The following is a 57,671-nucleotide window of genomic DNA, read 5'->3' on the forward strand; positions in this document are numbered from 1 at the left end:
TTCGATGCCTGATAGGCTTTCAACTCTGTTTTATTCAGCCTTTGAGACCAGTAAGGTGCTAACCCCGTGTGGATAGAGCCCGTTACCGGATCTTCATCTCCGCCATTCGCAGGCCAAAAATAACGGGATACAAAATCATATTTTTTGCCTGGTGCAGTCACAACCACATCAAACGGTGCCAATTGTTTAAGCTGTTCAGTACTTTGTTCTAGAATTCTAACTTCGTGCTCAGTGTTATAAACAGCAAAGTAGGCTTGCTGGTTTTTTAGTACCTGTTGAGGCTTTATCGATAAACCAGCAATGAGCGCTTCTGGTATATCTTGAATGGCTTCTGGTGTGAAACTCGGAAAATCCATTTCAATATAACCATTATCTAACTTGTTGATAAGCATAGACCCTACCGCTGGCGCGCTAAGTGTTACCTGCTGAAAAGTTGGATTCTGACTAAACAGCACAAACGCTGATGCTAAAGTTGCGTGACCACAAAATGCAATTTCGGTCAGTGGAGAAAACCAACGAATATCATAAACACCCGTTTCAACAGGCACTAGAAATGCAGTTTCAGATAAGTTATTTTCTGCAGCGATGGCCTCCATTAAGCTTTCGTTTAAACAAGTGTTTGTGATGATCACTGCCGCTGAATTGCCACCAAACTGAGTGGATGTAAAAGCATCCACAACGTCGATATTTAACTTCATAATTCCACTCACTTTATTTTTAATTACCTAGAAACTAGCTGAGATTGAAAGGCAAGTGAAGTGATTAAGTGTTATGCATACAGTTTTGATGGTTATGAGTAATTAAAAGAAAATAAGCGGGCAAAACTGCGAAGGGTGCAAGTAAAGGGGACTGCCCGCTTGAAGAGCGTTGTTAAATAACAACTATGGAACTAAGTACGTTAATGTTCATTTAGTTACTTAAGTTACAAGTAACTGACTTAATGAGCGGTAAATGACTCTGTAAAATCAAATTCAATATACTCACTTATTCCTGACTGCAAACTGAATTAGCTCTTAGCAATCAATTCATTAGTTACTTTATCTATACCCACTTCACTAATGCGAGACACAATTTCTTTCTGCTTTGCATTCAACAGTGAAATACTTTCCGCAACTAAGTCATAAACTTGCCATTCGCCTTTCTTGTTTTTTCTGAATTTAAATACAATGTCGATACTCGGAGCGCCTGGCTCAACAATCTCAGACTTAACTGAGGCAAACTTACTTTTGCTGTCTAAAACTGGTTCAATAAAGCGGACTTCTTGGCCTTTGTAACTCATTAACACATTGGCATACGTGCCCGTCAGATATTCTTCAACCGCATCTATAAAACTCACCGCTTGCTCACGTTTTACTTCTCTGACGTGTTTGCCAAGCAGCTTAAAAGAAACAAATTTAATGTCGATATGCGGCATCAGTTGTGCACCGACTAGCTTTTTAAGCTCAATACGTTTTGTGTCTTCGTCTAAATCTTTCAACTTACCAATATCAATAAACAGCTGATCACCAACTGATTTAATTAATGTGTATGGTGTCTCGGTATTTGCTTGTTTAGAGCCCGCGCCAGCACTGTACGCGCTGAATAGAATTAATACCGAAAAAAATAAATACTGTATTGCAGTTTTCATAATGTGTCCCCGTTTAGTTAGTGAGTGCATGATACGAGTTTGTTTAATGATTAAAAAGACACACTTTTGCACTCTTTTGTTGCCAAAAATGCACACAAATAAAAAGTCTATATATTTCAATTAGTTTTACTTTTGTTTCATTTTCAGCATCAATATCGTGCACATTTGTTTGCATATAAACACAAATAGCTTTGTGAAAATACGCTCATTGAAATGATGAGGTTCACATTAACTATGAATTTACTGCGTTTATTGGCGCTCGCCTTCTTCTTAACATTTACTTCAACAGCATTTGCAGATAACAAACACGGTTATGCTATTCACTATATTCATGGTGAAGGAGACGTAGATGGGATCAAGCTTGCTTATCAGTATCACCCAGAAAATTTGCTGCCTGAAGCTTGGAAAAACTTTGACTTACACTTTGAGACCAGCGTTAACTTATGGAACTATTCAGCTGATGGCAGAGGTTCAAAAAGCAAACACGATACTAACTTTGTTCTGGCTCTTACGCCTGTATTCAAATACCCGCTTACAATTTGGTATGAAAAACCCCTTTATTTAGAGCTAGGGATAGGATTAGCACTACTAGACGACACACATTTTGCTGGTAAAAACGTCAGCACACATTATCAATTTGAAGACAGACTCGGACTGGTTTATGACTTAGAAGATGCCAAAGTGGCCGTAAGATATATGCATTACTCAAATGCAGGGTTCAAAAGCCCAAATCCAGGACTCGATTTTATTTCACTCTCGTATTCCAGCTATTTTTGATTTTCCCCAAAAAGCTGTTGAAGGGTTGCGTGGCTTGACCGCTCAACCCTTTTTAATAATGACCTTAACTTATCTAATTTTGATAATCGGTCGCTTTGTACAAGTTTGAGTTAACAACATAGATAAGACGTCGCGCACTGCGGCTACCTCGAAATCAATAATATTTAGTTCAGGCGCCTGAATGCGTTTTTGTGCTACGTCTTGTAACAGCTGCTCACCCATAAAACGCAAATGCTGCTGCGCACATAAACTATTTGAAAGCCAAGCACCTGACACTGAAACCACCCCAATATTCGGCGCTTTCTCAAATAACAACTGCTCTGGAATAGTACTAAAGCCATTTAGACACGCAATACGACCACAAAAACGCAGATGCTGTAAATCTTCTAAGAAAGTTTCTCCGCCTTGGGTATTAATGATGCAGTCAAATCCCGCATTGCCAATTTCTCTTTTAATTTGCTCGCAAACACCTTCTTGCTCACAATCAAACGCTAAATCAGCCCCCAACTTTTCAAGACGCTTCTGATGAGGCTTTTGAGCAAATGCATACACTTGCGCGCCTTGCTGTTTGGCATATTGAATCGCGAAGTGGGCAACCGCGCCCTGAGCACTGTTGATCAGTAAGGATTCACCTGATTGCAACTGCAGTTTGTTCAAGGCAATAAGTGCCGCCATACCAGCATTGGGTAAAGATACAGCAACGTCACTAGGTACTGCATCAGGGATCACAGAAACACTGTGGCTAGGCACCACTGCATATTCTTTTAACATGCCATGTTGAGATAGACAGGCGTTAAATAACACGCGCGAACCTTTGTTCGGAAAAACGCCCTTTGGCGCGTCAACCACAGTACCCACGGCATCGAGTCCCAAGACATGCGGGTATTGCCATTGTGAAAAGCCTGTCTGTGCTAATCGCGCGTCAACATGATTCAAAGCAACATAATCGATGGCCACCAGCAATTCATTTGCACCCAACTGTGGTACTTGACGTTCAGCACATTGCAAGTCGAAAGCCTCTCCGGCCTGAACGAGTTCTATGACTTTCATTGAATTGTTAACTGCAGACATACATTTCCTGTCATTAAAAGAATCAGTTTGTGATATCAAAACACGCCAATTATTGCAAAATAATTGCTAATTTGTCGCTTTTTGTTATTAAAACACGTCAATTCAAGTTCAACAACCTCACCGCGACAATTGTCAACATAAGGTAATGAAACCATTAAATTTATAATTTATGCTTTATTTGTAGATTATTAATCTAGTTTTACGCTTTCATTGGTGCCAAACTATCATCAATATTGATTTTTAGGATCGCACCGTGGATACAACCAGTCGTTTGATCATGTTGCTTGAAGTTGTTGAGCAAGGTTCATTTTCAAAAGCTGCCGAGCTTAGAAACATTGATCGCTCTGTTATTTCAAAGCAAGTGAGTAAATTAGAAGAAGATTTAGGTGTTCGTTTATTAAACCGAACAACTCGTTCTTTTTCTTTGACTGCAGCCGGTGCTGAAATGGTAAAAAAAGCCGCAGAACTTAGATTGTTGCTTCAAGATACAGTGCAACTAGCTGAAAACTACCACCAAGAGCCTCGCGGTTTGCTACGAATTACGGCGTCGAGTTACATTGGTAAGTTTTATCTCATGCCTGTCATCAATGACTTTCAAAAGCGCTTTCCACAAGTCACCATAGATTTAAGACACGACGACAGAGTCGTAGACATGGTGTCTGAAGGCTTTGATTTAGCGTTTCGAATTGGTGAACCTCGCGACTCTTCGCTTATAGCACGTAAAATTGCTCGTAATCGTATGCTTATTCTAGCCACTAAACAGTTTTTAGAAATTTATGGTGAACCAAAAACCATGGCTGATTTAGAAGAACTACCTGCTGCAGCCTATTCGAGTTCACATATCCGCTTTGAATCTATCAGTTACATAGATGAAAAAGGTGAACCACAAGAGCAACCAATTAACCCTGTGTTCAAATCGAACGACGGTGAAGCATTAGTTGAAAAAGTGCTTTCACATAATGCCTTTATGACTGCCCCCGCTTTCTTTTTCGCAAAGCCCATGGAAGAAAGTAACTTAGTACCAATTTTGACCGACGTGAATTTGCCTGATTACAGTGCCATGTATGCCGTGTATCCCCATCGAGACTTACCTGTCAGGACGCGATTATTTTTAGACGCCGCAAGACATTACATTGGTGATAAAACACCTATTTGGGAAAGAAACATTCCAAATATAGAGCGCCTTTATCAACAGAAATAACCTCAAAGTTTGCTACTTGAGCGATAACTTTTGTTGATACATGGCTTTGTCTGCGTCGATTAAAACATGCTCTAACGTGTTGTCCTGATTTAGGTCTAGGGTAACTACCCCAGAAGAAAAACCGATAGTGTGCGCTGGGTAACCTTGATGAACAAATTCGTTGATCCTTGCTATTAACTGCTGCGAATTAACTTCTTTATCACTATTAAATAGAATAACGAACTCATCGCCGCCCCAGCGACAAACCAAATCTGTCGACCGCGTTACTTCTGTCAGGGCTAGTGCAAAAACTTGTAGTAACTTATCACCCATTTCATGACCTAAATTGTCATTCACTTTTTTAAAATCATCTAAATCGATAAAACACAGTTTTGCCTTGCGACCAAGGCGCTGAGATAATCTGCGATATTGTTCATAGGCTTCTTCAAACCCCCTTCGGTTCAGTATACCTGTCAGGGGATCGATCCTACTCTCTACTCGCAATTGGCTTTCTGTGTATAAATGTGCCAAGTCACTATTCAACACTTCACTCATAAGCTCCAATGTATTAACAAGTTGATCGGCATAATCACTTGTTTGTGTATCCATCACACATAAAGTGCCAAAAGGCGTGCCATCAGGCCAAAGGATGGGATAACCTAAATAAGAAACATAATTGTCTTCTGCATATTCAGGGTTTGAATGCCATTCAGGTTGTTGCTCGGCATTTTTTACATACAAGGGCAGATTGTTTTGCACCACATAATGACAATAAACATTTTCGTCCATACCCGCTGCGCCCCCAGGTGAATAGTGGGTTGTGGGCAGCTCAGATGCAACAAGCACTTCAATGCCTTTATTGCTTGCTTGTGTCACGAATGCCGCAGGCGCCGAGAATAAATCGGCAACGGTATTCACTAGCTTTTGCCAGCGCTGCCAATCTATTTCTTCTACTGATAATTCATGAAAAGATTTATAAGGATAACCGCTCATTTCGCTACTTAAAGACAGTAAACTTTTTATAAAGATAGTAGAAGAATGTGATTTAGACCTAGTCTGCCATTATGAAGGCCATGATCCAGCTTCATTATCAATTTTTTATTGAAAGTGTTTCATTTATATAAGCAATTATCATTTTTAAAGCTCAAGTTAAAATAATCGTCAATAACCTATTCAACAGAATTGGAGACACTATGTCACAGCAGATTATTGAAGATTTGAACCACCGTTATACCGTTAAGAAATACGATGCAACGAAGAAAGTCTCAAACGAAGACTTGAATATTATTCTTGAGGCACTTCGCTTGTCAGCATCATCTATAAACTCTCAGCCTTGGAAGTTTGTCGTCATTGAAAGCGAAGCAGCAAAGCAAAGGTTGCATGATAGCTTTGCCAACAAGCATCAGTTCAATCAACTTCATGCCAAAGAAGCTTCGCATACAATTCTATTGGCTTACGACCCTCAATTTACGAAAGAAAAGTTCAGTAAACGTGTCGATGCCGAAGTGAGTTCAGGTCATTTACCTGCACAAATGTATGACACTTTTATGGGCGCTTATGCTTTTGCAGAAATGAACACCGATGAGACAGGTTACAACGGCGCTTGGACAAAAGCGCAAGTGTATTTAGCTCTGGGTAATTTACTGCATGTACTTGCCAGAATGGGAATTGCCTCTACCCCGATGGAAGGCGTTGACTCAGAACTGTTGGGCGAATTATTTAAAGAAGAGCTAGACGGACATATCTGTGAAGTTGCCCTTGCTATTGGTTATCACAAAGACGGTGAAGACTGGAATCATGGCTTACCTAAAGCGCGCCTACCTCGTGAAGCAGTCATTAGCGTGATTTAAATTTTGTTTTGGTAGTCGCTGGAACAATTCGGCGACTACCGTTTTATCAGACTCAAGGTTCAATGCGCATAATATGTCATACAGGCAAGTGACCCACTTTGACTAAAATAACGGTTTCTTGCTCTACAAAGGGGTGATGTTCACTCATGTGAGGACTGCGTAACCATGTGCCTTTTGGGTACCTCCCTTGCTCATCAATAAACTCCCCACTTAACACTAAAATTTCTTCACCACCAAAATGTTTATGTGGCACAAACTGCTCGCCAGCAGGCCATTTCACTAATGCAGTGTGTTCATGCACATAACTATGCAATGGCATGACTTGCAAGTTCCCCTGCCCTTGTTGCCACTGGGTATCTGAGGTGTTCACTCTTACAGTTTCTTTATCTTGCTCGTCAAACTGATTGAGCTTTACGAAAATAACACAGCCCTCTTTACTAAATGGTGCATGAACGCTGTTTGGCGGATTTCGAATATAGGTCCCCGCAGGGTAATCGCCAAACTCGTCAGAAAACACGCCCTCTAGAACAAAGATTTCCTCACCCATAGGGTGAGGATGAGGCTTAAAAGCAGAGCCCGCGTTATATTTCACAATACTTGTAGTATGTCCTGATTCTTTGTCTTCGCGCTCTAAAGGTTTACGCCACACACCTTGAGCAGGGCTAGGCTGCCAAGGCATATCTGCAGTTTCTATCACTAAACGTTCTAGAAAATTCATATTCAACATATTTATCTCCCACAAAGCAAAAGATGCTCAGTGTATTAATTTCTTCCCGCCATCACACCGCCATCCACATCTAAAATGCTGCCTGTGATCCAACTTGCATCATCTGATAATAAAAAGACGATACTGTTAGCAATATCATTTGGCTCACCCACTCTCCCTATTGGGTGAAACTCATTAAAACTGTTTAGCGTAGTGTCTATGTCTTCAGGCGCAATAAAAGAGCCATAAATCGGCGTTTTAACCACAGCCGGAGACACAGCATTAACGCGAATTTTGTCATCAGCGAGTTCCATAGCCAAATGCTGAGTAAAAGCATGCAAGCCCGATTTTGCCATTGAATACGCCGACGAAGGCGTCGCTTTGATGGCTTGTTTTGCCCACATAGAACCAATATTCACTATGCTACCGCTACCCGCTTTTTGCATATTCTTGACAACCGCTTGGGTCAGTAAAAACGTCGCTTTATTTAAATCATGGTATTGATTGTAATCAGCTAAAGTGTGCTCAACAAAAGCCAGCGGTGAAAAGTAGCCAGCCGCATTCACTAAGTAACCATAGTGTGTAGACGATGATGTAATTTTGCTCGCAAGCGCCTGTACAGCATCAATGTCATATAAATTGATTTGTGTGCCAGTGACTTGACCTAAGCTGCTCAGCTCATTGATGGCTTTATCGAGTTTGTCGGCATTATTCGCTAATATTTCTACATTAAGCCCAAGCTCTAATAATGCCTTAGCCGTCGCGAAACCCATGCCACTAGAACCGCCAATAATCATCACTGTGCCTACATTCGAAAATTTCATAATCACATCTCTTGTTTGTAAAAGTCGTGATAATATTAATTTTACGAAAAGCCTCTGAATAGTAAGCACAATTTGGTTAGGTAGGTACTTTTTGGTACATCTTTATGACAGCAAACGAAAAAATATTTCCAAGAAAATTGGCGCCTCAATCTAGCGCCCGTATGGTCGAAACCATTTATGGCTGTAAATGGTCTTTAACTGTGTATCAATTATTAGATGAAGGGGTAAATCGCCCCGGTGAAATGGTGCGCCAAGTTGAGGGGCTAACTACTAAAGTGCTTAATCAATGTCTCAAACGTAATGTTGAGTTTGGCATTTTAGAAAAGCAAGTATTCAACGAGCTACCTCCTCGCGTTGAATATCAAGTCACCCCTTTTGGAGAAAAGTTTTTAGCCATTCTTGAGCAGTTAGAATACTTACAATCCGAGATAGATCGACTAAAAAACAAATAAAATCGAATTCTAAGGATTTGTATAAGCACTGAAATGACGGGGTGAACAAATCGCAACTAGAAATTGATACCATATAACATTACAATCAAGTTCACCGTCACTTAATTTGTAAATAAACATGGCTTACTCAAATACCGCCGAGCAGCTTGAAGTAGCATCAAGCGTCTCTGTGTCTGACGAGTTTCAAATTCTCACGGACATCTATAACGAACACGTCAATATTTCGATTTGGCAATACACTTTATCTTCCGACATTTTAAAAGAGTCGCAAAACATCATTGAAAACGCGCCAAACCTTCAAGAAGTGATTGCCGCTGAACCTGAAAATGCATTTGAAAAAATAAGCAGCAGCCATCGTGCATTGAAAGCAAGCCCGGCTTTATGTGATCACATCGCAGTATTAGTCGATATGTTTTGTACGTTATTCGAAGCCAAACGTGCTGGTGTGCGTTTGTCGGTTTTAGACAAGGCAATGTGCCCTAAATTTCATGTCGACAAAATCCCTTGTCGCTTAGTCACCACTTTTGAAGGCGTGGCCACAGAATGGCTCCTTAACGAGCATGTTGACCGTTTAAAGCTCGGTGCGGGCAGCCAAGGTCTTGATGATGAACAGTCAGGTATTATGACAGTACAAAACGCCATTCAAACACTTGAAGCCGGCGATGTTGCCTTGCTAAAAGGTGAAGGTTGGGCTGGCAATGAAGGTAAAGGCTTAGTTCACCGCTCGCCAAAATTGGCCGAAGGTAAAAAGCGCTTGTTACTCACACTTGACTTGATTGATTGAGCTTATTTTTTCGTTTTCTAAATACCCGTTTCATCAGCGCTTTGCAGCCATTCAAGTTACAAAACGCTGATTTTTACTCACCCCCTATTTCTAATAACACTTTAACTTAACGATATCTTTCAAGTATTTATTCGACATTATTATTTGCTGTCGTATAAATTGCGGGTATGCTTCGTTAAGTATTCGTAATCAATTTCGCGTTTTTAGGTGATGCTGTTGGTGTCACATTCACAAAGGTCTACAGCGTTATGAAAGTAAATGCCGATTTAATTATTGAACTAAGACAAAAACAGTGTTGGTCTCAAGATGAGCTAGCCATTGCAGCAGGGTTAAACTTACGAACAATTCAAAGAATTGAGAAAGAGTATACGGCCTCATTGCAATCTAAAAAGGCCATCGCATCGGCGTTAAACATTAACTTTGCAGATCTGGAATACGAGGAAACGCCAATGAAAAAACAATACGAATATAAAACACTCGAAATAGAAAATAACGAAGGCTTTTTAGCGGGCTTCAAAAAAGCAAAGCTACCTGACTTACAGTCAATTTTGAATCAAGAAGGACAAGATGGTTGGCTGCTCGTGCAAATACTCACGCCTGAACTGGCACAAAATGCATTAGTAGGAAAAACCGGAAACTTACTTGCTATCTTCCAGCGAGAAATCGCTCATTGATGAAATAACTGAGGCGCAAGAAAGCGCCTCATCAATTTGACTAACTCTCAGCTTGGTTAGAAATAATAACCCACGTTAATATTCAGCCTTCTTTCAAAATCATCACTGTTGCCAGCAAACGAGCCGCCGACAAAGGGTTGGTTTTTCGCATGCACCAAGTCAACATACGTAAATAACGCCCCTGCTGATATCGACATGCCTGTAATATTCATCCACGTATTGGCAGTATCATCTGATTTGTTGTAAACGGTGCCAAAATCGTTGTAGAAACTCAGTTGAGAAATAGGGCCGATGTCTACCGATAGATCATAAGACACAGCAAGGTTAGTGCTGCTTGCCTCACTGGCGATAGTGTCATACATAGAGTTTGCACCTACGACGATTTGTGTCACATTGTCTATGTGATATTGATACTGAGTATGTTGTAAATGCACGCGCCATTGGCCGATATGCGTCGAAGCATGAAGTGCCCAAGTTTCATGGTCGCCTACACGACTCACGCCGTCATGCAAACTGCCATCGAGCGCTGAAAAACCCACATGGGTTGTGCCAAACTGATGTTCAAGTTGATAAGTATAGCGACCCACTAGCGTGTTATATTCAGCTAAAGTCGTCGTTGGCGCATCATGGATGTTTTCACCGCTTAGTCTAATTCCTAATGCATCAACTGAATAACGGTCTTTGCGTTCTTCAGCACCGCCATCTACGCCACCATGTTCGTCGTTTTTGAAAAATGCGATGTCTAATACGCTGTTTTCGGTTGCTTTATGTTTGAGTACCAGTCCTAAGTCATAATCTTCTTGCAAGCCAATGAAGTAATTAGGACTCATAAAGTAACTATGAAAGCCACTATGTGGTGCATTACCAAATGGCACTGGTGCTAAGCCCAGTTGCCCATGCCAGTCATCACTCAAGTCATAATCAAGATAGGCAAACTTAACGACGCGCATGTAATCTAAAAAGCGGATCTCTGCATTTACACCGATATCGGCAATGTCACCTGAGAAATTCAAGCGCACTAAATCAAAGTCGATGTCGCCGCCACGCTTCTCGTTATCATCATCATACGACACAATGTTGTAGTTAAAACGAATAGCACCACCGACATGAATATCTGGGGCAGCATTGACCACCACCTCTTTGCTGTTCTGCGCTTTCATCTGTTTTACTTGCTGCTCTAGTACAGCGATTTGTTGCTCTAACTTTTCAAGCTCAGTATTAGCTGTATTGCCTGCAGCCTCAACTGAAGTTGATACGAACAATGACGACATCATAGTGGCGCTAAAAAGTGCCATCGCACAAGCCGACAAACGAGGTGAAAAAAGAGACATAAAAGCGAATTTCCGAGGTGAGAGTGATAAAATTCGCGCAAGCCTAGCCTACTCTTTTTGTGTATTCAAATTAGGGAAAATTGCAAAACTGCTAGTGATGTAAGCGAAGAATTTAAAGGCTGTTTAAACTCGTAAACAATGTAAATGATAAGAAAAAAAGCGCTATCTAATGCTGTTATAAAAGAAAATGATAAGTCTAAGTTATACAATTAAAAGTATTAAAAATCATAATCTTGATATTTAATTTTACGTAACCGATCATCAATCGTAAATTCACTGTAACTTTAATCGCTCTAAAAGCTCAATTTTCAGACGTTTAAACTTAAGCTGACTGTTTGAACATAGTTTAATCAAAAACATAAAAAAAAGAGCGCCGCAGCGCTCTTAATGGTATTCAGTTTAGTGAATTAGAAAGCATACGTTACTTTTAATTTCACATTGCGCTCGTCCCCTGGCATACCACCTAAGAACATAGCCTTGTTGTAATACACTTTGTCGAATAAATTGTAGATATTCGCTTGGATTTTCCAGTTGTCGTTGCTGTAACTGACGCCCGCATCAAAAACGCTATAACTTGGCACATATCCGTCAGGAATGCCGAATGAAGTAGAGTGCGTGCTGCGGTTATCAACATATTTGTGACCTAAACTGAAATTAATTGGCTCAGCGAGATTAAACAGCTCTTTTGAATAAGTAACCCAACTACCTACCGTCACATAAGGCACCCCTTTTTGACGTGTATCGAATGAATCACGGTTTGGATCTTTTTTGTCGCGTGCATCTTGATAAACCGCATTAAAGTTAAGCTTCCACTCATCAGTTAATACTGCGTTTAGGTCAAGTTCTACACCCTTAGTTTGCTCTTTTCCATCGAAAAAGCTCTTTGGTACGCTCGCGGCCGACACCCCCTCTTCATAATCAGGGTTTGCATACTCTAAGTTCGTACGACTGCTATCAAACACAATAAATGAAGCAACAAGCTGATCATCAAATGCTTTTACACGTAAGCCAATATCGTTTGAGATTGACTCTGAATCTTCACGGTCTTTTTCATTGCCATATATCTCTTCAAGTACACCAAAAGCCGTGCGACCTTTTGCATGGTTAACAAACATAGATACATCGTCTGTAAACTTATAGCTTGCGCCTAAATTAAACGTTAAGCCGCTATCTGAGGTATCTTGCTCTGGCGTTGGCTCTGCAGCACTTGCACGGTATCTTGCATCTACACCAAAGTGCTCGTAACTTTGCTTGATACGGTTATACGCCACACCCACTCGAGTTGTAATGCCATTTTCAAAGTAGGCAACATGTTGTGCGCCTAAGCCCCACGCATTCACTGTTTTATTGTAATCACTGGTTTTTAACGGATCGTGATCTTCAAAGCTGCCCGTTGCCCAGTTCGGATTACGAATGTCAAATATGTAAGGTAATTTACCTTGGTAAATCACGTCACCTTCTTTGTTTTTAATCACTTTATCTGCATCATAGATTGAATATTGCTTAAAGCGGATATCACGATCTTCGTAGTTTGCGTTGACTAAAAACTCATTATCAACATTGCCTAAAGTAAAGTCATAGCGTAGATCGGCAAAGTACTGCCAAGATTGCTCTTCAGCTTCAACTTTGCGATATTCCTGACGACGCGCAGCATAAGGATAAAGTACATCATCAACCACTAAAGGTGCACGCGGATCAGCATTGATAGTGCCACGACGATTCCAGTATACATAGTTATACGCACCGGTTTGGCGGGCAAAGCCAGAATCATAGTTACGCAATTGCAGTTGGTGGTTTAAGGTCAAGTCATCAGTGAAAGCAATATTGTGAGTCAGTTTTACACGTAACTCTTCGCCTTCATTGTCTTTTGCCATTGGCGAAATAATACCGTTATGACCAAATGTATAAGGCGTTAAGCCATCATTTGCTGCCAATGAGTTTGCAAGCTGTTGACGCTGAGCATCCGATAACTGCACACCTTTGCCAGCAGGATCATTAATTAAATCTTGCCAGCTCGCTTCACCTGCAGTTTTACCATCAACAGAGTCAGCATTATAAATTCGAATTGGGTGACCAATTGAGTCAACCGCGATGGCATCTTTTATATATGCCGTTGAAAGCATGATGTCTTGCGCATCACTGATCACATACTTAAAACTGACATACGCTTCATCTCTGTCATTGCTTAAATCACGGTAGCCATCACTGCGCTCAGTTTTGATAAGCGCACGATAAGCCAGATCGTCAGTAACGCCAGCGGTTGAATCCATCTGTAATGAGTAACTGTTCCACTGACCAAGTTCAGCCGTTAAAACATGCAGCTCTTCAAACTCAGGCTTTTTCTCAATCAGGTTGATCACACCACCTGCGCTACCCATGCCATATAAGCCTGTTGCAGGGCCTTTTAATACTTCGATTGACTCTACGTTGGTTAGAGAGCGCGTTGGGTTAAAAGTATTGCCTAAACCTGCACCGCCGTACATGCCATCGTAGGTATAGTTGGCACCTAAACCGCGCACCACTAAGTTATCACCAATGCCGTAGTTGTTACCTGCTTGCGTCACACCACTGATATTGCGCACAAGATCTTGCAGATTTGAAACGCCTTGTGCATTGATTAATTCACTGTCGACAATCACAACTGCAGCTGGTGTTTCCATCAGTGACATATCTGACTTAGTGGCTAGACCCGAGTTCATGACAACTTGGTTTTGGCGACCATAAACACTGATCACTTCAATGTCAGAGTTATCGGTTGCCGAACCGATATTTGCATCTGCTTTTGCTTGCGCATAAGTGAAAGGTGACACCGCACAAGCGGCTGCGATGAGAGATAAGCTAAATTTTTTCATTTTTGGAATATGTGCTCTAGTTTCAAATCGCGCAAACTCTAAATAAAAATAATTATCATTGCAATGATCATTATTAAAATATTTTTATTCGCTCAATCATTAACCGAACATGTAATCTTTATGTTTCTAAAAACCACAAAACAGAAACAAAAAATTAAAGGAAAATCATTTAATTCATTAGCTTAGAAAACAGCTTTCACTTCCTTAAGAAATTTAAGTTTTTCTTAAGGTTCGAGATTTAGAGTAATACCAATCCTCTTAATTAAGTTATCTATTTTGAGGCAAGGAAAACTGGTCGATGGCAAGGCGAAAATTTTGCTACTTAGTTGTTCTAAATAAGAAATTTTTAACGAAGTAAGCGTCAGTTTTAGTCCCTCAAAATTATTAAAGTATTATTGAGGATTGGTATCAAACTATCCCAAACCAAGAGGTGTTTTGCCATGTTAGCTAAGAGCATTGAATTTTATAAAACCGCTACGGCGTTTTTGCCTCGCTATCAACTGCTACGCAATGATGGCTCGGCGCCACAAGTGTGTGAGTTTATTGAGGTTGGATATAAAAACCGCTTTGATGCCTCGATCAAAGTCTCTATGCCCTACATTCTGCGTTTAAGCTTTTTATCAAAGCATGCCGCTATGGGCGTTCGCAGTGCAAACTCACCGCTATTTATAGAACAGTATCTTGATAAGCCGATAGAAGACTTTACGCAGCAATATTTTGCTTTTAACGACAGAAGCAAAATCGTTGAATATGGCAGCTTGTATAGTAATGGTCATAAACTTGCGACTCCGCTATTTATGTTAAGTACCTTAGCGTTAATGAAAAGCGGCGTACAGGCACTGGCATTTTGTGCCACCCAAGGCGTTGCCAATATCTTAAAAGGCTATGGCTTAACCTTAACTCATTTGGCAAAAGCCGATCCAAGCAAACTTGCAGCCTCAAACAATGACTGGGGCCGTTACTACGATACCAAACCGCAAGTTTATTTATTGAGCTTGCCGCAGGTCGCCCATGTGGTGAGCAACACTCCAAAATACGCGCAAATGTTCAAACTGATCAGCCCTTCAATCAACAAACTGGCCGCGCAAATTACTAAGGAAGCACTATGTTAAACACGACTTCAAACACGCCTTTTGCTTCGCTTTTAACTGCGCTGCGTGCACACCCTGCCAATGACATTGCCGTGGTAGCGCCTGAGCAAAGTCTGACTTATGCAGAGCTGGTTAGCCACATTATTGCCTTTAGCCGCCAGCTAGATAGCGCCCAAATTAGTGCCTTTGCACTGCAAAGTAGTAACAACCTTGCATGGTTGATTGCGGATTTAGCAGCCCATTGTAGCGATAGATTAATTGTGCCTGTGCCCGACTTTTTCACCGAGCTACAAAAACAACATTTGTTTGAATCGAGTCAAATTAAGCATTTACTCACCGACGAGGCTGCACTACAGAGCAAGCCTTTTGCGTACGATTTAAATGTGCTGTCGATAGAAACTGAGGGTGAGATCAACTGCCCAACAGGCACGCAAAAAATCACTTTTACGTCGGGTTCAACTGGCTCTCCTAAAGGCGTGTGTTTAAGTAAAGAAAATCAAATTAATGTGGCACAAAGTTTAGCGAGTACTATCGAGCGCGCAACCAATACAGCCAAAGCTAAACACTTATGTTTACTGCCCTTTAGCACCTTGCTTGAGAATATCGCAGGCATATATGCGGTGCTAGTTAGTGGCGGTACTGTGGTGATTGCCAGCGACGAGCAAAGAGGTTTTAAAGGCAGTAAACTTGTTAACCCACAGGCATTACTGGCCATAATTTCAAGTACTCAACCTAATACCTTAATTTTGGTGCCTGAGCTTTTAAAACTGCTGGTGACAGCAAGTAAACAAGGCTGGCAAGCACCAAGCAGCCTGACTTTTATTGCTGTTGGTGGCGCAAAAGTGGATGGGCAATTAATTTCGCAGGCGCACGCCCTTGGTCTACCGGTTTATCAAGGTTACGGCTTGTCTGAGGCTGGCTCTGTGGTTGCCCTCAATACGCATATTATTGAGGGCAACAATGCTGCGGGTGAACTACTGCCTCACAGCAAAATTAGCCTTGAAAACGGCGAAGTGATTATTCACAGCAACTTATTTTTAGGGTATCTCGGTGAGCCTGAGTCTTGGTATCCAACACGTTTCGCAACTGGCGATCTGGGCGAGCTTGACGGTAATTCGCTACAGCTATCGGGCCGTCGTAAAAACCTCATCATTAACGCCTTTGGTAGAAACATTTCACCTGAATGGCCTGAGTCTCTGCTCGATGCTACTGGCGCATTTATGCAAGCTGTAGTGTTAGGCGATGGCTATCCAGCACTTACTGCAGTGGCATACCCGTTTGCTCCGCTGAGCGACGAGCAATTGCAAGGCTGTTTAGCATCGGTCAATCAACAACTGCCCGATTACGCACAAATCGCACACATTGTCGCGCTTTCGAGCCCCATTAGCGCTATCAATGGCTGCACCACAGCCAACGGCAAGTTTATTCGTCCGGCCATTGAACAAACTTTTAAACATCATTTAGACACTTATTTTAATCAAGCACAGTGCTTTGCTCACCCACAATTTGAAGCAACTGCAAAACTTGCTTAGGAGAATACTTATGAGCTTTTTTAAACAACTGGTTTTAGAAACAGAACAAGAACGCGCTTACTTACTGGGTTCTCCCATTATTGCCCGCTGTTTTGAGGGTGATATTGAACTAAACGACTACGTGAACTTTTTAACCGAGGCCTATCATCATGTAAAACACACAGTGCCTTTACTGATGACCCTTGGCGGTAAGCTCACCGAACAACAAGAGTGGCTGCGAGAAGCCGTTGCAGAATACATTGAAGAAGAGCTTGGTCACCAAGAGTGGATTTTAAACGACATCGCCGCCTGTGGTTTTGACAAAGAAGCAACTCGTCGCTCCGAGCCGCTTATTCAAACTGAGCTGATGGTTTCTTACGCCTATGATTTAATTACTCGCATTGAGCCTGTCGCCTTCTTCGGCATGGTGCATGTTTTAGAAGGCACCAGTGTCACCATCGCCGATATGGCCGCCGCAAAAATTAAAGACACTTTAAATTTACCGAATGCTGCATTTAGCTACTTACGCTCACATGGTTCACTCGACCAAGAGCACGTGAAGTTTTTCGAAAACTTAATGAATAAAATTGACTGCCCAAAACAGCAGCAAGCGATTATTCGTAGTGCAAAACGTTTTTACGTGCTGTATGGCAACATTTTTAGAGCATTAGACGTAACCAAACAGGGAGCTGCAGCATGAGTACAACACAGCCATTGTGTTTGCTAAGTGGCGCCAGCGGAGGCATAGGCGAAGCCATTGCCTTAGAACTCGCGTCCCAAGGTTACACGCTCATTTTAACGGCCAGAGATACCAGAAAGCTCACCGCTTTAAGTAATCAATTACCCGGCGAGCACTATATCTTTAGTGCCGATTTAACTGAGCCAACCGCTCGACACAATTTACTGTCATTCTGCGCGCAATTAGGCGAGCTCGATTTAGTGGTCAATTGTGCAGGAACATCACAATTTGGCGCCTTTGTAGCAGGCAGCTATCAAGACATAGAACATATTTTTAATGTCAATGTCACTGCTGTGATGGCGCTAAATCAATTGCTACTGCAACAGGCCAAACAACGCCCGTTCACTTTGGTGAATGTCGGCTCTGCGCTTGGTGCGATAGGACATCCCGGTTATGTGAATTATTGCGCCAGCAAATTTGCCCTGCGCGGCTTTACAGAAGCCTTAGCCCGTGAATATTCAGGCACAAATAAACGCATAAAGTATCTAGCACCTCGCGCCACTAAAACCGCGATTAACTCGCAACAGGTCAACGATATGAACACTGCTCTTGGCAATCAAGTCGATGAGCCTCAGGTGGTCGCAAAAGCCTTAATTGAACTCATTAATTCAAATAAACGACGCTTAACCTTGGGCTGGCCCGAGCGCTTATTCGTTAGATTAAATGGCGTATTACCCGAAGTTGTTGACAAAGCCCTTGGCAAAAAACTGAAAAAGATTAAAACCTTCTTTCAACCTAGTTTGGAGAAACTATCATGAACTTATTCTGTAAATTATCAGTAGCGACACTACTTTGTTCTGCATTAAGCCTGCAAACAAGCGTTGTAAACGCCCAAGAAAACAGCTTAAATGCCATTCAAAAGCAATGGGCACATGTTAACTACCAACTTGAAGATGATGCCCAGCTTGACGCCTACAAAGCGTTAATTAAAGACACCGAAGCCTTTAAAGCAGCACAGCCAAATAATGCCGATGCGCTGATCTGGTACGGTATCGTGCAATCAAGTTATGCTGGAGCGAAAGGCGGCCTAGGCGCTTTAAAACACGCTGAAAATGCCAAAGACGCATTCGAGCAAGCCCTTAAGATGAACCCGAATGCGCTGTCGGGCTCAGCCTATACCAGCTTAGGTACCCTCTTTCACAAAGTACCGGGTTGGCCAATTGGCTTTGGCGATGATGATAAAGCAGGCGAGTTGTTGCAAAAGGCGCTAGAATTAAACCCACAAGGTATTGATCCTAATTACTTTTACGGTGAATACCTTTATGATGAAAGAAAATACAAACAAGCAAAATTGTATTTAGAGCGCGCCAAGCAAGCCCCTGCACGTCCAATGCGACCTGTGGCGGACGAATTCAGACACCATGAAATCGATATGCTGATGGCGAAAGTCGATAAAAAATTAAACAAAAAGAAACGCTAAATGCGATTACTGTTAATTGAAGACGATGGGCCTCTCGCAAGGGGCCTGAAAACCTCCTTAGAAACCCAAGGCTATGCGGTCGATTGGGTGGCACTTGGCAAACTTGGGATTGAGTCTGCCACGCAGATTGATTACCAATTGGTGATCCTTGATTTAGGCTTGTCCGATCTCGATGGCCTTGAAGTCCTCACTAAGCTCAAAGCACACAATGCCTCTTTACCTGTGCTCATTCTTACCGCACGCAATGATATTAACAGCAAAGTCACTGGCCTTGACCAAGGTGCCGATGATTACCTTGCAAAACCCTTTGATGTAGAAGAGCTGATGGCCCGTTTGCGCGTGTTAGAGCGTCGCAATGGCACCAATACGCAAACCAATATCGTGGTCAATAATGTGGTGTTAAATACCCAAAACAACCAACTTATTGTTGATGGCATCGAAGTCGGCTTATCGCGCAAAGAATACATGGTGCTGCGCGCACTGATGGAAAATTTAAATCGTATTCAGTCAAAGTCGAGCCTTGAAGAAAAGCTCTATAATTGGGGGGAAGATGTTAGCTCAAATACCATTGAGGTTTACATCAGTAACTTACGTAAACGCGTCCCCAAAGACTTTATTAAAACCATTCGTGGTGTGGGATATATAATTAAACATTAATGTCTATTCAAAAACAGTTACTCAAGCTCATTCTCGCCATGGTTGTGTTGGCGACTTTTTTTGCCGCGTTGCAGAGTTATCAGCAAAGCGACCGCGAGCTTGAGCGCATTTTTGATAATCAATTGGCACAATTTACCCACACATTGGTTGCCTTAACAAAAAACGAAGCGCCTATTGAAGACAACCAACATGTTTTTCAAATTCGCTATGCAGATGGCCGTTTAGTACAAAGCCAAGCTTTAATAAAAGCAGCCAAACGTTTGCCTCGCCCTTTTCAAGCTCACGCAATGCAAAATCAGTCGCAACATTTTGATAAGCCTCAGCTTGAGCACTCAGAAGCGAGCCAATTTTCCGAAGCGGGATTTTGGGGGCAACGCTGGCGCTTATATGAAAAACACAACCATGATTACTCAGTGCTGGTCGCCGAGCCCATTCAACAGCGTATTGACGCTTCTGAAAACTTATTGCTAAGTAGCATCTTGCCCATAGTGTTGACCATTCCCGTGATTGGCTTGTTTATCTTTTATATTATTCAAAAAAGTGTGCAACCTGTTGCAGACTTAGGCAGAGCGCTCAAACAAAAAAGTCATCGAGATTTAAGCCCGCTGAACACCGAGCAAGTGCCGCAAGAGCTGCAATTGGTGACTGACAAAGTCAATGATCTCATGGCGCGCCTTGATAGCGCCTTTGACCGCGAAAAACGCTTAACCGCCAATATCGCCCACGAACTTCGCACCCCCATAAGCGTACTTACTATCACCAGCCATAATTTATTGCAGCAGATAAAAACGTCTGAGATCAGCGAGTCACAACTGATTGAGCTTAAAGCCCAAGTAGCTCGAATGGCACAAGTGGTTGAACAGATCATTGCACTATCTCGTTACACGCCTGCGCATTTTGAGCAAAGTTTAACAGCTGTTAACTTAACTGCATTGTTGCAAGAGTTGATCGGTCAGCGCTATGAACAAATCGCCGACAACGAACAAGATATAAGCCTCAATGCAGATAATGTTACCGTATTAGGGGAGCAATTTGCCCTCACCACCCTATTCGACAATCTATTAAAAAACGCCATCAAATATGCGGGCAGAGGACAGACCATCGCGATGCAAACCGTTGCGGCACCGAACGGATTTATTGGCATCGAAGTGAGCGACTCAGGCCCAGGTGTAAAACCACAGACACTTGCTAAACTCACTACACCGTTTTATCGTGACGACACCAATAAACATCAAGCAAAAGGCTCAGGGCTCGGTTTGGCCATAGTGCAACACATTGTCACGCTCTTAAATGGCGAACTGAAAATCGCCCAAAGTGCACTTGGAGGTTTAGGCGTCACAATTTACTTACCCGTTGCAAAACCCCAACAAGCTAGCCAAGGAGCGAAAATATGAGTTTACGCCCACTTTGGCTGAGTTTATTGCTGCTATGTAGCTTTTCGAGTGTTGCCAAGCTTGAAGAGTTTTATATTGAACTGAAAGATCACATTTTTGTGCCCGAGCGCATCGAGCTGCCTGCCAATAAAAAAGTTAAATTGATCATACTCAATCGAGACACCACCGCAGAAGAATTTGACAGCTTTGACTTAAACCGCGAAAAAGTCTTGTTCCCAAATCGCAAAGCAGTGATTTTTGTTGGCCCACTGAAACCCGGTGAATACGAATTTTTTGGTGAATTTAACCCCGACTCTGCCAGAGGGTTTGTGGTTGTAAAGGAGCCTAGCGATGTTCATTAATACCGTGATTATCTTTTTGCGCGACTTACTGCCGATTTTTATTTTATTCACTTATGTGCAAAACACCTTTAGGGTGCAGTTTTCAACGAAACAATTAGCAACTTTATCAGCGACCAGCCTGTTTGGCATGCTGCTTTTTGTCGCTAGTTCAGCCAATATCAGTGAATGGTTTGACGGTATGGGCTTAGAGCTCAGTCAAAGTGCTTTGCTGTTGCTCAGCGCCTTTTCATTTGTCGCGGCAGCGCAAGTTAAGCAATGGCAGTTTTTAATTTTGCAAGTGGCCCTATGCAGCTTTGCTATTTTGAAACTCGCCAGCTTTTACGTGTACTTTTTAACCGCATCGCAAGGTCATGGTTCATTGCAAATCCTGCTGATTGCCGCTTGTGTTGGCATTGGTATTTCACTCAGCTTTGCGGTGCTTTGGTCGTTCTTTCTAAACGAACTTAGCAGCCGATTTGGCCAATTTATTAACTCGCTCGCATTTGCCAGCTTTGTCGCAGGACATAGCGCACAAATTAGCGATAACCTTGCGCAAGTCGATGTACTCGGTGCGGGAGAAACCTTGTTCGATATTTCTCATATCATCGCTGACAAATCAGAGTACGGTCATTTACTCAGCGCTTTATTTGGCTTTGAAGCAGCACCCACCAGCGGCTTTGCCTTGTTTTATCTAATTATTTTTGCTTTATGTTTTAGTGCATTTAAAAACCATAAAGCGCATTTTACTAAGGAGCCAGCACCATGAATAAATCATTGCTCGGTTTTTTATTGCTTGTTGCAAGTTTTTGTCACCTATCTCCTGCCCATGCCGATGGCTTGGTGGTTGATAAGGTCTATCATCCCTATGTGCTTGCAAACGAGAAAGAGTTCGAATGGCGCATTATGTCGAGCCAAACCGAAAACAAAAACCGCCTCGGGCAACGCTTTGGCTACGGTCAATCATTTGCTGAAAACAAAATGCTCGAGCTCTATGTAATTGGCGAGCGTGACCAAGATGATAACTTCGGCGTGACTGGTTACGAAGTTGAAATGCGCTGGATGCTCACAGAGCAAGGCCAATACAGCGCTGACTGGGGAGCGATTTTTGAATTTGAAAAGCACAATGGTGAAGACAATTTTGAAGCAACCTCAGGTATCGCCGTTGAGAAAGAATTTGGTAAGCTCAGTGCCACCTTAAATGCCTTTTTAATTTATGAATGGGGCAACAGCATAGAAAACGAATTTGAAACCGAGTTTAGGGCCAAATTCAGATACCGTTATATGAGCGTGCTACAACCTTCAATTGAAATCTATTTAGGCGAAGATTTTGTCGGCATTGGCCCAGGCTTTATGGGCACTTACCGCTTTGAAGGGCAAAAGCAACTGAAGTGGGAAGCGGGTTTTATCAGTGAAATTTCACATTCAGGAAAAGATCATACTCTCAGATTTGCACTGGAGTATGAGTTTTAAACCAAATTATCCAGGTATTGACTAAAAATTACATTCAATGGCTTTTTTTAGCCATGGCCTTGTTTCAATGGACAATGATTTTGTTTCTAAAGCTTCTTCAGGTAAGAGCGCGACTTCTATCTCGAGCGGCTTAGCAATATACTTTTGTAATAGCCTTTGCAGTCCTGCCTCATCAATACTTTGAAACTTCTGCTTTAAGGCACCTCTTTGCACTCTAGTATACTTATACCCACTGAGTTGAACTTCGCTAAAAGCATTTACCCATGCAAAATAGGCATTTTTCGAATCACTATTGTATTTGTCGACTAATTCTTTCACTCTAGGCAGTGCGCGGTTATACATGTCATGATCTTCTAAAAGAGCAAAAGTAAATAATAAATTTATACCTGAATTTAACTCGCCACTTTCATATTGGCTGATCTGAAAATTACGATATGCCGCTTTAAAAAAACGATTCGCCTTTGTAACTTCCTTAAACTCAAGTGCCATGACACCCAAATTATTATTTAAGATCGCAATAACCTTTTTATTATTGACCTGTTCCGCCAGTTCGAGCGTGCGTTGAAAATAATCTTGTGCTTGACTGTTTTTCGCATAATGGCGAGCTATACCTCCTAAGCTATTGAGTGTTTTCATTTTGTCTGTCGCATTATTCGCACTCCTCAATGCACAAAGTAGCGCTCCCTCAGATTGGGAATAAAAACCACCTCTTCTCAACCATACTCCAAGGTTATAGAGAATATTGAAACGCCTTTCTTGGAAGGCTTTTTCATCTACATGACTAAAAAGAGATGCAAAAGCAGGCTCAGACGATTGGTGTTCGTGCAGCAGTAAAGACGCAAGTATCGTTAAATGATGATACTCGATGATTAAGTCATCACTTTTAAGTTTTTCCGGATCAATTTTTTTAAGCAAAAGTGATGTTTTTTTAGGATTTGAATTAAGAAAATAAGCCGCTTCATTTATGCGATATTCATCATCTTGAACTGCTTTTTCTGCAGAAACAGGTGAAAATAAGACACTCAAGAAGAGAGTAAAAACTAAGCGGGTGAAAGTCATAATAATATCTTTATAAGATGAACCATCTCTATTATAAATAATTTTAAAATGACTATAGCAGTTAAATTGTAAACGCATGTTAAATTTAGAGTTTAAGCTTCACCCTTAACTCCAGAGATGAAGCTTAGAATATATACGTTATCTTTTATCAACCTCAATCTCGCCGTCTTTCACGACAAAACTGACTTGCTCCATGACCGCAATATTTTCAAGCGGATTACCTTTCACAGCAATAAAGTCAGCAAACTTTCCTACTTCGAGTGAACCCAAGTTTTGCTCTTGTTTTAGTAAAGTTGCGGGCGTAATCGTCGCTGCTTGCAAGGCTTGCAGCTCAGTCATACCAAACTTCACCATACGGCTGAATTGTTTACCGTTATCACCATGTGGATAAACACCGGCATCTGAGCCAAATACCATTTTCACACCTGCTTTGACCGCTTTGCTAAAGCTTGCTCGTTGTTTGGCCCCCACAACACGCTCTTTATTTAAACTTTCTTCTAAAATGCCTGCTTTTTCACCTTCACCTAAAATGTACTCGGTGTTGTAAATATCCATTGAAAAATAGGTGCCGTGCTTTTTCGCAAGCCTTATCGCTTCATCATCTAAAAAGCTCACGTGCTCGACCGAATTCACACCGGCTTTAATCGCCGACTTAATCCCTTCGGTGCCATGAGCATGAGCGGCAACGGTTAAACCGCGTAAATGCGCTTCTGAAACTATGGCATCCATCTCTTCTTGGGTGTATTGCTGGGCACCGACTTTAGTACCTTTTGACAGCACCCCACCGGTCGCACAATACTTAATCACATCAGCACCGAATTTAATGTTTTCACGTACTTTGGCGCGGACCGCCCACGGCCCATCTGCAACACCTTGAGCAGTAATAGCATGCTCATGAGTCAGTAAATTGTTATCACAATGACCACCTGTTACCCCCAGTGACGGGCCTGAGGCAAAAATACGAGGTCCAGGCACATCTCCATCATAAATAGCTTGTTTTAAAGCGATATCTGAATAACCCACAGCGCCTAAGTTACGTACTGACGTAAAACCCGCTTCTAAAGTACGTTTTGCGTTACGAACACCGGTAATAGCTGCTCGTTGCGAAGTACGTTGTAAACGTTTATAGCCATGTACTTGAGCGTCACTGGTTAAGTGCACATGCATATCGAATAACCCTGGCAATAATGTGTGTCCTGGTAATTCAATGAGTTTATAATCACCCGATACTTTAGAGTGACCACGTTTAATTTCTGAGATTTTATTGTCATCAACCACCAGCGTAACAGGCTTGATAAGCTTGCCTGTTTTAACATCTAGAGCCGCATCGGCGTGAATAATTAAGTCTTCTGCAAATACTGACATACTCGCTGTTAAAGCAAATATGCTTAGCGCAATCGAGGTGAGTTTCATAATAAGCCCTTGCTGTTTTAAGTGTTTTTGTTATCTGTTTACTCATTAATTCATAAAGTTTTTGTTAATGCGAGTTTTTGCGACTTTTATAAAAGTATTAACTTACATTAATAAAAGGTACAAAATTTCTAATTTAGCTACAAAAACAACTGAATTATTTAATCACTTTCTTACTTTGGAGAATAAAATCTAATTTATTATTGCAGAATTATTACGCTTTACCTTATAATGCCCGCCCAACCGAATAGCAGCATGATGCTGACCTTCATTTTATAAAAATCATTTGTCATGGAAGCGATCGCCCTCTTAAGGTGATGGCGTTTTTGTGCGCGCGTGTTTTATAAATTAAAGTCTGATTCCTCTGTTATTCCACTAGATTGGCGAGTCACCTCGCAAGAAACCAACACACACGAGATTTAAAACACAGTTTCTTGAGGAATAAATATGAGCACCCCTGTACGCAATTTATCTCCTATCGCTGCGGCGATGGCCTTTGCACTAACCAGCTTCTCTTCAACTTCGGTAATGGCTGACGAAGCTAAAGCTGAAGACAAAAAAATTGAAGCAATTACAGTAACAGCAACTAAACGTTCGCAAGTTATTTATGAAGTGCCAATTGCGATGAGTGCATTCTCAGGTGATGACCTTGACTCACAAGGTATTTCTGACATCACTGATGTAGGCAAGTTTGTTCCTAACTTAAATATCACTGGCTTCTCAGCTGGCCACAACTCATCTGCGAACCCGTTCATCCGTGGTATTGGTCTGCAAGATCACCTTATCACCACAGATCCGGGCGTAAGTGTTTACGTAGACGGCGTTTACTTAGGCCGCCAAGTAGGTCAAAACTGGAACCTAGCAAACATTGAGCGTATCGAAGTTTTACGTGGACCTCAGGGCACGCTTTACGGTCGTAACTCAATCGGTGGTGCAATCAACATCATCACTAAACAGCCTGATCAAGCTGCAGTCACTAAAGTAAGTGCTGAAGTGGGTACTCGTGGTCGCTTAAAAGGCAGCATTTTCACTAACCAAGCCGTGACTGAAGATTTAGCGTTTAACTTCAACATGGGCTTTAACCGTCGCGGCGGTTTAGGTGAATTTATCAACCTACCTAATGCTGAATACGATGTAGGTGAGAACCAAGAATTCCATGGTCGTGTATCTGTAAAATACAATGCAAGCGAAGACTTGCGTTTGGTATTCACCGCTGATGCAAATGATGGCGAAGGTGGTACACGTCCATTCACAACCTTAATTGACGAACTACCAAATGGTCGTTTAGCACAAAGCGGTTTAACAAACGCAGACGTGGCAGCAGACCCATATGACAATGCAACCAGCACAATTGAAACTGCCACCGTTTCAAACAAAGCAAACGGCATTTCTTTAACGGCTGAATACGACATCAATGCTGATCTTGGTACTAAGTTCATCTTCTCTAAGCGTTCATCTGAATACAAAGCAGGTCTGGATGATGATGGCACAGCAGTAAAATTAGACCATTACCCTGAGCGTGGTACAGCGGATCAAACCTCTGTTGAACTACAATTAACGGGTTACTTAGGCTCTGTTGACTTCGTAACGGGTGTTTACTGGTTCAACGAAGAAGGCAGCAACCGTCAAAGCGACACTGAAGCACAATTCGACGGTGGCCCAACAAAGCTTGAGCTTGACCAAGAAACGACAAGCCGCGCAGTATTCGTAAACGTAGGTTACGATGCAACTGACGACTTACGTCTATCAGGTGGTGTACGTTACACAGAAGATGAAAAATCAGCTTCAACAAACGTATTTGACCCAGTAGGCACGATTTACTCTAGCCGTGAGTGGGACGAAGTGTCTTATGAAGTGGCTGCAAACTACACGTTTGAAAATGGCTTAAACTGGTACGGTACAGTGCAAACTGGTTACCAATCTGGTCAGTACCCTGCGCGTCCTTACTTCTTAATCGGTCAATTCTTCGGTGCCGGTGGTTTTGATAACCCAGAAGCTGCAGCAATTGTACGTGCAAACAACGCATTTATGGCGAGCGACAACATCAGTGCAATCAACTACGAAACAGGTTTCAAAGGCCAGTTAACAGATGATTTCAGCATGAGTGTGGCATTCTTCAACACTGAATATGACGACCTACCTTACCAAGTAAACACGTCAACTGAGACAGGTTTTGATACCAATAACCTGATCGTTGAGCAAACCTCTCGCGGTGTTGAATTTGAAAGCACGTATTACGTGACTGACAACTTTACGCTTCACTCAAGCTTTGGCTTTATGGACGTAGACGTTGAAGAGCAAAACGGCGTTAAGCCAGTTGCGCCACTTACACCAGAGTGGACTGCATCACTTAGCCCGTCATACACGTTTGAACTTGAAAACAACGCGACAGTAACAAGCCGCTTTGACGTTTCTTACCGTGACAGCATGTACGGTGAGCCTAGCTCAGATCCACTGCGCATGACGCAAGTTGATAGCCGTACAACAGTAAACTTTGATATCTCTTATGCGCCAGCAAACGCAAACTGGGATGTATCACTTTACGGTCGCAACATCTTTGATGAGCGCTATGATGACGCACGCATCAACACAGGTGACTACCTGCTTGTTATCAAGAGCAATGATGCGAGTGAATTTGGTGTTCGCTACCGCGCAACATTCTAATTCGCAATTAAGCTAATACTAAAACGGGGCCATGTGCCCCGTTTTGTTTTTCAGTCTTTAAAATGACCCGACATAAAGTCGGTGCTACCGATAATTAGGGTATTTCTCTCCCCCTCTAATTAGCTTTGCAACTGGCCTTTCAAACAACTGATAGCTAAGCGTCGCCGCCAACACAGATAAACCAATAAATACCCACAACTGCATTAATATTGAAATCTCTAACTTAACCACTTGCGCCAATATTGGCATATGCAGCAAGTATAAAGAGAATGAGATTTTGCCAAAAAAGTCGCCGAGTTTGTTTTCTAAAATCACATTTTTATCAGGCACTAAATATACCAATGCAAAGAAAATAGCCGACATCATCAGTAACACTTCATAACTGAGCCACATGCGATAAACACTATCAAACCGAACTGGGCTGAGATCTGGGTATAACAAGACAATACCGCCGAGCATCAAAACAAAACCATGGCTTTTTAAGTATTCGGGAATATGGGCTTTGCCGTAATGTAAGCCAAATAGCACTCCCACTATAAAGTACGGTAGACTTCTAAAAATATGCAGATCATAAGCAAGCTCAAATAATTGCCCAATTGGTCTTGGAAAGTTAAATAAAAACAGTCCGATTAAACAAGTGAAAACCAGTAAATGTACATAGCCAAAACGCCACTGGGCAATGCCCCAAAGCAACACAAAAAGCAGATAAAAGTGAATTTCTGGGGCAATGGTCCAAAGTACACTGTCGCCTTTAATAAACAACAAATGTGACAACAGAGCACTGCTATCAGGAATGTCATATAAGCTTTGAAACCCAAGCTGTATCGTACCAAATGACACCAACACGACCAATAAATACAAAGGTAAGACCCGAGCAATACGCGCCATTAAATAAGCTTTAACCTTGACCCTATTAAACGGCTTATCGGCATACAAATACGCCATTAAAAACCCACTTAACATAAAAAACAGCATGACGCCGTACTGCCCTGCTCGCCCTCCTAAAATGCCACCCAACCAGTCGGTTTTATCACTAAAGTGAGTAATTAGAACAATGATGGCCGCAAGCGCGCGTATAGTGTTAAGTCTTCTGATCTGCAAACTGATATTCTTTTTATTATTATTTTTTCCAGCATAAAGCTGAATAAGAATTCGGCAAGTAAACTTTTGTAAACCTAAATAATTTAAGCCTACAGATAAATACCTGCAAATGTTGGGTCTTGTTCGTAACACGCCATAAAGGCATCAACCACATAAGGATCATATTCTTTCCCTCGCCCTTGCACGAGTACTTTAATAGCCGCTTGAGCCCCTCGGGCCTTGCGATAAGGTCTATCGTTTGCCATTGCATCAAATGTATCGGCCACTGCGATAATTTTTGCTTCTAAACAAATTTGATTTTCAGTGAGTCCTTTAGGGTAGCCACTGCCATCAAGTCGTTCGTGATGCTGACCTATCATAGCTTGAATAGGCCAAGGAAAGTGGCACTCTTTAAATATTTCAAGTCCACTGGCTGGGTGGGTTCTTAACAACGCAAGTTCTTCGGGCATTAATTTTGAAGGCTTGGTTAAGATCATAGTGGGAATGTTTGATTTGCCGATATCATGAATTAACGCGCCAATATACAAACCCATTTTTTGTTTCTCAGGCAGATCGAGTTTTGCCGCGATTTCTGAACAGATATATGCCACATGCTTTTGATGATCTGCGGTGTATGGATCTCGCATCTCTAGACTATGAGAAATCGCCTTAAGCATTTCTAAAAGCACTTGATGAGAGCTGTATTTTGCAAACTCTTCTTCTAGCAGTTTTTCTCGTTTAACAATGTCACCCACTTTCTTGCAAACAATATCCCACAATGCGTCAACCTGCTTCTCAATCTGAGAAACCTGTTGACTTGTATAATCAGTGCTCCGATTACCAATACCAAGTACCGCCACAATCTTGTTTTCTAAGCGGATAGGAAACGCAACATGGTTCTCTAGTGGAAAATGGCCTTCAGGTAATTTGTTCTTTGTTTTTAAACTTGGATAAGCATTATGGATAACGGGCTGGTTTTGTCGGATTGCATCTCCCCATATGCCAGCCTCAGATAGAGGGTAATGGGATTCATTCACTGCTGAGCAATAAGTCAGCACACTCTTAGACCAGATATTCAGTTGTAGCGTTTGGGTGTCATCATCGTATAAATGAAAATAGCCAATTGAGCTTTCACTTAATTCAACAACTAGTTCTAAAAAGTCTTGATACACGCCACGAACAGTAAAGTATTCTCTGGTTGCTAATGTATGCCTTAGGTCCATTTCCATACTACCTCCATATGCCCCAGTTAAAGCATAAGCCAAAACTGTGTAATTCTCCAAAATTTAGACAACCTCCATTTAATTATTTATAAAACGACCTATCCCGACTCTTTATCTCCCCCTTGCTGTAAAAATTTTTTTTGATAAAGGGTTATACCGAACTAAGCAAAATACTGGTTTCTGAATTTAACACCCCGTCAATGGCTCTCACTTCTCGAAGCACTAAATCAAACTCTTGCAAATTCGAAGTCTGAATTTCGGCGATTAGATCCCACGCGCCATTGGTGGTGTGCATTTTTAACAGCTGCGGGATACCCCGTAACTTTTGAATAACTTGAGTCGTCGATTTGCCTACGACTTCGATCATCATCACCGCTTTAATGGCATCTGTTTCGATTTGCTCATGGGCGCGAATGGTGAAGCCTAAAATTGCCCCACTACTTACCAGCCTATCTAAGCGGTTTTGTACTGTGCCACGCGATACGCCGAGTATTTTTGCAAGTTTTGCCACTGGCGCTCTGGCGTCACTTTTTAAAATGGCGACCAACTCTTTATCGATGGCATCAAACAGATAAGGTTTTCGATTATCCAAAATTGCTCTCCATTACATTAGCCTTTACTTTGACCTTGAAATATCACTTTGCTTATCAAAAACTAGCAAAGTGTCAAAAATTAATACAAAAAGCATCATATTTTGACATTTAGTTTAGCTCAACTCATTTCTATTATTTGCTTAACCTGAACTTTGGTTAAGAGATTAATTATCCAAAACTCACGGTATTTATATACAAGACCCGCTGTTCAATGCGGCAAATTAGGTAGTAAAAAATGCACACAGAAACCCCGTTCAAAACACACTTTAACGCTGAACAAAAAGGCTTAGAGTCATTCAATATCAAGTCTTCAAACATCACTTTTGTGAGTGTCTCAGATATGTTGGCACTGATTAATCAATATGGTGTTGAGCAGTTGATGCTTGGCATGGTTGAGTATCTCGAAGCTGATTTTAAACGTTGGCTTGATTTTGATAAGTCACCCCGTTTTGCAGCACACTCTGCGGAGGGCGTAATCGAGCTGATGCCCGTTGCTGACCACCAGCAATTTAGTTTTAAATATGTGAACGGTCACCCAAAAAACACCAAAATCGGCCTACAGACCGTTACCGCATTTGGCGTTCTAAGCGATGTTGCCAGTGGTTACCCGCTGATGCTCAGCGAAATGACCATTCTAACCGCACTTAGAACGGCTGCGACATCGGCCATGGTGGCCAAATATCTTGCGCCAAAACACAGTAAAACGCTGGCGATGATTGGTTGTGGTGCGCAATCTGAGTTTCAGGTACTCGCATTCAAAGCCATTTTAGGGGTAACTCATGTTCGCCTTTATGACATAGAGCCTAATGCAACCAAAAAGTGCTTTAGTAATCTGCAAAGTTACGTCAAAGAAAACAGTCTCAATATTGAAATATGCCACTCAGCCGAAGAGGTCATTAAAGGGGCTGACATCATTACTACTTGCACCGCAGATAAACGTAATGCCACCATTTTAACCAGTGACATGGTAGGTGATGGTGTGCATATAAACGCTATTGGCGGCGACTGCCCGGGTAAAACAGAGCTTGAGGCGGCACTACTCAATCGTGCAGATGTCTTTGTAGAATATGAACCACAAACGCGTATTGAAGGCGATATTCAACAACTACCAAGTGACAGTAAAGTGACCGAGATGTACCAAGTCATTTTGGGGGAACAATCAGGTCGTACCCATGACACACAACTGACCATTTTCGACGGGGTTGGGTTTGCGCTTGAAGATTATTCGGCATTGCGATTTATTTTTGAGCTGGTAAAACAGAATAAAGAGGCGCAGCAGATTGAGTTATTAGCAAGCCCTAAAGACCCAAGAAACTTGTTTGGCTTAACGCAAACTCACAGCGCCCCAAGCGCATAGGTACTTCGTTATATAAAAATAAAAAAGAAGAGATCACTATGAGTTTATTTCCCCAAGCACCCAACGCAGTGGTGATGATAAGACCGCATCATTTTAGCCCGAACGAGCAAACGGCGGGTGATAACAGCTTTCAGTCAAGCGGCGAATTCGACCCCGCTGAGGTAAGCCGTTTAGCCTATGAGCAAGTTACTAAAGCAGCTGAAACCTTGCGCAGTCATGGCATTAACGTGCATATTTTTGAAGATGAAAGCACCGATACTCCAGATTCTGTATTTCCTAATAATTGGTTTTCGACCCATCTTGGTGGGCAAATTGCCATTTACCCTATGTACGCACCAAATAGGCGCAAAGAGCGTCGCAGTGATGTCATCGAATTTTTAAAAGCCCATTATCGCGTACAAGATGTGATTGATTATTCTGGACTTGAGTACGACAACCTGTTTTTAGAGGGTACGGGGGCCATGGTGTTAGATCACATTGAACGTGTCGCTTATGCCGCTCGCTCAAACCGCACCGACTCTCACGTGTTAGAGCGTTTTTGCTCGCACTTTAATTTTGAGCCTATGGTGTTTGACGCTCAAGATAAGCAAGGTAAAGCAGTTTACCATACCAATGTCTTGATGTGTATTGGCAGCGACTTTGTTATAGCTGGGTTTGAGATGATGACAGATACCAAACGCCGCGATGAAATCATTCGACGTTTTGAATTTGCTGGCAAAAAAGTGATCCATTTAACAGAAGCACAAATAGGCGCATTTTGCGGTAATGCACTAGAGTTACACGCAGGTTCTAAACGTTTATTGGCATTGTCGAGCACCGCATTTGCAGCGCTCAGCCAATCGCAAAAAGCATTGCTTGAGCAAAGTGTAACGCTCGTGCCACTTGATGTTTCGGCCATTGAACTAGCCGGAGGCTCAGTTCGCTGCATGCTAGCGGGCATACATCTGTCAAAACGCTAAATTTTTAACGACTAAGAGAGCATATAATAATGATAAATAGCGCAATTAGTACCATTAACAATCTACTTTGGGGCCAAGGCCAAATACTCATTTATTTGCTGTTATTTGCAGGCTTCTGGTTTTCATTCAAGCTCAAGTTTGTGCAATTTCGCCACTTTAGATACATGTTCAAAGTGATGAAAGACAGCACTCAAGGCGATAAATCAGGCATTAGCTCGTTTCAAGCTTTGTGCACGGGTTTATCGGCTCGGGTCGGCACGGGTAACTTGGCGGGTGTTGCCATTGCCATCTCATTAGGGGGCAGTGGCGCGGTATTTTGGATGTGGTTAATTGCGCTATTAGGTATGGCGACTGGGTTCGCCGAAAGCGTACTCGGTCAACTTTATAAAATTCGTGACGGCAATAATGAATTTCGTGGGGGTCCTGCCTACTATATTCGTAAAGGGCTTAACAAACCTTGGCTCGCGGTACTGTTCGCGCTGTGTTTGTTTTTAGGCTATGGGGTGAGCTTTAGTGCCATGCAAGCTAACACCATTGCCGATGCGCTGAACAATACTTTTGCTATCGACCCAACCTACTCAGGGGCGGTGATTGCCGTTATCGCAGGCTTCATTGTAGTTGGCGGCCTTCGCAGTATTGCCCGTTTTGCCGAGCTCATAGTGCCATTTATGGGGCTGGCCTTTGTAGCTGTCGCGCTGGTGATCACCGCAATGAATATTCAACATCTTCCTGCCATGTTTGCAGATATGTTCGCCTCGGCATTTGGCTTAACAGAAGCTGGGGCGGGTGCACTCGGAGCTGCCATTAAAAATGGTATTCAACGCGGGTTATATTCGAATGAAGCTGGCGCAGGTAGCGTGCCCCATGCTGCAGCTGGTGCGTCTCCTGTGCCAAACCATCCTGTTGCGCAAGGCTATGTGCAAATGCTTGGGGTATTTGTCGATACCATCGTTTTATGTAGCTGTACTGCCGTCGTCATTTTACTGTCTGACATTACCATCAGTGGCGAAATGGAAGGCATTGGCATGACACAAAACGCCATGAGCAGCCACTTTGGCGAGTTTGGTCATTATTTTGTCGCCGTGACCATTACCCTCTTTGCCTTCACTTCAGTGGTCGCAAACTATGCCTACGCAGAGAGCAACCTTCACCTGTTCAAACTCGACAATAAACTCGGTCGCGCAGCCTATACGGCCTTATATTTATTTATGGTGTTTTGGGGTGCAACTGCATCACTCAAAGAGGTGTGGAGCATGGCAGACGCCGCCCTTGGTTTAATGACCTTAGTAAACGTTTACGCCATCGTACTACTTACCCCAACCATTGTGAGTATTACCAAAGACTATCAAAGTCAGCTAAAAGCCAATAAAACTCCAGAGTTTAAATTAGACAATGTTGAAATTCAGGGTAAAACAGAAAAAGGCGTGTGGGAGTAACAGCCAAAAGAGCGTGTTTAAACACGCTCTTTAAATTGTCTAATAAATTAAGCAGGCAAAATACTCTGTCCATGACTAAAGACATTAGTTGGGTCGTACTGACTTTTAACAGCCTGAAGTTTTAGATAATGCTCACCGTAGTAAGCTTGTTGCCAATCTGCAATTAAAGGGTCGATGTAATTTACATATGCACCACCTGTGCTCCAGGGTGCCATAACTTGCCTAAAGCCGTTTTGCTTAGCTTGTGCAGTATCTATCTGTGCGTTGCTGGCACTTGGGTGAAGTGGTAAATAATATTCGGCACTTACAATGGCTTTACGATGAGGATATGCGGTTTCATCCTCTCCTATTTCATCAATTTTGCCACCGAGCAAATTCATGATGATCATGCCGTTATGACCGTCGCTATTTTGCTGTTCAATTTCCGCTTTTAATGCTTTTACACCCGCTGGTGGAATGAGAGAGTTAAAAAAATCAGAGCTGGCGCCAAACGCACTGCGCTGCATCGTGCCACCTTCCATTTGTGTGCTTAAATGACAAGATGCAACATTGCTCTCACAAGTGCCTAGCATCACACTGCGATAACTACTTGTGCTATGGGTATTCGAGCTCGGTGCAGCCCCTGTTTGCGCAATAAAGTTTTGCCAGAGAGTTTCCGCTTCTGCAGCAGGGTTTAAACAAAATGCCCGAACATTGACTCTCGGACCGCCAAACACCCAAGTTGGCAGGCACTGTGCCCACATTTCATTTGGCCACTGCTCTGCCAAAGTTTGCCAAACCACAAATACATTTTCAAAATCATCAAAACTAAAATTCGCTTCAAATACGGTGATGTCTTTGGCTTCGTGAGCTTTGAATTTAAATTGCGTCACAATGCCAAAATTACCACCACCGCCACCTCTGAGTGCCCAAAATAGCTCGTTGTGGTTGCTTGCATCACAGCTAATGATTTCTGCGTCGGCAGTGACTATCTCAACCGCTTGCAGCGTATCGCACGTCAGGCCATGTGCTCTATCAACTACGCCAAAACCTCCACCCATGGTTAACCCCGCTATGCCCACACTTAAACAACTACCTGCAGGAATAGACACGCCCTGCTGTGTTAATTGATCATACACGTCTGTAAGTCTTGCGCCTGAGCCTATAGTGGCAATGTCACCTTGTAATGAAATGTCATTCAAATCTGCTACGTCTATTATCATACCTTCGGTTGTCGAATAACCACCATAGCTATGGCTGCCAGAGCGTGGGGCAATATGGAGCTCATGCTCTTTTGCAAAGCGGATCGCTGACTGAACGTCTTGTGCATTCACGCATTTCACCACGACTTGCGGATAAATATGGTCAAAACGTGTACTAAAGCTTAAACGTGCCAGCGAATACGGTTGCTCGTCCGTGGGGAGAATAACACGACCAGAAACATTTTCTTTCAGCGTTTGCCATTGCTCGTTTGTGAGTTTACTTAACACATCAGTATCTGGGCTGTTACCTATGAGTGGCGGTGTGACTTCTGGGGCAGAGCCTTCGCCTCCACCACAGGCAGTTAAAAATAGAGAAGCGGCTGAAAAGCTGAGAAACTGTCGACGGTCCATAACGATCCCTTGCTGTGTTGATACTGTTGTTTTTATCACTTACTTAACAACTCACATTATGCTAAATCGCTGTGTTTAAATAGGGTAAAGGCGAGCTATTTTATTGATTATTAATAATTTTCATCATTTCTTAAAAACCAGTGTGGTAATTGAATCGGCGCCCCGCACGCGCTAGACTGAACTATCAATTTTTGAAAGATCAATAACAACAAGATGACCCATAAAATAATCGACCTACGCAGTGATACCGTCACCCAACCTTGTAAAGCCATGCGTGAGGCAATGGCCAATGCCCCTGTTGGCGATGACGTGTTTGGTGACGACCCAACAGTTAATACACTACAACAAAAAGCCGCGGAACTTACAGGCCATGAAGCGGCTTTATTTGCGCCAAGCGGTACGCAAAGTAACTTACTTGCGCTACTCGCCCACTGTCAGCGTGGTGACGAATATATTGTTGGTCAAGACGCTCATACTTATAAATACGAAGGTGGTGGCGCAGCAGTATTAGGCAGCATTCAACCTCAGCCAATTGAATTTGCAACAAACGGGTCTATTCCACTCGATATCGCGAAAAAGAAAATTAAACCTAATGACCACCACTTTGCACGCACTCGTTTGTTATCAATCGAGAACACGGTTGGCGGGCAAGCTCTGCCTATGTCTTACCTAGATGATGCGCGCACGTTTTGTAACGACACAGGACTTGGTTTGCACCTTGATGGTGCACGGGTATTCAACGCATCGGTGCATCACAATATGCCTGTTTCAGCAATTACGTCGCAAATGGATTCGGTTTCTATCTGTTTATCAAAAGGTTTAGGCACGCCACTTGGCAGTATTTTATGTGGCCCGAAAAACTTTATTCATGAAGCTCACAAGTGGCGCAAAATGCTCGGTGGTGGCATGCGTCAAGCTGGTATTGTCGCAGCAGCCGGTATATTCGCTTTAGACAACAACATCGAAAGATTGATTGAAGATCACCACAATGCTGAGTTTCTAACTACAGAGCTTAACGAAATAGATGAACTAACAGTCACAAAGCAATTCACCAATATGTTGTTTGTTGAATATCAAGGCTCGCTTTCACCCTCAGAGCTTGCCGATAAGCTATTAGAAAAAGGCATCAAAATTTGTGCCGGTGAACAAATGCGATTTGTGTTGCATAAAGATGTGAGCAAAACAGACTGTCAGCTTGTTGTAGAAGGGTTTAAGGCTATTTTTAGTGAGTGAATGATAGGTAATTAGACATAAGTTTTTAGCTATAGGCTTAGAATATCTTATCGTCAGATTTACTCAATAAGACTCATGTGAATCTGACTATTCATACATCACTACAAACTTGCTAGCTAATCATTTTTATTTTCTGTTTGCTTATGTACATCATTAAATAACAGCATTTCTCTAAGCTTCAACTCTTTACTTTCATCGAATCCACACTTGTCGCATACATCCGAGTTTTTAGGGTTTACATAAGTGCCAAAAAGCATATCAAATATCGCAATAATTAGACCTATGTTTATTGTACTCATGATGCATACGATGCATTTGAGGTGTCTGTATGATGAAACCAAGCCATCTAGGAGCTCTAATGTTCGAGTGAAGAAAATAGCCCATCACACCCAAGTAAAGCGTAAACCATGCTGATGCAAGTGAATTAAAACCCAACAACACATAGCAAGTCATTGCACCTATTATTAAACTGCTAACAGCATCCAGTGGATGCAAATAATTAGAAGTTAAAACTTCTATTCTTTGTGGGCTATGATGCACTTGATGAAACAGCCGCCATAAGTATCGATTACTGTGCTTTAAACGGTGCCACCAATAGAACACAAAATTAAAAAAGACATAACAAATTAACCCCTGCACTGGTGCAGACATATTTATTAAAGGGTCACTTACCTCAATAGATTGAAAGAAAGGCTCCCAAGTCAATGAGCCGAAGTAGAAGGTTAAAAGCGTTATTATGTTTAAAAGTACTGCGCGCCGATACCAGGCTTTAGATTTTACAAATGGTTTGTAGCTTATCAGCCTCTCTAGCACAAATAGAAATAGTGCGATGACTGCAATATAGGTAGTCATTCTAATCCTTGAAAAACTTATTACTTATTAGCCACAAATAATTATTTCTTCGCCTAAGTGATATATGTTATTTACTGCAACATAAACGCCTGATACCACTCCGGTAATTGGAAGTAGGATTATCCCGCTAATTGAATAGTAGGTATTGGACTCTTTTGCTAGATCAATTACCTTTAAAGTTTTTTTATCACTCGATATCTCACATTTATTCACATGGTTGTCATCTTTAATAGGCACAACAACACAGCTAGATAAAAGTAATAAAAAAGGCATTAAATACTTCATGAGGTTCATCCTTGTCTTCAATCAAACCATAACTTATCTGCAGACAAGCGCTTCGTCAAATTAGTACCACGAAGCACTATAAACATGCTTTAAACCTAAAATAGTTGAGGGAGAAGAGTTATGAAAATAATCTTCATTATTTCAAAAACAGCACCCGCTTTATCAAACCATCTTCAACTTCATAGGTGGCAATCGCTTTAAAATTATTTTCGTGCTCTTTACCTTGATACATAAACTTTGCAGTTACTTCTTCTGTATCGACAACAAAGCGGCCTTGAATTTCGCGGTGTGTAATTGCAGCATTTAAATAACTGACTCTGCTGAACATCAGCTCATATTCTTCTTTCAGTTTATCAATACCTTTGTATTTAAGACCTTCTGGAAAATAGTGAATTTCGACGTCTTTATGGTAAGTTGCTAAAAACGCCTCAATATCGCGATTGTTATAGGCTTTGAGCTGAATATCGACAATGTCTGTGACATTCTTTACTGTTTCTGAAGAAGTTGAAGCTGCAAAAGATGATGTAGAAAGCGTTGAGCTCCCAAACAGTATGGCGGCAGATAATAAAGTGCAAACTAATTTCATAACCTTATATTTCCTTTAAAGTTTTTATTGTTTATTTATACTAACATGACAAGCAAACTGAGTAGACTTTATTTTAAATCCTAAAACCCTCCCATGCACTCACGTTCATGAACCTATACCCATAAATTAAAGCAATGACATTTGTCATGCAACGTCGTGACAAACCTCACTGATAAACACCCTACCTTCTAGCCATACTTACTCCATCAACAGACGGAGATTGCCATGAACACCATTAACCTAGAAACACATTTACAAAACTATAAAAACCGCCGCTTTTTGGCTGTACCACTGGCCGGCATGATTGTGTGGAGCTTGCTGATTTTTACCGGTATGACTTTGTCGTTACACATGCAAACTTGGGCGATTTATATTGGTACAGGTTCAATTGTATATTTGGGTTTAGGTCTCGCAAAGTTAACCGGTGAAGACGTACAGTTTAAAAAAGGCGCTGAGCGTAACCCATTCGATACCATCTTTTTAGCCGCGGTTGCGATGACATTTTTGACCTTTTCAATCAGTATTACCTTTGCAATGCAAAATCCTTACGCCCTGCCATTTGCGATTGCTGTACAGTCGGGTTTAATGTGGTTAGTACATGGTGCAATTTGTAAGATTAAGGTCTGTGTGGCGCACGCAGTTGTTAGAACCGTTTTATGCACCGCCGCCTTCATCATCAGCCCAGAGAATAGCTTTGTACTTCAACCTATTATTGTGGTGTTGTGTTACTTATTTACCATCTTGGTCCTTGAAAAGAGATGGGCTAGCTTACAAATGCAAAAAGCATTAAACCCGCAAGCGGCTTAACTAACAACTCTTCGATTAATGCTTTTTAAACAAAAAGCCTCCCAACAAACAAGCGCAGCGTAATGCTGCGCTTGTTTGTTCTTATAACGAATCCAATCGGTGTTATTTAAATTGAACTTTCATTATTTAGGTCTTGCCATCGCAAAAGGCGCTGTAATACCTGAATATTCCCCACCGCCTAAACGCGCCAGCGGTGCAACTTTATCGGCATGAATTTTTAAACGTTGTTTGGCATCTAGCTCAATCACTTCATCGTTCACATATAAGGTTTTTACCTTCACAAACACTAGCGACTGCGGCGCTTCGCCCATCTGTTGCACCTCATATAACTCACAACCATAAGCGATGTGACAATTTTTAATACGAGGCAGGTCAAAACCTGAGAACTCCACCAGCTCAATGTCGTTGGCGGTGACTTCAGACTCGCCATGCTCAAGTGTTGCAGCCGTGGCGGTGACTAAATCAGCGTCTAGCTCAGAGGCAATGTGAATAACGCAATGTTTGGTATTTATTACGTTTTTAACAGTGTCTTTAATCTCGCCTGTTGGTTTTTTACCAGCCGAAAACATCATCAGAGGCGGCGCACTCGACACCGCGGTGAAATAAGAAAATGGCGCAAGATTATAGCTTTGCTCGCCCGAGTCGGTTAACACCCAAGCAATAGGACGCGGGATAATAGTTTGCGTCATTAAGTGATAGATTTGATTGCCAGAAAAGTCAGAGAAATTCAGTTCCATTTGTCTTTACCACTTCGAAAAATAAGGCCAACATGATTGCATAAACCATGCGGTAAAAAAACCTGTAGGTGCAGATAATAATCTCAACTATTACCTAAGGAGTATCAATACCAATCCTCGTAATTAAGTGGCCTATTTTGAGGCAAGAAAAACTTTCAATAACAAGGCAATAATTTTGCTATTTAGTTATTCTAAATGAGAAATTTTTAACGCGGTTAGTGGCAGTTTTAATTCCTAAAATGATTAAGTATTATTGAGGGTTGGTATAAGTTAAAATTATCGCAATTTAAACTAAGTACCGCCTTTAATGCTCTCAAATCACAGCCCGCTCAACACCCGTTTACCGCTTGTTTATCATCCAAATTACTCGTTTAGTTTTGATCCTAAACACCGCTTTGTGATGAGTAAATTCGCTAATTTATATAATGAAGTAAAAAGCATGGGCTTAATTGGTGGCAACCTAGTTCAACCAGAACTTGGCTCGCCTTCGCCACTCGAGCTGGTGCATTGCGAAGACTATATTTGGGATCTATGGCGTAACCAACTCGATGACAAAACCATGCGTCGGATTGGCTTACCTTGGTCAGAGCAATTAATGGCGCGTACTTTTACCGCACCGCTTGGTACATTAAAAACCGCAGAGTTAGCCCTTAAACATGGGGTTGCCTGTCATCTTGCCGGTGGCACCCATCACGCCCATTATGATTTTGGCTCAGGCTATTGCATGGTGAATGACCTTGCGTATACATCGACAACGCTTATTCAGCAAGGCAAGGTGAATAATGTACTGGTTTTTGATTTAGACGTGCACCAAGGCGATGGCACCGCCGCCATGTTAAAACACAACCCGTATGTGTTTACCTGCTCTATTCATTGCGAGAAGAACTTTCCGTTTAGAAAACACGACAGTGATTTAGATATCGGTCTTGAAAATCATTTAGAAGACGCTGCATATTTAAATATTGTACAAGAAACCTTAACGGGCTTAATTGAAGATCTAAACCCCGATTTGGTGCTATACGATGCAGGCGTTGATGTATGGGAGCAAGATACCCTAGGTAAGCTCAATATTTCATGGCAAGGATTAGAAAAGCGTGATGCGTTAGTGCTTAAAACCTGCCAAAGCAAAGGCGTGCCAGTGGCTACTGTGATCGGCGGCGGTTACGATAAAGATCATTTACGATTGGCTAAACGTCATGCGATTGTGGTGAAACAAGCCGCGTTGTTATAGTAAGGTTGTTTAGAAGATTTAGATGTGTTGAATAAACCAACGCCAACAAAGCTTGTTCTAAGCTGTAGGCGCGATTTAGATAACTCAATTTTCACCTTATAAATGCAAAATGCATTGGGTAAACCAACGCCTTCAAGACTTGCTCTGAGTTGTAGCGCAGCATGGTTTGGGTAACGCAACATTCACCTTATAAATTCAAAAAGCGTGGGTAACCCAACGCCTACAGGCTTACTTTGAGCTGTAGGCGCGGGTTTACCCCGCGCACCACTCTTTATATCAGTCAAACATTTGCTTTAATAAACTCAAAATTATCGGATAAACCAAAACCAAGAGGCTTATTTAAAACTTTATAAATTTACCCAACCTTAAAGTATCTCAGTGATGTTCTGTGCACAGAACTCTACATGTTTTACTGAATTGCTATTAGTGCAAATACACTACCTACCACTTTTAACGTGTGTTAAAACTCTCCATCAGTTATTGTGTTTATTGACTATAATGGAATAAATTAACTTCAAGTGGTGTTTATGAAGTACTTACTCTCGCTGTTTATTTTATTGTTGATATCATTTAGCGCTGATGCTGATAAGGTCACATTGTTAAGTGATGATGCAAACGATCTCGAGCTATTTTATAAAGATGGTCGCAATGATATTGCCAGTGACTCTTACCGCTTGTTATTTGAAAACATAGAAAACGTTAATTTTGAGCTAAAAATCGCCCCCACTGCCCGTATTGATGCGCTTCTTAAGCAAGACAAAACCATTTGTGCAGTAAACCGCATAAAAACCGAAGAGCGCCAACTCTATAACCTCTATTCATATCCTGTGCACTTGTATCCCAGTCATCGACTTTACTATTTTAAAGACCGCACACCTTTACTAGACAATATGTTAACCGAAAATGGCGAGTTGATTAGTTTGAATAAATTGTTTAATCACTACTCGATGGCAAGCCTTGCCATCGAAACAGGCAGGTCATATGGAAAAGGGCTAGATAAGCAAATACAACTGTTAAAAAATGAAAACTTACTCGCCCGTGCAGGCAGTGATGCATACGATGCCATGATCAAACTGTTTGCCCGACATCGCGTTGATTTCTTAATTTCATACCCCACTATTTTTAAACAATATTACGCTGAAGATGACACTGATATTGCTTCGGTGACTGTTAACAATCATCCCAAATTTATTGCTGGGCATATTGCCTGCAGTAGCACGCCAAGATCTAAAAAAATAATAACTGAAATTAACAAGACCCTACTCAGGCTTTATCCCACAGAGCCTTATTTATCGATGCACTTACATCATGTGCCAAATACCGAGCAAAGCTTGTTAACTCGCAGGATCAGCGACTTGTTTTTGAAATATAAACTACTCAGTGATTAAGTTTTTTGATAAGTGTTATATGACGTTATAAACATATTGATTATTAAAAGCTAAAGCCGCCGATAAAGACAAAGTGACTATTGCAGGCAGGGCATCTTTTAGTGTGTCAAAACGTAGGTGAAAGAAAATTGCACCTATTGATGTAAATAGAATGCCAATTGCACCTAACGCATTGAGTAAGCTGTTGTCTATTAATACTGATAACAGCAAATTCAACGCTGATACGCTTTCTATCAACCCAATTAAGAACATATGGGTACGACTCAAGCCATAGTTTTTGAAAAAACCTAACTGGATCTGAAAAACCTTCTTTTGCCACCCCGTTAATTTGATTGAACTTGCAAATGAAAAGAACGCGAATAACACCAATGAAATAATCTTCATGTTTAAACTCCGTATTTGAGAATGGTGCTATTTAAGCATTCCTAAAATTTGCAATAAATGCTATTAATTACATAATTGGTATTCCAAATAGGAATGCATAATGGATAAACTCACATGCCTTTCGGTGTTTGCCACCGCAGCGCGTTTGGGTAGTTTTACTGCAACCGCAGACGAATTAAACATGACTCAAGGCGCTGTCAGTAAGCGCATTGCCTGGCTTGAACAAAACTTGGGCTTTACTTTATTTAACCGAACACCCAGAAAAATCACGCTTACAGATGCAGGAAGTGATTATTTAGCCTGTAGCCAAGAAGTGCTTGAAAAGCTATCGTTAACTGAGCACCAGATCCGCAACGAGCAATCTAAAGTCGTGGGCAAGCTTAGAATTTCCGCCCCCTCGGCGTTTGCAACAAAGCGACTCGCTGAGCCCTTAAAACACTTTATGGCACTCCACCCCGAACTCGAGCTTGATATCTCAGTGAATGATCAACACGCTGATTTATTCAAAGACAATATTGATATTGCGATCAGGGCCGCTCACCTTGAAGATTCAAACTTAAAAGCGAAAAAATTAATCGAGCATTCTTTATGTTACTTCGCCTCTCCCAGATATTTAGCTGAAGTTGGCACTCCTCACACCCCGTCTGAATTAAGCACCCATAAGTGCATTACCTACTCTTTAATGCGTCCTTCTAATGTGTGGACATTCAAAGACAGTAAAGTACAAGTAAACGAAGTGATAAAGAGTGATAACCCTGACATGATAGTGAAAATGGCAAGGTTGGGTTCTGGTATAGCTGCCATGCCCAAATGGATGGTCGCAGAGTATTTTGAAAATGGTGAACTTGTTGAAATTTTACATCAAAAGCATGCGTTTTCATTGCCAATGTATGCAGTTTATAAAAATAGTAATTACATTCCTCACAAGATTGGGGCTTTTATTGATTTCTTGAGTGCCCATTTAAAAGAGCATGAATAATCTCTTATTCATGCTCTAAAAGGCGGTTAATCCCTTACGTCAAACTCACCATTTGAACGTATATATAAAATTGCAGGTTGTGACGAAGAAAGGTTAAATTTACCAACACCGTTTAACTCTATATAGCTCCCTGCTTCTAGTAAGTCATTGTGCTTTGGACTAGCAAGGGTTACAGCACCTTGAATGATCACAGCTTTAAATTCTTTTGACATAACATGCACATTACCGCTGAAATCAGCGGGTAACTTTAATAGCTGCCCTTTTGTTTTGCCATCATTTGACTGCCATAAAGATGCTAAAAGCATAGCTTGCCTTGTTTTCAACGCTGTCAGTTCATCTGCACTTTGCCACACCAAATTATCAGCATGTAAATTGAGTGGATATTCCTGATTATCGAACTGTTTTTCACTTGGTTTAACCAAATAAGGACCACTATCTATTTCTAAATAAATGAGATTTTCATCACCGTTCGCTGCGGTAATGTGATTGCCACCCGCAGGTTGCGTCCAATATGAAGTTGAAGGCATCCATAAATGTTCGGCATTTGAATCTGCATTATGTATTAACCCTTTGATCACGATGCCACGTTAAGAGATATTGTGGATATGCGGAGGTGACGAAAAGCCTTTTTTAAATCGAACAAGCATGCCTGTCGCGTTAGTTTTTGTTCTATCTGCCCACAGTTCAGCAGCCCCCGGGCTCTTGGCTCCTCGAAGTGGGTTCAGATAGCCCCATTCTACTGATTGCGCTTTAATTACTTTGAGCTCTGCAGTGAAAGCGTTTGTTGATATAAAAGTGAGAAAGAATGTGACTATAACAAGGGTTTTTACTACATGACGCATAAATATTGTGACTCATCGATTGTCGATAAAACACGATTTTAAAGGTTCGTTTTAAACTGTTTTAGCCCTGTAATTACGAAAACAGTTTCAATATTTTTTTGATAATTAATTGAATGGCACTATGTCTTCTTGCCAAAGCTCAGCGACAAAATCGATAAAAGCACGCACAACTGGCGATTGGTAGCTTCTTGATAAGTACACCGCCCAAAGTTGATTATTCTCAATTTTATAATCTTGCAAAATAGGCACGAGCTTTTTCTCAGTGATGTAGCTGCGTGCAATATCATAAGGTAACCACGCGATGCCCGTGCCATTCATTGCGGCTTGCACAAGTGTAGGTACATCATTGCAAATTAATTGCCCGCTGACTTTCACCTCAACACTTTGCTCTGCTTTTATAAATCGCCATTTATCATGTGACAAATGTACTAAACAGGGGTGGTCTGAAAGCGCTTCAGGTTTTTCGGGGGCTCTATGCTTGTCTAAATACTCTGGAGATGCACAAACACACGCGCCTATCACCATCAGTCGTCTGGCAATTAAATTTTCATCGGGTGTATTGGTATATCTGAGTGCTATATCTATGCGCTGTTCAACTAAATTAGAAAAACTATCGCTAGCATGAATATCAATTTTAACGTTTGGATGCTGCGCTATGAAAAGACTGACTGCATTGACCAACATGTTTTGGGCAAAACCGATAGGGCTCGAAATGCGAACCATACCCGATAATGTTTGCCTGCCTTCGGTGCTCTCAGCGATCAAAGCACTGGTTTCATCTAAAATTCGCTCAAATCTCTGCAGAGCTTGTTCTCCATGCTGCGTCAAGCTCACCTTTCTGGTGGTACGATGTAATAACCTTTGTTCTAGCCATTGCTCTAACTCTTGCACATGACGTGTCACTTGAAGACGACTTAAACTAAGACGTTCAGCAGCTTTAGTAAAGCTAGATAAATGCGCCACTTCAACAAAGCTTTTAATGGCAGTAATACGATCCATATTAAAAATTCAGCCCATTATTAGATTGTAAATAAGAAACAATCTATTTCAATTTTGCTCGATTATTTCATCTTAGTTTTCTTCTAATCTAGACACAACTCAAAACACTTACCCAAGAGGAAAATATTATGAAACTAATCGTATTAGGTGCATCAGGTTGGATAGGCTCTCATATCGTGGCAGAAGCAAAATCAAGAGGTCACGAGATCACAGCGCTAGTTCGAGCACATGATAAATACGACGTACCTAACGTCACCGCAAAATCATTCGACTTAAATAACACATCAGACGATTTACGCGCTTTAATCAGTGATGAAACTGTGTTTGTTACGGCCATTGGCGGTCGAGCTTTGGGCAATCACGAGATTGTAAAAAGTACCGCTGAGCGTTTACTCAATGAATTACCAAACACTAACATTGAGCGTTTGCTATGGGTCGGTGGTGCAGGCTCGCTAGAAGTGGCACCAAACTTAAAGCTAATCGATACCCCTGAATTTCCTGCTGAATATAAAGATGAAGCCATTGCGCAAGGTGAAGCACTTGACGTGTTTAAACACTCTAGTAGCCCATTAAACTGGACGTTTATTAGTCCTGCAGCTGAGATTTTCCCGGGTGATAAGTTAAATCAATATCGTACTGGTGCGGAGCAACTTATTACCGATGAGCAAGGTAATAGTCGTATTTCAGTCGCCGACTATGCGGTCGCATTCGTAGATGAAATTGAAAAAGCAGCACATATCAACACAAGAATGGGTGTGGCTTACTAAGAAACAAAGCCTTGATGCTCATTGAACATCAAGGCTTCAAATACTCAAGCTTGCTAGCTTTACTCCGCTTGATGCTTACTATTATAACTCTTTTTGTTTTAAGGCTTGAACCGTACGCTCCAACTCTTCGACTCTTTTTTCAAGCGCTTCAATTTTTGTATTTGAGCCTTTCATCGACTTCAAGTCTTCAATTATCTTCTGCGGTTCGAACATATAATTAATAATGAACATGAAGACCGCAAGACCTAACATAAATGACACCAGCTCCCACATACCGTTTCCTTATTATTTTTATCAAACTAATATTTAAGCACGTACCCCATTTAGCCGTAGTTTTAAATTAATAACAAATCATAATTGAAGCTAGAACATCGTATTATTATTTTTAGAAGTTTCTGGTACGCGTTGGCTCACTCCCCAATGCTCTGCAAATTTGCCATTTTCCATGCGAAACACATGCATAACTGCTGATCCAAGCGAATCAGGCGTGCGTTTTACATGAAGATGCAACCAAACTAAATCGCCCTCTGATGCGGCACGCTTTATTGACATTGATAACTGCGGAAATTTTCTATATCGCTTAGCAAAAATAGCTAATAATGCTTCTCGGCCATCTGGCACATGGGGCGAGTGTTGAATATAGTTTTCAACAATACAATCTGCTTTCAAAATCTCAAGGCGTTTGACGGGCTTAAGATCATTTCGACTCTCAAGTATCTCCATGCAATATAGAGCTTTATCTAAATTTTTTTGCTCTTGCTCCGTTCGAGTCACTTCAGTTGCAAATGCACTAAAAACAAAAATGTTCGAAACAAAAGTACATACAAATAGAGTAAAAATTAGTTTTAAGACTGTCATTTAAGTTCCTTTTATTAAATCAACTGTTACTTGTTTATGGCTAAGCCATACCTTTAGATATAAAAAGGCGATAGCCAATTCAGTCATCACCGCCAACAAAATGCCCGGCCCAGCTAGACCTTGTTGAAACTCAAAAACGCCCAACCCAGCAAGTGCACACATCGAAACGGCAACGCTCAAGCATATTGCTTGTCGTGATTCGGAATGCTCAGCATTTCTACCCACCCATAACAATATTGCTAATCCCAAAAACAGCATTGCCATTCTTCGACCAACAAAAAGTGCCGAGCTGCTTTGTTCAATACCAAATAAACTAAAGGGGAATTCAGGATAAAGTAAAAATGCAACAAACAAAGAGCATGCGATTGAAGTGGTAAAGATACTTATCATTCTGAAATTCATCATATTCTTCCTTGAAATTTTCGTCAAACAAATTGATTCAATGAGAAGTGCAGATTGCCCTCATTACGTTTGTACCCATATTTGCATGCCCATACGCTTATGTAAACTCGTACCTTAGTTGAACTGCTTTTTTGCTTGGTAAGCCAAACTTTTTCCTTGTTTTATCGAATTTGTAAGTAAGCTTATTAATAATAAAACCGCACCTATTATTCCAACGATACTAAAGCGCTCTCCCAAAAAACCAATTGCTAACAGTGTGGCGATTAGTGGTTCAAATAAGGTGATTAATGTTGCATCACTGGCATTGACGTTTTTTAGCCCATAAGAGAATAATAAATATCCACAGAACATAGGTACAATTACCATATAAAGAGACACCATCGAATTGGTTACAGTTGCGAATAGGTTGTCACCCCAAACTAAGGTTGCAGGGATTAATATGAATGATGCAAATCCAAATAGCCCAGACATGGCAGTCTGTGACTCGATGCCCACCCCAATTAGCCTTTTGATTGCCCAGGTATAACAGGCATAAGTCAAACCTGCGATGCACCCTAATATCACACCAAATTGGTCATTTGAGCTTATTAGTGCGCTACTGTCACCGTGTTGTTTTCCAATTACTAAAAGTGACACTCCAGCTACACCTAAAACAAAACTTAACCACCAGCGCAACGATACTCTTGCTTGACCAGAAAGACGCTCAAGTATAACAGTAAACAACGGCGCACTGGCGATAGAAACAATCGTTCCCACCGCAACTCCAGAGAAGGACATCGAGGAATAAAATGCTAATGGGTATATGGCAACAGACAGCCCGCCGAAAAGCACAAGCTTCGAGTTTTCGATAAACTTTTTGCGATAAAAGAGAAGCTTTCTTAAGTTAGCAAGGATAAACAGTAAGCCTGCACCACCCATTGAAAAAGCACCTATGGAAAATGCACTGATATTTGCAGATAAACTCGCAGCTGTTCCAGTTGTGCCCCAAACTAAGCTGGCAAAAACGATAGCAGCTACCCCTTTAAAGTATTGAGTGTCATTCATTTCTTTGTCTATTTCAAAAACATTGATAGATAAGAAGATAAACTTTAAAAGGCTAGATGTTTTGACAATTAGGACGCTTTAGCTCACTACAAAGACGCTATTTCTCCCGAGCCTAGGTGGTTTACTGCTTAAACTTGGTTGGTGATAAACCAAAGTATTGAGAAAACTTGCGACTAAAAGCAGACAAACTAGTGTAACCAACTTGTTCAGCGATTATTTGCAGTGGGTAATCGGTGTGCGTCAGTAGTGCTTGGGCTTTCTTCATTCTTAAACTGGTTATGTACTCCAGTACAGTGATACCTAGCTGCTTTTTAAAGTTCTTTTTGAATTGGGTTGGACTCAGGCAAGCGACCTTAGCTAAGTCTGAGATTATGATTGGCTCAGATATATTTTGTTCTATGTAGAGCAAGGCATTATTTATCCTGATATCTAATTTAGGCGTTAAACGTTGCTCACAAAGCAGAAGCTTAAAAGTGTTTAACATCGCTTGCTCTATTGCAGGACTAAACTCATTCTCTAACTGGCTTTCAATAAATAGCAAATATTGTGAGAGCGGTTTGCTGATTTCGAATACGATATGGGGACTATCTTCGATAAGATCTGGTAGTTTTTTCAGGTCGGCGACAATGAATCGCGCTTCTTTCTCTGCGGTAAAGAGGTGCATTTCATTTGAGCGCACAATAACACACTCTCTGGGTGACACTTTGCCATTAAACGTCCCAACTCGAATATTTATCATGCCCTGCAGTGGCAATACTAGTTGGTTATAGCTATGCGCATGCTCTTTCGGGCGAGTGCTATAAGAGCGAATTGATAAGAGATCTTTCATAATCTTATATAAACATTTAGTGACTCAAACCTAAAAGTAACCATCATTAAAGTCGATAGCATGGTCAAGGTGACCCGGAAAGTAAAACTGCCAACCTTCTTGCTGCTTTTCGTCTAATCGTATTTTAAGTAATTTAACACTCAAGCAATAAGCTTGTAGCGCATCGACACCATATGCAAACTCATCGATATTCAGAGCTTGAATGCGAACCTTACAACGAAAATCACCACCGGGTAATGGATCTGGTTCAGGAGAGTAAACTTCAATAATCATATTATTTTGTTCACCACTTAAATTAATGGCCACATATTCAGAGAGGATCACTAGAGCTGTTACTTGCTGTTTATTTTTAATAACAATACCTTACGTTAAATGGAGCTTATCAGACAACTTTTATCTAAAGCTCCAAATCATTGCGAAGCAGTTAACCGAATGAACGCGCTTTTAAATACGCTTCGCGGCTTTGCATATTCGCAAGATAACCAGCGATATTTTCACGGCCTTGTAGCAAGTTTAGGCTACCTGCGATTTCAAGTGTAATAGTCATCATGATGTCGGCCGCTGAGAACTCATCGCCAGCAAAGTAGCTTTGCTGAGCAAGTACCGAATCTATGTATGAAAAGTCTAGATTTAGTTCTTTGGCAATATACCCGTCCATCGGGTTTGTGCCACTGCGCTCTTCCATTTGCATCAGTAAGCTTGTGATCACAGGCAAGCCCAAAGAGCCTTCAGCAAAGTGCGACCACTCTACATATTGATAGTAGGCCTTGCTGCCTTTTTCTGGGCGTAAACGCTGCTCTGTGTCTTGGTCAAGAATGTATTCCATAATCGCACCTGACTCACAGATCACAATGTCATTGTGCTCAATTATCGGCGCTTTATTTAATGGATGCACTTTACCTAAACTCGCTGGCGCTAAGCGCGTGGTTGCATCGCGTTCGTGTTTCTCAACTTCGTATGGCATACCTAATTCTTCTAGCAACCATAACACGCGGGTTGAACGCGATTGATTAAGATGATGTACTTTAATCATAAATCATTCCTTATTTAAAAGATGTTGCTAGCCAATTACTCAGCTAACAATTTCACCAAAAACTCACCTACCGCATGGGCACTTGCAGGGTTTTGACCTGTCACTAAACGGTCGTCTTGAATGACAAACTCATTCCAAGGTTGCACTTTGCTGTACTGAGCCACTTTTCGCGTTAACGCTTCTTCTAATAAGAAAGGAATATCATTGATAGTGCCAAAGTCGACTTCTTCTTCTCGGGTGAATGCAGTGACTTCTTTGTCAGCAATTAACAATTCGCCATTGCTGAGTGTAATTGGCAATAATGCAGCTGGGCCGTGACACACTGCTGCAATGATCCCGCCCGCTTCATAATGCTTGGCTGCCATTGCCGCAACATCTTCGTTGCTTGCTAAGTCTGACAATAAGCCAAAGCCACCTGGGTAGAAAATAGCATCGTAATCGTCTACGTTGACCTGAGAGACAGGCACGGTATTGTTGATCTGCGTTTGGAATGACGCGTCACCTAATACCTTATTATTTACCTCATCACCCTCAATGTCGGTGCCATACAGTGGTGCTTTACCACCTTGAATAGAGACAATATCAAACCCAATGTTATTCGCATTTAATACATCAACAACATGCGTCAGCTCTGGTGCATAGGTACCATTAACTTGATCTGTAGTGCCTAGTGTTGCGTGATTAGTGACTGGAATAAGTACTTTTTTCATAATGATTACCTTAACTCAGTGTTGTCATAAAGTTGTTTGATGCCTTTCAACAAGCTGCTAAAAAGACGATAAGGATACTGTATATTGTTCCCTAATGAATGATAATTAGCTAAATCAGTGAAACTCTTTTGCCATTTAGCAATAATCAATACGATGAATTGGTTCAAACTTATAAAATACGGCGCTGCCCAATTGAAGATCGCTTTTCTATTTATTTCTTTTAAAAGCCTAAAATAAAAAAGGCCAGTCGCTTTAACGAATGGCCTTCAATCAAAATAATATAGACAAAGAAAGCGATTAATTTATTTCGCTGTAAGTTGGCAGTGCCGGCATTGCGCCAAGCTTTGTGCAGGTATAGGCCCCACACTTGACTGCAAACTCAGCGGCATCAATCAGCTTCTCAAGATTTGTATTCAATTGGGATTGCTCTAATTGCTGCTGAGCTAAAGCGAATAAAAAGCCACTTATTAAACTATCTCCTGCCCCAGTGGTATCAACAGCGTTAATGGTCGGTGTTGCAATTGAGTACGTCTGTTGTGGCGTGATCAATTGCACCGGATTTTTACCATCTGACACCAAGATTAGCTGAACACCCAGCGCGCATAATCGCTTAATATATTGCTCAGTTGAAAGCGACGCCGCTTGGCTTAAGTATTCAAGCTCTTCTAAGCTGAATTTTAAGATGTCACACAACGAAAAGCAGGCTTCAACTCGAGCCGGTAACTCAGCTAAATCGTGCCATAGATTTAATCTAAGATTGACATCAAAACTAATAATTTGCCCATGCGCTTTGGCCTGCTCTAATAGCGCCATATGCGTTGCTGTAATCGACGAATCCGTTAAGGTATTCGAACAAAAATGGTAAATACCTGATTGCGGCCAATTGAATTCATTAAAGTCATCCATTGATACGCTGATATCTGCCGTTTGTTGACGATAAAAGCTAAATTGACGCTCTTTGTGCTCATCAAGCTGAACAACCGCCAGCGCGGTGTTTGCTGCTTTGATAACCGGACAATGTGCCGTGTCTACCCCATAATGTTGCAATGTCTTAGCAATGGTCTGCCCGAATGCATCATTCGATAGCCCACCTAAAAACGCACTGTGACCACCTAATTTGGCAAAGCCCACAGCGGCATTGGCGGGCGCTCCACCCACAATGGGAAGCAAAGCTTCGCCATCGTGAGGTAACAGGTCCATTAATGCTTCGCCAAAGCAAGTTAGTTGCATGGTCGTTTGTTCAGTCATAATAACTCCAACTCAATATGCGGTTTAGAATTGATAGTTCAATGTGAACGACGTCGTACGGCCATTAATGCTTCGTGCGCGAATAATGTCATTAGCTGGTACGCTGCCCTCTTCTGCTTCTGTTATGCCCACCGTATCAAACAGGTTGTTGATGTTGAGTGAGACAGATAAGTTTTCAGTCACGTCATAGCTTGCAAATGCATTAACCTGAGTGTAACCATCGAACTTTAAGTCATTATTATCTTGTGCGTACGCATCTGTGGTGCCGATAAAGCTTAAACCAACCGCGCCTTGCTCCATGTTATAACGCGCCATCAGTGAGTAGATAAAGTCAGCTTGACGGCGTGGCGTGTTACCAACCACTTCAGGTGTTAATGCATCTTTTGCAATTTCTGCATCCGTCCAAGTCATGTTACCTCTGAAGTCGAATGACCCCACAAAGTAAACCCCTTCTAGCTCAATGCCTTTTGCTTCGTATTGGCGATCAAAGAACTTTTGGCTGGTTGCTTCAAAGTTTTGCTCTTCTGTTTCAGCATAAAACGCCGTTGCAAATAAACTGCCGTTTTCAAAACGTTGCTTTAAACCAAACTCATATTGGGTTACTTCATCAATGGCATCTTCTTTGGCCACGCTGCCATCGGCGTTTACTTTACCAAACAGTAATCTATCAGCATTTGCACGTGCACCTTCACTGACACGGCCAAAAACTGCTTGTGTTGGGTTGATTTGATAATTCGCACCGATTGAATAACTGGTGTAGCTCCAGTCATAGTTCACAGCACTTGGGTTTGCGATATCGATGCCCGCTACTTGCTCTTCTGGTTTTGAAATAACGCCGTCACCATTAATGTCTCGTTGAGACACTACGGCACCCGCATAGGTGCCTTTGGCCTCACCCGAGTCATAACGCATACTGGCATCTAGGGTGATATCGTCAAATTGAGAAGATACCGCCAAATAAGGCGCTCGCGTTGAATAGTCTGTGTCGTAGTTACGTTGACAACAGTTGCCCCATGCTGGCGTGCCATAGGCGTACAAACCGTTTTCTGAATATGCAGTACCGTCAGCAGCAAATACATCAACGAGCGCGGCATTATCGCCCTGTAACTCCATTAAGTAAGAGTTCCAAAGCCAAGACATGGCAATGGTTTGCTCGGATGCATAAAAACCAAAAGTGACTGACGTATCATCGCTTAATGATTTAGTTAACTTAGTGTCATTAACCATTGAACCGAAATCACGCATTTCAACATCAAAAGTGTGAATACGCATCAGTGTATCATCATTAAAGGCTGAACCTGCTTGTGGGCCATTTGCATATTGTAAGGTGGCACCTTCTCCAGCAATACTTGCAGCGATGGTCGATGCACTGCCAACTTCGGCAGGGAAAGGAGAATTAAAAGAGCCTTTCACACTTGCAACACGAAAACGATTTTCTATTTTCCAATCATTGCTGAGATCAAAACTAGCTTCTACGCCCACACTGTCTACTTGCGGATGCATACCATCACGCATATCGCCTTGGCGAATTTCATTATTTGCGCCTAAGCCTTGTGTTTTAATAAAATAAGCCGAGTGTGGTGTATCAGATAAAGCGTCAAAGTTGGCTAACGAGTCGCCATTTGATCGCATTGGCATTGGTAAATAGCTGGTGCTACGGTCGTCTAAATGTTTTAGATACAAACGCACGTAACCGTTATCAAACTCTTTGGTTAAATTAGCTTTGATCTGGCCGCCTTTGTTGCCTGTGTAACCTGTGTCTCTTGGCCCTTCACCTTGGCGAACAAAACCACCGATATGAAAGCGCACACTGTCAGATAAGTAAGTACCAAATTCGAAGTCAGTTCTGAACTCGTCATAATCTAAACCAAAGGTTGTTGCGATACTGCCTGACTCGCTGTCACCTGTTTTAGAAATAAAGTTGATGATACCGCCCGGTGCATTGCTTGCTGCCGTAGACGCAGAGCCACCACGAATAGACTCGACAGATTGTACAGTGTTGTCTAGGCGTAAAAATATATCAGCATTACCAAATGCAATATCACCAAACTGTAAAACTGGCAGCCCGTCTTCTTGAAGCTGTAAAAACTTAGCCCCACCCGATGCCACTGGTAGGCCACGCACGGCTATGTTTGCATTACCTTCACCGCCTGTCGACTCAGAGCGCACACCCGGTAATATTCTAAATGCTTCAGCGGTTGTTCTTGGTGTTGATACATTGATCTGCTCTGCAGAGATGCTGCTCACTGACACACTAGATGCCATCACGGTGCGACGTTGAGGCACACCTGTAACTATTATCTTTTCTAATTCATTTTGTGGCTTTGCTGTATTTGCTTGTTGTTCTTCAGCCAGTGTTTGAGTGCTGATCGCGAGTGCGATAGCGCTTAGGGCAAACCAAGTGGGGTTATGTGTTCTCATAATGTGCCTCATTGTTGTCAATTTAAAGTATGGCACCACGGATGTGGATTTTCTTACTTAATCGATTAAGTAAGTTAGCAAAAATGTCATCATTTGCAATAAAAAAGTGCTCGATTATTGTGCTTAATTTATTAAGTGATTGTTATAGATAACAAAAAAGTGTCCAACTCGGTGCACCCAAATTGGCAGATTTGGTGCAGTTGAACACTTTGACAAGGGGATTTGGTTTAAATTAAGCGTGAGCTAAACGCGCTTTTGCTGGATCTTTAAAATAGTTATACAACATGCCTAACATCAATAAGGCAGCAAAGCCAGTTGCCAATGCAAAGCCATATTCAATATGACCAAAGTGATCGCTCACGATACCCATCAATAAAGGCGCAACCGCTGCTGACAACGCAGTAAAGAATAAAATCACCCCGGCGACAGAGCCGTGTTGATGCTTTTCAAAACAGGAGATCCCTTTTGAGTTCAGGGTCGGATAAATCATCGACATAAATAAGCCACTCAGTGGCAATGTAAACACAGCCGCATCTACACCAAACAGGTAAGTTGCTAAATAACATAAGAATATCGCGCTACTGAGTGCTAGCATCACGCTCTGCCACGAGAATAAATTCAACAACCATACAGCCATAAATCGACCCACAGCACGCAGCACAAAAAAGATGGTCAATGCATAAGTCGCCAGTAACGTCCAATCACCTTGATAAGTTTTCAGTAACGTTGGCATCCAGACATAGATCGCGACTTCAGTCGCCACATAAAGCGCAATGGCGGCAGAAAAACCAAGGGCATGCTTGTCTTTCAACATCGCAAGCGTTTGTTTAAAGCTCGCCTGCTCGTTGCTTTTTTTCACTGTTTTAGCAGGGAAAGACACCTTAAAAGTCGCCAAACATAGTAATACACACATGGCGCCTGCCAGTAAATATAGGTACTTCCAACTAACGCCAGCAACCAACATATAACTAACAATGGCCGGACCAACGATGGCCCCCACAGCAAAGAATCCCTCTACGGTATTCATGGTTTTAGTATGCGCTTTACTTGATGGCGTCAAATCGCCAAGTAAGGCCAGCGCCGCGGTTTTAAACAAACCAATTGCCAGACCAATCATACTTAACAGGCCGACAAATAGCGTAAATGTATTGCCGACAGCAAAACCAAAACACGCCACTGAGAATAATAAAAAGCCAATAATTATGGTGGGCTTATGGCCTATTTTATCTGCTAAAAAACCAAGGCACAGGCCACTAATAGCAATCCAAATCATGGGCGCATAATGAAAAGCACTGGCTTGTGTCATGGTTAGGTTATATTCACTGATCAGCTCTGGAATAATCACGCCCACCGCGTCTGAGGTCATCGCAAACATGAAAAACATCATGTAGGTCAACCAGCGAAGCGTCGATAAGTTTTGTGTTGTCATAATGGTTACCTCGAGGGTTAATACCAACTTTATTAAGCGGTTAATTCAGTTGATATAACTGACTGATCTTAAATAAGTCTAGCCTGTATCAGGCCAGCTTCAGCCAATTTTTATTGTAAATAGTACTTGAATATCTTTGATTGCTGATTAAAGATATAACTTAATCGATTAAGAATCAACTTTGAGATATTGAGTGCGACTATGAAAAACCAAGTGCAATTGATCACCTATGCAGACAGGCTTACAGGGAGTGGCCTACCAGTGTTAAAGCAGATGCTTGACGGGCCACTGGTAGGTCTATTCTCTGGCGTACATATTTTGCCTTTTTACTACCCTATCGATGGTAGCGATGCGGGTTTTGACCCAATTGACCATGCACAAATTGATAGTCGCTTAGGTAGCTGGCCAGACTTAAAAGCGCTAGGCGAAGACTATGAAATAATGGCTGATCTCATCGTCAACCACGCATCTGGTCAATCTCCAGAGTTTTTGGATGTGCTTGAA

At 41.8% G+C, this 57,671-nt stretch carries 59 protein-coding genes and 1 pseudogene (2 of these 60 running past the window's edge); 27 read left to right on the forward strand and 33 right to left on the reverse strand.

From position 1 onward, the window contains the following. A protein-coding gene (locus C1E24_RS09945; protein WP_138481020.1) for a PhzF family phenazine biosynthesis protein crosses the window boundary here: on the reverse strand, positions 1-698 show its 5' portion. Its footprint begins 115 nt before the window's first position; the window shows 698 of its 813 coding nt (coding positions 1-698); it begins with the start codon at positions 696-698; its stop codon lies off the left edge, out of view. 308 nt (positions 699-1,006) lie between these two features. Continuing rightward, entirely contained in the window at positions 1,007-1,627 is a 621-nt protein-coding gene (locus tag C1E24_RS09950) for an MlaC/ttg2D family ABC transporter substrate-binding protein (RefSeq protein ID WP_138481022.1), read from the reverse strand. A 234-nt stretch (positions 1,628-1,861) separates the two neighbouring features. Between C1E24_RS09950 and C1E24_RS09955 the strand changes: the two genes are divergently transcribed. Then, on the forward strand, positions 1,862-2,404 hold the full coding sequence (locus tag C1E24_RS09955; protein WP_240721982.1) for an acyloxyacyl hydrolase: 543 nt from the start codon (positions 1,862-1,864) through the stop codon (positions 2,402-2,404). Positions 2,405-2,473: 69 nt separating this feature from the next. Here the strand turns inward: C1E24_RS09955 and C1E24_RS09960 are convergent, their stop codons facing one another. Further along, positions 2,474-3,475, reverse strand: a complete 1,002-nt coding sequence (locus tag C1E24_RS09960) for a zinc-binding dehydrogenase (RefSeq protein WP_138481025.1) — start codon at positions 3,473-3,475, stop codon at positions 2,474-2,476. A gap of 253 nt (positions 3,476-3,728) precedes the next feature. Between C1E24_RS09960 and C1E24_RS09965 the strand changes: the two genes are divergently transcribed. Continuing rightward, entirely contained in the window at positions 3,729-4,676 is a 948-nt protein-coding gene (locus C1E24_RS09965) for a LysR family transcriptional regulator (RefSeq protein WP_138481027.1), read from the forward strand. Between the two features lie 12 nt (positions 4,677-4,688). On the opposite strand, the gene C1E24_RS09970 is transcribed toward C1E24_RS09965, so the two are convergent. Next, positions 4,689-5,648 (reverse strand): sensor domain-containing diguanylate cyclase, encoded by a 960-nt coding sequence (locus C1E24_RS09970; protein WP_138481029.1) that lies wholly within the window; start codon positions 5,646-5,648, stop codon positions 4,689-4,691. Positions 5,649-5,848: 200 nt separating this feature from the next. On the opposite strand from C1E24_RS09970, the gene C1E24_RS09975 reads away from it, so the two are divergent. Next, positions 5,849-6,505, forward strand: a complete 657-nt coding sequence (locus tag C1E24_RS09975) for an NAD(P)H-dependent oxidoreductase (protein ID WP_138481031.1) — start codon at positions 5,849-5,851, stop codon at positions 6,503-6,505. 76 nt (positions 6,506-6,581) lie between these two features. On the opposite strand, the gene C1E24_RS09980 is transcribed toward C1E24_RS09975, so the two are convergent. Both C1E24_RS09980 and C1E24_RS09985 read right to left on the reverse strand, forming a co-directional pair. After that, positions 6,582-7,232 (reverse strand): cupin domain-containing protein, encoded by a 651-nt coding sequence (locus C1E24_RS09980; RefSeq protein WP_138481033.1) that lies wholly within the window; start codon positions 7,230-7,232, stop codon positions 6,582-6,584. 35 nt (positions 7,233-7,267) lie between these two features. Then, complete coding sequence (locus tag C1E24_RS09985) at positions 7,268-8,035, reverse strand: SDR family NAD(P)-dependent oxidoreductase (RefSeq protein WP_138481035.1); 768 nt, start codon at positions 8,033-8,035, stop codon at positions 7,268-7,270. A gap of 104 nt (positions 8,036-8,139) precedes the next feature. Between C1E24_RS09985 and C1E24_RS09990 the strand changes: the two genes are divergently transcribed. The 3 genes from C1E24_RS09990 (at position 8,140) to C1E24_RS10000 (ending at position 9,945) form a co-directional block, all read left to right on the forward strand. Continuing rightward, positions 8,140-8,487, forward strand: a complete 348-nt coding sequence (locus tag C1E24_RS09990) for a winged helix-turn-helix transcriptional regulator (RefSeq protein ID WP_138481037.1) — start codon at positions 8,140-8,142, stop codon at positions 8,485-8,487. A gap of 118 nt (positions 8,488-8,605) precedes the next feature. After that, the gene (locus C1E24_RS09995; protein ID WP_138481039.1) at positions 8,606-9,271 is read left to right on the forward strand and encodes a DUF1826 domain-containing protein; all 666 of its coding nucleotides are present in this window, start codon (positions 8,606-8,608) and stop codon (positions 9,269-9,271) included. A gap of 248 nt (positions 9,272-9,519) precedes the next feature. After that, a complete protein-coding gene (locus C1E24_RS10000; protein ID WP_138481041.1) occupies positions 9,520-9,945 on the forward strand; it encodes a DUF4177 domain-containing protein in 426 nt (141 codons plus the stop codon). A gap of 56 nt (positions 9,946-10,001) precedes the next feature. On the opposite strand, the gene C1E24_RS10005 is transcribed toward C1E24_RS10000, so the two are convergent. Both C1E24_RS10005 and C1E24_RS10010 read right to left on the reverse strand, forming a co-directional pair. After that, positions 10,002-11,276: an SNF7 family protein gene (locus tag C1E24_RS10005; RefSeq protein WP_240721983.1), complete on the reverse strand. Its 1,275-nt coding sequence runs from the start codon at positions 11,274-11,276 to the stop codon at positions 10,002-10,004. A gap of 407 nt (positions 11,277-11,683) precedes the next feature. Next, entirely contained in the window at positions 11,684-14,128 is a 2,445-nt protein-coding gene (locus C1E24_RS10010) for a TonB-dependent receptor (RefSeq protein ID WP_138481043.1), read from the reverse strand. 440 nt (positions 14,129-14,568) lie between these two features. On the opposite strand from C1E24_RS10010, the gene C1E24_RS10015 reads away from it, so the two are divergent. From C1E24_RS10015 to C1E24_RS10060, 10 genes are read left to right on the forward strand one after another with little or no spacing between them, the layout of a single operon-like run. Further along, positions 14,569-15,240, forward strand: coding sequence for a thermostable hemolysin (locus C1E24_RS10015; protein ID WP_138481045.1), 672 nt, complete (start codon positions 14,569-14,571; stop codon positions 15,238-15,240). Continuing rightward, positions 15,234-16,751, forward strand: coding sequence for an AMP-binding protein (locus C1E24_RS10020; RefSeq protein ID WP_138481047.1), 1,518 nt, complete (start codon positions 15,234-15,236; stop codon positions 16,749-16,751). The genes C1E24_RS10015 and C1E24_RS10020 overlap by 7 nt, the downstream gene beginning before the upstream one ends. A gap of 10 nt (positions 16,752-16,761) precedes the next feature. After that, on the forward strand, positions 16,762-17,430 hold the full coding sequence (locus tag C1E24_RS10025) for a TenA family transcriptional regulator (protein ID WP_138481049.1): 669 nt from the start codon (positions 16,762-16,764) through the stop codon (positions 17,428-17,430). Beyond that, on the forward strand, positions 17,427-18,227 hold the full coding sequence (locus C1E24_RS10030) for an SDR family oxidoreductase (RefSeq protein WP_138481051.1): 801 nt from the start codon (positions 17,427-17,429) through the stop codon (positions 18,225-18,227). Before C1E24_RS10025 ends, C1E24_RS10030 begins: the two co-directional genes overlap by 4 nt. Next, on the forward strand, positions 18,224-18,889 hold the full coding sequence (locus tag C1E24_RS10035) for a hypothetical protein (protein ID WP_138481053.1): 666 nt from the start codon (positions 18,224-18,226) through the stop codon (positions 18,887-18,889). The genes C1E24_RS10030 and C1E24_RS10035 overlap by 4 nt, the downstream gene beginning before the upstream one ends. Next, a complete protein-coding gene (locus C1E24_RS10040) occupies positions 18,890-19,546 on the forward strand; it encodes a response regulator (protein ID WP_138481055.1) in 657 nt (218 codons plus the stop codon). Continuing rightward, entirely contained in the window at positions 19,546-20,940 is a 1,395-nt protein-coding gene (locus tag C1E24_RS10045; protein WP_138481057.1) for an ATP-binding protein, read from the forward strand. The genes C1E24_RS10040 and C1E24_RS10045 overlap by 1 nt, the downstream gene beginning before the upstream one ends. Continuing rightward, complete coding sequence (locus tag C1E24_RS10050) at positions 20,937-21,281, forward strand: cupredoxin domain-containing protein (RefSeq protein WP_138481058.1); 345 nt, start codon at positions 20,937-20,939, stop codon at positions 21,279-21,281. Before C1E24_RS10045 ends, C1E24_RS10050 begins: the two co-directional genes overlap by 4 nt. Continuing rightward, a complete protein-coding gene (locus tag C1E24_RS10055; protein WP_138481060.1) occupies positions 21,271-22,026 on the forward strand; it encodes a hypothetical protein in 756 nt (251 codons plus the stop codon). Before C1E24_RS10050 ends, C1E24_RS10055 begins: the two co-directional genes overlap by 11 nt. After that, positions 22,023-22,730, forward strand: a complete 708-nt coding sequence (locus C1E24_RS10060; RefSeq protein WP_138481062.1) for a hypothetical protein — start codon at positions 22,023-22,025, stop codon at positions 22,728-22,730. The genes C1E24_RS10055 and C1E24_RS10060 overlap by 4 nt, the downstream gene beginning before the upstream one ends. A gap of 21 nt (positions 22,731-22,751) precedes the next feature. Here the strand turns inward: C1E24_RS10060 and C1E24_RS10065 are convergent, their stop codons facing one another. Continuing rightward, entirely contained in the window at positions 22,752-23,789 is a 1,038-nt protein-coding gene (locus tag C1E24_RS10065; RefSeq protein WP_138481063.1) for a tetratricopeptide repeat protein, read from the reverse strand. A gap of 138 nt (positions 23,790-23,927) precedes the next feature. Next, entirely contained in the window at positions 23,928-25,202 is a 1,275-nt protein-coding gene (locus C1E24_RS10070) for a metal-dependent hydrolase family protein (RefSeq protein WP_138481065.1), read from the reverse strand. Positions 25,203-25,646: 444 nt separating this feature from the next. Here C1E24_RS10070 and C1E24_RS10075 point away from each other — a divergent pair, with 444 nt between their 5' ends. Continuing rightward, positions 25,647-27,863: a TonB-dependent receptor gene (locus tag C1E24_RS10075; RefSeq protein WP_138481067.1), complete on the forward strand. Its 2,217-nt coding sequence runs from the start codon at positions 25,647-25,649 to the stop codon at positions 27,861-27,863. A gap of 84 nt (positions 27,864-27,947) precedes the next feature. Here C1E24_RS10075 and C1E24_RS10080 read toward each other — a convergent pair whose 3' ends face one another. From C1E24_RS10080 to C1E24_RS10090, 3 genes are all read right to left on the reverse strand, one after another. Further along, entirely contained in the window at positions 27,948-28,964 is a 1,017-nt protein-coding gene (locus tag C1E24_RS10080) for an acyltransferase family protein (RefSeq protein WP_138481069.1), read from the reverse strand. Positions 28,965-29,053: 89 nt separating this feature from the next. Continuing rightward, positions 29,054-30,172, reverse strand: coding sequence for an HD domain-containing phosphohydrolase (locus C1E24_RS10085; RefSeq protein WP_206078128.1), 1,119 nt, complete (start codon positions 30,170-30,172; stop codon positions 29,054-29,056). A gap of 145 nt (positions 30,173-30,317) precedes the next feature. Beyond that, a complete protein-coding gene (locus C1E24_RS10090) occupies positions 30,318-30,758 on the reverse strand; it encodes an Lrp/AsnC family transcriptional regulator (protein ID WP_058030352.1) in 441 nt (146 codons plus the stop codon). Positions 30,759-30,994: 236 nt separating this feature from the next. On the opposite strand from C1E24_RS10090, the gene C1E24_RS10095 reads away from it, so the two are divergent. The 3 genes from C1E24_RS10095 to C1E24_RS10105 are packed head-to-tail and all read left to right on the forward strand — an operon-like array spanning position 30,995 to position 34,511. Continuing rightward, on the forward strand, positions 30,995-32,116 hold the full coding sequence (locus C1E24_RS10095) for an ornithine cyclodeaminase (RefSeq protein WP_138481071.1): 1,122 nt from the start codon (positions 30,995-30,997) through the stop codon (positions 32,114-32,116). A 38-nt stretch (positions 32,117-32,154) separates the two neighbouring features. Further along, entirely contained in the window at positions 32,155-33,075 is a 921-nt protein-coding gene (gene ctlX / locus C1E24_RS10100) for a citrulline utilization hydrolase CtlX (protein ID WP_138481073.1), read from the forward strand. Positions 33,076-33,104: 29 nt separating this feature from the next. Then, positions 33,105-34,511 (forward strand): alanine/glycine:cation symporter family protein, encoded by a 1,407-nt coding sequence (locus C1E24_RS10105; RefSeq protein ID WP_138481075.1) that lies wholly within the window; start codon positions 33,105-33,107, stop codon positions 34,509-34,511. Positions 34,512-34,558: 47 nt separating this feature from the next. Here C1E24_RS10105 and C1E24_RS10110 read toward each other — a convergent pair whose 3' ends face one another. Continuing rightward, positions 34,559-36,103: an FAD-binding oxidoreductase gene (locus C1E24_RS10110; RefSeq protein ID WP_138481077.1), complete on the reverse strand. Its 1,545-nt coding sequence runs from the start codon at positions 36,101-36,103 to the stop codon at positions 34,559-34,561. Positions 36,104-36,328: 225 nt separating this feature from the next. Here C1E24_RS10110 and ltaE point away from each other — a divergent pair, with 225 nt between their 5' ends. Further along, positions 36,329-37,336, forward strand: a complete 1,008-nt coding sequence (gene ltaE / locus C1E24_RS10115) for a low-specificity L-threonine aldolase (RefSeq protein ID WP_138481283.1) — start codon at positions 36,329-36,331, stop codon at positions 37,334-37,336. 116 nt (positions 37,337-37,452) lie between these two features. Here the strand turns inward: ltaE and C1E24_RS10120 are convergent, their stop codons facing one another. From C1E24_RS10120 to C1E24_RS10135, 4 genes are all read right to left on the reverse strand, one after another. Continuing rightward, positions 37,453-37,635, reverse strand: a complete 183-nt coding sequence (locus C1E24_RS10120; RefSeq protein ID WP_138481079.1) for a hypothetical protein — start codon at positions 37,633-37,635, stop codon at positions 37,453-37,455. Beyond that, positions 37,595-38,188 carry a sterol desaturase family protein gene (locus C1E24_RS21235; protein WP_138481081.1) on the reverse strand — a complete coding sequence of 198 codons (594 nt, stop codon included), beginning with the start codon at positions 38,186-38,188 and terminating at the stop codon, positions 37,595-37,597. Before C1E24_RS21235 ends, C1E24_RS10120 begins: the two co-directional genes overlap by 41 nt. 27 nt (positions 38,189-38,215) lie before the next feature. After that, positions 38,216-38,473 carry a hypothetical protein gene (locus tag C1E24_RS10130; RefSeq protein WP_171040861.1) on the reverse strand — a complete coding sequence of 86 codons (258 nt, stop codon included), beginning with the start codon at positions 38,471-38,473 and terminating at the stop codon, positions 38,216-38,218. A gap of 136 nt (positions 38,474-38,609) precedes the next feature. After that, entirely contained in the window at positions 38,610-39,059 is a 450-nt protein-coding gene (locus tag C1E24_RS10135) for a nuclear transport factor 2 family protein (RefSeq protein WP_138481085.1), read from the reverse strand. A 225-nt stretch (positions 39,060-39,284) separates the two neighbouring features. On the opposite strand from C1E24_RS10135, the gene C1E24_RS10140 reads away from it, so the two are divergent. Next, the gene (locus C1E24_RS10140; RefSeq protein ID WP_138481087.1) at positions 39,285-39,866 is read left to right on the forward strand and encodes a DUF7010 family protein; all 582 of its coding nucleotides are present in this window, start codon (positions 39,285-39,287) and stop codon (positions 39,864-39,866) included. 122 nt (positions 39,867-39,988) lie between these two features. Here the strand turns inward: C1E24_RS10140 and C1E24_RS10145 are convergent, their stop codons facing one another. After that, positions 39,989-40,603, reverse strand: coding sequence for a flavin reductase family protein (locus tag C1E24_RS10145; RefSeq protein ID WP_138481089.1), 615 nt, complete (start codon positions 40,601-40,603; stop codon positions 39,989-39,991). Positions 40,604-40,910: 307 nt separating this feature from the next. Here C1E24_RS10145 and C1E24_RS10150 point away from each other — a divergent pair, with 307 nt between their 5' ends. After that, positions 40,911-41,834 carry a histone deacetylase family protein gene (locus tag C1E24_RS10150; protein ID WP_138481092.1) on the forward strand — a complete coding sequence of 308 codons (924 nt, stop codon included), beginning with the start codon at positions 40,911-40,913 and terminating at the stop codon, positions 41,832-41,834. Between the two features lie 527 nt (positions 41,835-42,361). Beyond that, positions 42,362-43,222 carry a hypothetical protein gene (locus tag C1E24_RS10155; protein WP_138481094.1) on the forward strand — a complete coding sequence of 287 codons (861 nt, stop codon included), beginning with the start codon at positions 42,362-42,364 and terminating at the stop codon, positions 43,220-43,222. A gap of 15 nt (positions 43,223-43,237) precedes the next feature. Here the strand turns inward: C1E24_RS10155 and C1E24_RS10160 are convergent, their stop codons facing one another. Continuing rightward, entirely contained in the window at positions 43,238-43,606 is a 369-nt protein-coding gene (locus tag C1E24_RS10160) for a DoxX family protein (protein WP_138481096.1), read from the reverse strand. 100 nt (positions 43,607-43,706) lie between these two features. On the opposite strand from C1E24_RS10160, the gene C1E24_RS10165 reads away from it, so the two are divergent. Further along, entirely contained in the window at positions 43,707-44,585 is an 879-nt protein-coding gene (locus C1E24_RS10165) for a LysR family transcriptional regulator (RefSeq protein ID WP_138481098.1), read from the forward strand. 26 nt (positions 44,586-44,611) lie between these two features. Here C1E24_RS10165 and C1E24_RS10170 read toward each other — a convergent pair. Both C1E24_RS10170 and C1E24_RS10175 read right to left on the reverse strand, forming a co-directional pair. Next, positions 44,612-45,427 (reverse strand): annotated as a pseudogene (locus C1E24_RS10170) (DUF4437 domain-containing protein). Between the two features lie 105 nt (positions 45,428-45,532). Continuing rightward, on the reverse strand, positions 45,533-46,426 hold the full coding sequence (locus C1E24_RS10175) for a LysR family transcriptional regulator (protein ID WP_138481099.1): 894 nt from the start codon (positions 46,424-46,426) through the stop codon (positions 45,533-45,535). 128 nt (positions 46,427-46,554) lie between these two features. Between C1E24_RS10175 and C1E24_RS10180 the strand changes: the two genes are divergently transcribed. Then, the gene (locus C1E24_RS10180; RefSeq protein WP_138481101.1) at positions 46,555-47,193 is read left to right on the forward strand and encodes an NAD(P)-dependent oxidoreductase; all 639 of its coding nucleotides are present in this window, start codon (positions 46,555-46,557) and stop codon (positions 47,191-47,193) included. An 81-nt stretch (positions 47,194-47,274) separates the two neighbouring features. On the opposite strand, the gene C1E24_RS10185 is transcribed toward C1E24_RS10180, so the two are convergent. From C1E24_RS10185 to C1E24_RS10235, 11 genes are all read right to left on the reverse strand, one after another. After that, complete coding sequence (locus C1E24_RS10185; RefSeq protein ID WP_138481103.1) at positions 47,275-47,466, reverse strand: hypothetical protein; 192 nt, start codon at positions 47,464-47,466, stop codon at positions 47,275-47,277. A gap of 90 nt (positions 47,467-47,556) precedes the next feature. After that, positions 47,557-48,051: a nuclear transport factor 2 family protein gene (locus tag C1E24_RS10190; RefSeq protein WP_138481104.1), complete on the reverse strand. Its 495-nt coding sequence runs from the start codon at positions 48,049-48,051 to the stop codon at positions 47,557-47,559. Continuing rightward, positions 48,052-48,456, reverse strand: a complete 405-nt coding sequence (locus C1E24_RS10195; RefSeq protein WP_138481106.1) for a hypothetical protein — start codon at positions 48,454-48,456, stop codon at positions 48,052-48,054. It lies immediately after the preceding gene. A gap of 111 nt (positions 48,457-48,567) precedes the next feature. Then, positions 48,568-49,497, reverse strand: a complete 930-nt coding sequence (locus C1E24_RS10200; RefSeq protein WP_138481108.1) for a DMT family transporter — start codon at positions 49,495-49,497, stop codon at positions 48,568-48,570. Between the two features lie 121 nt (positions 49,498-49,618). Continuing rightward, positions 49,619-50,326 carry a helix-turn-helix domain-containing protein gene (locus C1E24_RS10205; RefSeq protein WP_138481109.1) on the reverse strand — a complete coding sequence of 236 codons (708 nt, stop codon included), beginning with the start codon at positions 50,324-50,326 and terminating at the stop codon, positions 49,619-49,621. A gap of 30 nt (positions 50,327-50,356) precedes the next feature. Next, a complete protein-coding gene (locus C1E24_RS10210) occupies positions 50,357-50,650 on the reverse strand; it encodes a DUF6968 family protein (protein WP_138481111.1) in 294 nt (97 codons plus the stop codon). Between the two features lie 100 nt (positions 50,651-50,750). Further along, positions 50,751-51,359 carry a glutathione S-transferase family protein gene (locus C1E24_RS10215; protein WP_138481113.1) on the reverse strand — a complete coding sequence of 203 codons (609 nt, stop codon included), beginning with the start codon at positions 51,357-51,359 and terminating at the stop codon, positions 50,751-50,753. A 35-nt stretch (positions 51,360-51,394) separates the two neighbouring features. Then, positions 51,395-52,069, reverse strand: coding sequence for a type 1 glutamine amidotransferase domain-containing protein (locus tag C1E24_RS10220; RefSeq protein WP_138481115.1), 675 nt, complete (start codon positions 52,067-52,069; stop codon positions 51,395-51,397). Between the two features lie 297 nt (positions 52,070-52,366). Further along, the gene (locus C1E24_RS10225; RefSeq protein ID WP_240721984.1) at positions 52,367-53,317 is read right to left on the reverse strand and encodes a carbohydrate kinase family protein; all 951 of its coding nucleotides are present in this window, start codon (positions 53,315-53,317) and stop codon (positions 52,367-52,369) included. A gap of 24 nt (positions 53,318-53,341) precedes the next feature. Beyond that, the gene (locus C1E24_RS10230) at positions 53,342-55,738 is read right to left on the reverse strand and encodes a TonB-dependent receptor domain-containing protein (protein ID WP_138481117.1); all 2,397 of its coding nucleotides are present in this window, start codon (positions 55,736-55,738) and stop codon (positions 53,342-53,344) included. A gap of 232 nt (positions 55,739-55,970) precedes the next feature. After that, positions 55,971-57,167, reverse strand: a complete 1,197-nt coding sequence (locus C1E24_RS10235; protein ID WP_138481119.1) for an MFS transporter — start codon at positions 57,165-57,167, stop codon at positions 55,971-55,973. Between the two features lie 201 nt (positions 57,168-57,368). On the opposite strand from C1E24_RS10235, the gene gtfA reads away from it, so the two are divergent. Then, positions 57,369-57,671, forward strand: partial view of a sucrose phosphorylase gene (gene gtfA, locus C1E24_RS10240; protein ID WP_138481121.1) — the start only. Its footprint extends 1,167 nt past the window's final position; 303 of the gene's 1,470 nt are visible here — the first part of the coding sequence; the start codon lies at positions 57,369-57,371; its stop codon lies off the right edge, out of view.

Origin of the sequence: Pseudoalteromonas phenolica (assembly GCF_005876835.1) — a bacterium.
GTDB lineage: Bacteria > Pseudomonadota > Gammaproteobacteria > Enterobacterales > Alteromonadaceae > Pseudoalteromonas > Pseudoalteromonas phenolica_B.

What these genes read in the sequence shown, in the direction of transcription:
- C1E24_RS09950 (WP_138481022.1), bottom strand. Translation starts at nt 1,627, where the DNA reads ATGAAAACTGCAATACAGTATTTATTTTTTTCGGTATTAATTCTATTC.
- C1E24_RS09955 (WP_240721982.1), top strand. Translation starts at nt 1,862, where the DNA reads ATGAATTTACTGCGTTTATTGGCGCTCGCCTTCTTCTTAACATTTACT.
- C1E24_RS09960 (WP_138481025.1), bottom strand. Translation starts at nt 3,475, where the DNA reads ATGTCTGCAGTTAACAATTCAATGAAAGTCATAGAACTCGTTCAGGCC.
- C1E24_RS09970 (WP_138481029.1), bottom strand. Translation starts at nt 5,648, where the DNA reads ATGAGCGGTTATCCTTATAAATCTTTTCATGAATTATCAGTAGAAGAA.
- C1E24_RS09975 (WP_138481031.1), top strand. Translation starts at nt 5,849, where the DNA reads ATGTCACAGCAGATTATTGAAGATTTGAACCACCGTTATACCGTTAAG.
- C1E24_RS09980 (WP_138481033.1), bottom strand. Translation starts at nt 7,232, where the DNA reads ATGTTGAATATGAATTTTCTAGAACGTTTAGTGATAGAAACTGCAGAT.
- C1E24_RS09985 (WP_138481035.1), bottom strand. Translation starts at nt 8,035, where the DNA reads ATGAAATTTTCGAATGTAGGCACAGTGATGATTATTGGCGGTTCTAGT.
- C1E24_RS09990 (WP_138481037.1), top strand. Translation starts at nt 8,140, where the DNA reads ATGACAGCAAACGAAAAAATATTTCCAAGAAAATTGGCGCCTCAATCT.
- C1E24_RS09995 (WP_138481039.1), top strand. Translation starts at nt 8,606, where the DNA reads ATGGCTTACTCAAATACCGCCGAGCAGCTTGAAGTAGCATCAAGCGTC.
- C1E24_RS10000 (WP_138481041.1), top strand. Translation starts at nt 9,520, where the DNA reads ATGAAAGTAAATGCCGATTTAATTATTGAACTAAGACAAAAACAGTGT.
- C1E24_RS10005 (WP_240721983.1), bottom strand. Translation starts at nt 11,276, where the DNA reads ATGTCTCTTTTTTCACCTCGTTTGTCGGCTTGTGCGATGGCACTTTTT.
- C1E24_RS10010 (WP_138481043.1), bottom strand. Translation starts at nt 14,128, where the DNA reads ATGAAAAAATTTAGCTTATCTCTCATCGCAGCCGCTTGTGCGGTGTCA.
- C1E24_RS10015 (WP_138481045.1), top strand. Translation starts at nt 14,569, where the DNA reads ATGTTAGCTAAGAGCATTGAATTTTATAAAACCGCTACGGCGTTTTTG.
- C1E24_RS10020 (WP_138481047.1), top strand. Translation starts at nt 15,234, where the DNA reads ATGTTAAACACGACTTCAAACACGCCTTTTGCTTCGCTTTTAACTGCG.
- C1E24_RS10025 (WP_138481049.1), top strand. Translation starts at nt 16,762, where the DNA reads ATGAGCTTTTTTAAACAACTGGTTTTAGAAACAGAACAAGAACGCGCT.
- C1E24_RS10030 (WP_138481051.1), top strand. Translation starts at nt 17,427, where the DNA reads ATGAGTACAACACAGCCATTGTGTTTGCTAAGTGGCGCCAGCGGAGGC.
- C1E24_RS10035 (WP_138481053.1), top strand. Translation starts at nt 18,224, where the DNA reads ATGAACTTATTCTGTAAATTATCAGTAGCGACACTACTTTGTTCTGCA.
- C1E24_RS10040 (WP_138481055.1), top strand. Translation starts at nt 18,890, where the DNA reads ATGCGATTACTGTTAATTGAAGACGATGGGCCTCTCGCAAGGGGCCTG.
- C1E24_RS10045 (WP_138481057.1), top strand. Translation starts at nt 19,546, where the DNA reads ATGTCTATTCAAAAACAGTTACTCAAGCTCATTCTCGCCATGGTTGTG.
- C1E24_RS10050 (WP_138481058.1), top strand. Translation starts at nt 20,937, where the DNA reads ATGAGTTTACGCCCACTTTGGCTGAGTTTATTGCTGCTATGTAGCTTT.
- C1E24_RS10055 (WP_138481060.1), top strand. Translation starts at nt 21,271, where the DNA reads ATGTTCATTAATACCGTGATTATCTTTTTGCGCGACTTACTGCCGATT.
- C1E24_RS10060 (WP_138481062.1), top strand. Translation starts at nt 22,023, where the DNA reads ATGAATAAATCATTGCTCGGTTTTTTATTGCTTGTTGCAAGTTTTTGT.
- C1E24_RS10065 (WP_138481063.1), bottom strand. Translation starts at nt 23,789, where the DNA reads ATGACTTTCACCCGCTTAGTTTTTACTCTCTTCTTGAGTGTCTTATTT.
- C1E24_RS10070 (WP_138481065.1), bottom strand. Translation starts at nt 25,202, where the DNA reads ATGAAACTCACCTCGATTGCGCTAAGCATATTTGCTTTAACAGCGAGT.
- C1E24_RS10075 (WP_138481067.1), top strand. Translation starts at nt 25,647, where the DNA reads ATGAGCACCCCTGTACGCAATTTATCTCCTATCGCTGCGGCGATGGCC.
- C1E24_RS10085 (WP_206078128.1), bottom strand. Translation starts at nt 30,172, where the DNA reads ATGGAAATGGACCTAAGGCATACATTAGCAACCAGAGAATACTTTACT.
- C1E24_RS10095 (WP_138481071.1), top strand. Translation starts at nt 30,995, where the DNA reads ATGCACACAGAAACCCCGTTCAAAACACACTTTAACGCTGAACAAAAA.
- ctlX (WP_138481073.1), top strand. Translation starts at nt 32,155, where the DNA reads ATGAGTTTATTTCCCCAAGCACCCAACGCAGTGGTGATGATAAGACCG.
- C1E24_RS10105 (WP_138481075.1), top strand. Translation starts at nt 33,105, where the DNA reads ATGATAAATAGCGCAATTAGTACCATTAACAATCTACTTTGGGGCCAA.
- C1E24_RS10110 (WP_138481077.1), bottom strand. Translation starts at nt 36,103, where the DNA reads ATGGACCGTCGACAGTTTCTCAGCTTTTCAGCCGCTTCTCTATTTTTA.
- C1E24_RS10120 (WP_138481079.1), bottom strand. Translation starts at nt 37,635, where the DNA reads ATGAGTACAATAAACATAGGTCTAATTATTGCGATATTTGATATGCTT.
- C1E24_RS21235 (WP_138481081.1), bottom strand. Translation starts at nt 38,188, where the DNA reads ATGACTACCTATATTGCAGTCATCGCACTATTTCTATTTGTGCTAGAG.
- C1E24_RS10130 (WP_171040861.1), bottom strand. Translation starts at nt 38,473, where the DNA reads ATGAAGTATTTAATGCCTTTTTTATTACTTTTATCTAGCTGTGTTGTT.
- C1E24_RS10135 (WP_138481085.1), bottom strand. Translation starts at nt 39,059, where the DNA reads ATGAAATTAGTTTGCACTTTATTATCTGCCGCCATACTGTTTGGGAGC.
- C1E24_RS10140 (WP_138481087.1), top strand. Translation starts at nt 39,285, where the DNA reads ATGAACACCATTAACCTAGAAACACATTTACAAAACTATAAAAACCGC.
- C1E24_RS10145 (WP_138481089.1), bottom strand. Translation starts at nt 40,603, where the DNA reads ATGGAACTGAATTTCTCTGACTTTTCTGGCAATCAAATCTATCACTTA.
- C1E24_RS10150 (WP_138481092.1), top strand. Translation starts at nt 40,911, where the DNA reads ATGCTCTCAAATCACAGCCCGCTCAACACCCGTTTACCGCTTGTTTAT.
- C1E24_RS10155 (WP_138481094.1), top strand. Translation starts at nt 42,362, where the DNA reads ATGAAGTACTTACTCTCGCTGTTTATTTTATTGTTGATATCATTTAGC.
- C1E24_RS10160 (WP_138481096.1), bottom strand. Translation starts at nt 43,606, where the DNA reads ATGAAGATTATTTCATTGGTGTTATTCGCGTTCTTTTCATTTGCAAGT.
- C1E24_RS10165 (WP_138481098.1), top strand. Translation starts at nt 43,707, where the DNA reads ATGGATAAACTCACATGCCTTTCGGTGTTTGCCACCGCAGCGCGTTTG.
- C1E24_RS10175 (WP_138481099.1), bottom strand. Translation starts at nt 46,426, where the DNA reads ATGGATCGTATTACTGCCATTAAAAGCTTTGTTGAAGTGGCGCATTTA.
- C1E24_RS10180 (WP_138481101.1), top strand. Translation starts at nt 46,555, where the DNA reads ATGAAACTAATCGTATTAGGTGCATCAGGTTGGATAGGCTCTCATATC.
- C1E24_RS10185 (WP_138481103.1), bottom strand. Translation starts at nt 47,466, where the DNA reads ATGTGGGAGCTGGTGTCATTTATGTTAGGTCTTGCGGTCTTCATGTTC.
- C1E24_RS10190 (WP_138481104.1), bottom strand. Translation starts at nt 48,051, where the DNA reads ATGACAGTCTTAAAACTAATTTTTACTCTATTTGTATGTACTTTTGTT.
- C1E24_RS10195 (WP_138481106.1), bottom strand. Translation starts at nt 48,456, where the DNA reads ATGATGAATTTCAGAATGATAAGTATCTTTACCACTTCAATCGCATGC.
- C1E24_RS10200 (WP_138481108.1), bottom strand. Translation starts at nt 49,497, where the DNA reads ATGAATGACACTCAATACTTTAAAGGGGTAGCTGCTATCGTTTTTGCC.
- C1E24_RS10205 (WP_138481109.1), bottom strand. Translation starts at nt 50,326, where the DNA reads ATGAAAGATCTCTTATCAATTCGCTCTTATAGCACTCGCCCGAAAGAG.
- C1E24_RS10215 (WP_138481113.1), bottom strand. Translation starts at nt 51,359, where the DNA reads ATGATTAAAGTACATCATCTTAATCAATCGCGTTCAACCCGCGTGTTA.
- C1E24_RS10220 (WP_138481115.1), bottom strand. Translation starts at nt 52,069, where the DNA reads ATGAAAAAAGTACTTATTCCAGTCACTAATCACGCAACACTAGGCACT.
- C1E24_RS10225 (WP_240721984.1), bottom strand. Translation starts at nt 53,317, where the DNA reads ATGACTGAACAAACGACCATGCAACTAACTTGCTTTGGCGAAGCATTA.
- C1E24_RS10230 (WP_138481117.1), bottom strand. Translation starts at nt 55,738, where the DNA reads ATGAGAACACATAACCCCACTTGGTTTGCCCTAAGCGCTATCGCACTC.
- C1E24_RS10235 (WP_138481119.1), bottom strand. Translation starts at nt 57,167, where the DNA reads ATGACAACACAAAACTTATCGACGCTTCGCTGGTTGACCTACATGATG.